The sequence below is a fragment of the Spirosoma knui genome, assembly GCF_054780635.1.
This window is the reverse complement of record NZ_BAAGVY010000008.1, coordinates 170,966-228,636: the sequence shown is the minus strand read 5'-3', so window position 1 is coordinate 228,636 and position 57,671 is coordinate 170,966. Positions and strand designations below refer to the sequence as shown.

At 50.7% G+C, this 57,671-nt stretch carries 40 protein-coding genes (1 of these 40 cut by a window edge); 25 read left to right on the top strand and 15 right to left on the bottom strand.

The features are described from left to right. From ACYVIY_RS17675 to ACYVIY_RS17665, 3 genes are all read left to right on the top strand, one after another. A protein-coding gene (locus ACYVIY_RS17675; protein ID WP_460977710.1) for a TolC family protein crosses the window boundary here: on the top strand, positions 1–886 show its 3' portion. The gene continues 464 nt to the left of window position 1, outside the view; the window shows 886 of its 1,350 coding nt (coding positions 465–1,350); its start codon lies off the left edge, out of view; it ends in the stop codon at positions 884–886. Between the two features lie 60 nt (positions 887–946). Beyond that, the gene (locus ACYVIY_RS17670) at positions 947–2,110 is read left to right on the top strand and encodes an efflux RND transporter periplasmic adaptor subunit (protein ID WP_460977709.1); all 1,164 of its coding nucleotides are present in this window, start codon (positions 947–949) and stop codon (positions 2,108–2,110) included. Positions 2,111–2,205: 95 nt separating this feature from the next. After that, on the top strand, positions 2,206–5,391 hold the full coding sequence (locus ACYVIY_RS17665) for an efflux RND transporter permease subunit (protein ID WP_460977708.1): 3,186 nt from the start codon (positions 2,206–2,208) through the stop codon (positions 5,389–5,391). 240 nt (positions 5,392–5,631) lie between these two features. On the opposite strand, the gene ACYVIY_RS17660 is transcribed toward ACYVIY_RS17665, so the two are convergent. After that, positions 5,632–6,636 carry a hypothetical protein gene (locus tag ACYVIY_RS17660; protein WP_460977707.1) on the bottom strand — a complete coding sequence of 335 codons (1,005 nt, stop codon included), beginning with the start codon at positions 6,634–6,636 and terminating at the stop codon, positions 5,632–5,634. A 673-nt stretch (positions 6,637–7,309) separates the two neighbouring features. Between ACYVIY_RS17660 and ACYVIY_RS17655 the strand changes: the two genes are divergently transcribed. The 3 genes from ACYVIY_RS17655 to ACYVIY_RS17645 all read left to right on the top strand — a co-directional run bounded on the left by ACYVIY_RS17655 (position 7,310) and on the right by ACYVIY_RS17645 (position 10,403). Next, positions 7,310–8,080, top strand: a complete 771-nt coding sequence (locus ACYVIY_RS17655) for a carboxypeptidase-like regulatory domain-containing protein (RefSeq protein ID WP_460977706.1) — start codon at positions 7,310–7,312, stop codon at positions 8,078–8,080. Positions 8,081–8,437: 357 nt separating this feature from the next. Then, complete coding sequence (locus tag ACYVIY_RS17650) at positions 8,438–9,634, top strand: sensor histidine kinase (protein WP_460977705.1); 1,197 nt, start codon at positions 8,438–8,440, stop codon at positions 9,632–9,634. Then, the gene (locus ACYVIY_RS17645) at positions 9,606–10,403 is read left to right on the top strand and encodes a LytR/AlgR family response regulator transcription factor (protein WP_460977703.1); all 798 of its coding nucleotides are present in this window, start codon (positions 9,606–9,608) and stop codon (positions 10,401–10,403) included. Before ACYVIY_RS17650 ends, ACYVIY_RS17645 begins: the two co-directional genes overlap by 29 nt. 160 nt (positions 10,404–10,563) lie before the next feature. Here ACYVIY_RS17645 and ACYVIY_RS17640 read toward each other — a convergent pair whose 3' ends face one another. The 6 genes from ACYVIY_RS17640 to ACYVIY_RS17615 form a co-directional block, all read right to left on the bottom strand. Beyond that, on the bottom strand, positions 10,564–11,853 hold the full coding sequence (locus tag ACYVIY_RS17640; protein WP_460977702.1) for a polysaccharide pyruvyl transferase family protein: 1,290 nt from the start codon (positions 11,851–11,853) through the stop codon (positions 10,564–10,566). Between the two features lie 52 nt (positions 11,854–11,905). Continuing rightward, complete coding sequence (locus ACYVIY_RS17635) at positions 11,906–13,348, bottom strand: RagB/SusD family nutrient uptake outer membrane protein (RefSeq protein ID WP_460977701.1); 1,443 nt, start codon at positions 13,346–13,348, stop codon at positions 11,906–11,908. Positions 13,349–13,363: 15 nt separating this feature from the next. Beyond that, entirely contained in the window at positions 13,364–16,717 is a 3,354-nt protein-coding gene (locus tag ACYVIY_RS17630; protein WP_460977700.1) for a TonB-dependent receptor, read from the bottom strand. A gap of 280 nt (positions 16,718–16,997) precedes the next feature. Then, positions 16,998–18,107 carry a FecR family protein gene (locus ACYVIY_RS17625; protein ID WP_460977699.1) on the bottom strand — a complete coding sequence of 370 codons (1,110 nt, stop codon included), beginning with the start codon at positions 18,105–18,107 and terminating at the stop codon, positions 16,998–17,000. A 73-nt stretch (positions 18,108–18,180) separates the two neighbouring features. Next, complete coding sequence (locus ACYVIY_RS17620; RefSeq protein ID WP_460977698.1) at positions 18,181–18,792, bottom strand: RNA polymerase sigma factor; 612 nt, start codon at positions 18,790–18,792, stop codon at positions 18,181–18,183. 163 nt (positions 18,793–18,955) lie between these two features. Beyond that, on the bottom strand, positions 18,956–19,543 hold the full coding sequence (locus tag ACYVIY_RS17615; RefSeq protein ID WP_460977697.1) for an RNA polymerase sigma-70 factor: 588 nt from the start codon (positions 19,541–19,543) through the stop codon (positions 18,956–18,958). Between the two features lie 346 nt (positions 19,544–19,889). Here ACYVIY_RS17615 and ACYVIY_RS17610 point away from each other — a divergent pair, with 346 nt between their 5' ends. The 17 genes from ACYVIY_RS17610 (at position 19,890) to ACYVIY_RS17530 (ending at position 44,456) form a co-directional block, all read left to right on the top strand. After that, positions 19,890–20,867, top strand: a complete 978-nt coding sequence (locus ACYVIY_RS17610) for a FecR family protein (RefSeq protein WP_460977696.1) — start codon at positions 19,890–19,892, stop codon at positions 20,865–20,867. Positions 20,868–20,955: 88 nt separating this feature from the next. Continuing rightward, positions 20,956–24,447 carry a SusC/RagA family TonB-linked outer membrane protein gene (locus ACYVIY_RS17605; protein WP_460977695.1) on the top strand — a complete coding sequence of 1,164 codons (3,492 nt, stop codon included), beginning with the start codon at positions 20,956–20,958 and terminating at the stop codon, positions 24,445–24,447. A gap of 21 nt (positions 24,448–24,468) precedes the next feature. After that, positions 24,469–26,064, top strand: coding sequence for a RagB/SusD family nutrient uptake outer membrane protein (locus ACYVIY_RS17600; protein ID WP_460977694.1), 1,596 nt, complete (start codon positions 24,469–24,471; stop codon positions 26,062–26,064). A gap of 78 nt (positions 26,065–26,142) precedes the next feature. After that, positions 26,143–27,090, top strand: coding sequence for a metallophosphoesterase (locus tag ACYVIY_RS17595; RefSeq protein ID WP_460977693.1), 948 nt, complete (start codon positions 26,143–26,145; stop codon positions 27,088–27,090). Between the two features lie 486 nt (positions 27,091–27,576). Next, on the top strand, positions 27,577–28,668 hold the full coding sequence (locus ACYVIY_RS17590) for a glycoside hydrolase family 99-like domain-containing protein (protein ID WP_460977692.1): 1,092 nt from the start codon (positions 27,577–27,579) through the stop codon (positions 28,666–28,668). Positions 28,669–28,707: 39 nt separating this feature from the next. Continuing rightward, positions 28,708–29,901: an SGNH/GDSL hydrolase family protein gene (locus ACYVIY_RS17585; protein WP_460977691.1), complete on the top strand. Its 1,194-nt coding sequence runs from the start codon at positions 28,708–28,710 to the stop codon at positions 29,899–29,901. 560 nt (positions 29,902–30,461) lie between these two features. Next, on the top strand, positions 30,462–31,184 hold the full coding sequence (locus ACYVIY_RS17580; protein ID WP_460977690.1) for a redoxin domain-containing protein: 723 nt from the start codon (positions 30,462–30,464) through the stop codon (positions 31,182–31,184). 5 nt (positions 31,185–31,189) lie between these two features. Further along, positions 31,190–31,642, top strand: a complete 453-nt coding sequence (locus tag ACYVIY_RS17575) for a DUF4395 domain-containing protein (RefSeq protein ID WP_460977689.1) — start codon at positions 31,190–31,192, stop codon at positions 31,640–31,642. A 255-nt stretch (positions 31,643–31,897) separates the two neighbouring features. Next, complete coding sequence (locus ACYVIY_RS17570; protein ID WP_460977688.1) at positions 31,898–34,906, top strand: SusC/RagA family TonB-linked outer membrane protein; 3,009 nt, start codon at positions 31,898–31,900, stop codon at positions 34,904–34,906. A 19-nt stretch (positions 34,907–34,925) separates the two neighbouring features. Next, on the top strand, positions 34,926–36,263 hold the full coding sequence (locus ACYVIY_RS17565; protein ID WP_460977687.1) for a RagB/SusD family nutrient uptake outer membrane protein: 1,338 nt from the start codon (positions 34,926–34,928) through the stop codon (positions 36,261–36,263). Between the two features lie 59 nt (positions 36,264–36,322). Beyond that, a complete protein-coding gene (locus ACYVIY_RS17560) occupies positions 36,323–37,228 on the top strand; it encodes a cyanophycinase (RefSeq protein ID WP_460977686.1) in 906 nt (301 codons plus the stop codon). Between the two features lie 19 nt (positions 37,229–37,247). Next, a complete protein-coding gene (locus ACYVIY_RS17555; protein WP_460977685.1) occupies positions 37,248–38,669 on the top strand; it encodes a DoxX family protein in 1,422 nt (473 codons plus the stop codon). A gap of 13 nt (positions 38,670–38,682) precedes the next feature. Further along, positions 38,683–40,347 (top strand): hypothetical protein, encoded by a 1,665-nt coding sequence (locus tag ACYVIY_RS17550; protein ID WP_460977684.1) that lies wholly within the window; start codon positions 38,683–38,685, stop codon positions 40,345–40,347. Between the two features lie 224 nt (positions 40,348–40,571). Next, complete coding sequence (locus ACYVIY_RS17545; protein ID WP_460977683.1) at positions 40,572–41,207, top strand: c-type cytochrome; 636 nt, start codon at positions 40,572–40,574, stop codon at positions 41,205–41,207. Beyond that, positions 41,204–42,487, top strand: coding sequence for a sulfite dehydrogenase (gene soxC / locus ACYVIY_RS17540; RefSeq protein WP_460977682.1), 1,284 nt, complete (start codon positions 41,204–41,206; stop codon positions 42,485–42,487). The genes ACYVIY_RS17545 and soxC overlap by 4 nt, the downstream gene beginning before the upstream one ends. 49 nt (positions 42,488–42,536) lie before the next feature. Next, positions 42,537–43,988: a phytoene desaturase family protein gene (locus ACYVIY_RS17535; RefSeq protein WP_460977789.1), complete on the top strand. Its 1,452-nt coding sequence runs from the start codon at positions 42,537–42,539 to the stop codon at positions 43,986–43,988. A gap of 195 nt (positions 43,989–44,183) precedes the next feature. Then, positions 44,184–44,456 (top strand): hypothetical protein, encoded by a 273-nt coding sequence (locus ACYVIY_RS17530; protein WP_460977681.1) that lies wholly within the window; start codon positions 44,184–44,186, stop codon positions 44,454–44,456. Positions 44,457–44,550: 94 nt separating this feature from the next. On the opposite strand, the gene ACYVIY_RS17525 is transcribed toward ACYVIY_RS17530, so the two are convergent. After that, positions 44,551–44,847, bottom strand: a complete 297-nt coding sequence (locus tag ACYVIY_RS17525) for a hypothetical protein (RefSeq protein ID WP_460977679.1) — start codon at positions 44,845–44,847, stop codon at positions 44,551–44,553. A 23-nt stretch (positions 44,848–44,870) separates the two neighbouring features. Further along, positions 44,871–45,302 carry a hypothetical protein gene (locus ACYVIY_RS17520; protein ID WP_460977678.1) on the bottom strand — a complete coding sequence of 144 codons (432 nt, stop codon included), beginning with the start codon at positions 45,300–45,302 and terminating at the stop codon, positions 44,871–44,873. Between the two features lie 549 nt (positions 45,303–45,851). Here ACYVIY_RS17520 and ACYVIY_RS17515 point away from each other — a divergent pair. Both ACYVIY_RS17515 and ACYVIY_RS17510 read left to right on the top strand, forming a co-directional pair. Continuing rightward, positions 45,852–46,049, top strand: coding sequence for a hypothetical protein (locus tag ACYVIY_RS17515; RefSeq protein ID WP_460977677.1), 198 nt, complete (start codon positions 45,852–45,854; stop codon positions 46,047–46,049). A gap of 303 nt (positions 46,050–46,352) precedes the next feature. After that, entirely contained in the window at positions 46,353–47,882 is a 1,530-nt protein-coding gene (locus tag ACYVIY_RS17510) for a tetratricopeptide repeat protein (RefSeq protein WP_460977676.1), read from the top strand. A gap of 110 nt (positions 47,883–47,992) precedes the next feature. On the opposite strand, the gene ACYVIY_RS17505 is transcribed toward ACYVIY_RS17510, so the two are convergent. The 6 genes from ACYVIY_RS17505 to ACYVIY_RS17480 all read right to left on the bottom strand — a co-directional run bounded on the left by ACYVIY_RS17505 (position 47,993) and on the right by ACYVIY_RS17480 (position 57,648). Next, a complete protein-coding gene (locus ACYVIY_RS17505; RefSeq protein ID WP_460977675.1) occupies positions 47,993–50,353 on the bottom strand; it encodes a CHAT domain-containing protein in 2,361 nt (786 codons plus the stop codon). A 264-nt stretch (positions 50,354–50,617) separates the two neighbouring features. Next, positions 50,618–51,856, bottom strand: coding sequence for an OmpA family protein (locus tag ACYVIY_RS17500; RefSeq protein WP_460977674.1), 1,239 nt, complete (start codon positions 51,854–51,856; stop codon positions 50,618–50,620). A gap of 3 nt (positions 51,857–51,859) precedes the next feature. Further along, positions 51,860–54,745, bottom strand: a complete 2,886-nt coding sequence (locus ACYVIY_RS17495) for a tetratricopeptide repeat protein (protein WP_460977673.1) — start codon at positions 54,743–54,745, stop codon at positions 51,860–51,862. Positions 54,746–54,753: 8 nt separating this feature from the next. Further along, on the bottom strand, positions 54,754–55,923 hold the full coding sequence (locus ACYVIY_RS17490; protein WP_460977672.1) for a hypothetical protein: 1,170 nt from the start codon (positions 55,921–55,923) through the stop codon (positions 54,754–54,756). 14 nt (positions 55,924–55,937) lie between these two features. Continuing rightward, entirely contained in the window at positions 55,938–56,480 is a 543-nt protein-coding gene (locus tag ACYVIY_RS17485; RefSeq protein WP_460977671.1) for a hypothetical protein, read from the bottom strand. A gap of 10 nt (positions 56,481–56,490) precedes the next feature. After that, positions 56,491–57,648 carry a hypothetical protein gene (locus tag ACYVIY_RS17480; RefSeq protein WP_460977670.1) on the bottom strand — a complete coding sequence of 386 codons (1,158 nt, stop codon included), beginning with the start codon at positions 57,646–57,648 and terminating at the stop codon, positions 56,491–56,493. Between the last annotated feature and the right edge of the window lie 23 nt (positions 57,649–57,671).

The window sequence follows — 57,671 nt, the reverse complement described above, 5'->3', positions numbered from 1 at the left end:
CAACGTCAGTAAAGCGTTCTACGACTTAATTCTGACCCAGCGTCAGGTTGACATTCTGGCCGAAGATATTACCCGGCTACAACGGAGCTTACAGGATGCAACCAACCAGTACCAGGGTGGAATTGTCGATAAGACGGATCCGCAACGGGCGCGCATCGCTCTGAACAATACCGTAGCGCAGCGAAAGCAGTACCACGATCTGGTGGGAGCGAAATACCAGACGCTCAAACAGCTGATGGGGTATCCGCCCACTTCGGCTCTGAACGTAACGTACGACACGCTGCAACTGGTTAACGAAGTGGCCTTGGACACTACGTTGCTGGTGAACCCCCAGAATCGCATTGAGTACCAGCTACTCCAGACGCAGGGGCGGTTGCTCGAAGCTAATGTGCGCTACAACCGCTGGGCATACCTGCCAACCATCAACGCCAACGCGAACTACAACCTGCTCTATCAGAATAATTTCTTTGGTCAGCTCTACAGCCAGACATTTCCGAACTCGCTGATTGGCTTATCGGTCAATTTGCCCATTTTTCAGGGGGGGCGACGTATCCAGCAGTTAAAGATTGCGGAGCTGCAAGTCCAGCGACTCAGTTGGGATTTAGCAGCACTGACCAGTGCCGTCGATGCGGAGTATGCACAGGCGCTGGCCAACTACAAAGGAAACCTGGCGAATTATCTGGCGCTGCGCGAGAACCTGACGTTAGCCGAGGACGTATACCGGGTGATCAACCTGCAATACCGATCCGGCATACGAGCTTACCTGGACGTAACGGTTGCGGAAGCCGACCTGCGAACGGCACGGCTCAACGTGTTTAATGCGTTGTATTCGGTTTTAATCAGCAAGCTGGATGTGCAGCGGGCATTGGGCGAGATTCGTTTTTAAGTAAAAAATTTGGGAACTCTACACTCTAACGGAAGTCGATACAGTCAAGGCTTCGGCAATATGAACCAGTCAGTTAATTCGCTTCTTGTCGTAAGTATTCTCTTGGTGCTCTCGGCTTGTGGCGGCAAAAAAGAAGAACAGCAGCAGGCTCCTCCGCCAACGGCGGTTACAGCCGTGAAGGCCACCAAAGGAAATGCTACGTATTACGATGAGTTTCCGGTGACGATTACCGCGTTGCGGGAGGTCGAGATTCAGCCGCAGGTAGCGGGCAACATCACCGGCATTTTCTTCCAGGATGGTCAGCGGGTGAAGCGTGGGCAAAAGCTGTATACGATTGATCCACAGCAATACCGGGCTTCGTACGATCAGGCGGTAGCGAACCTAAACGTGCAGAAAGCGAACCTGAACCGGGCTCAGAAAGATGCCGATCGGTATAATACGCTGGCCCAGCAGGATGCTGTGGCCCGTCAGTTGGTCGATAATGCCGTTGCGACGCTGGAAACGGCGAGGATGCAGGTCGAAGCCGCTCAGGCTAACATTCGGCAAGTTGCCACGAATCTGAAATACACCACCATTTATGCCCCGCTCGACGGAACGATTGGCATTTCGCAGGTGCGGCTGGGAGCTGCTGTAGCGCCCGGCTCAACGCCCTTGAACACCATTTCAGCCGACGACCCGATCTCAGCCGATGTGCAGGTCGATGAATCGCAGATTTCGCGGTTTATCCAGCTCCAGAATCGAAAGAACATCGCGCAGGATTCTGTCCTGACGCTGGTTCTGCCGGGGGGCGGTCAGTATCCGTATCCGGGTTCGGTACGTATCGTTGACCGGGCCGTCGATCCGCAAACCGGTACGTTACGCGTTCGGATTGCTTTTCCTAACCCGAAAAAAGAATTGAAAGTTGGTCTGAACGGCAACATCCGGGTTAAAAATAGCACTCCACAGCCTCAGCTGATGATTCCGTATCAGGCGGTTACTGAGCAGATGAGTGAGTATTTCGTTTACGTAGTTGGCGACAGCAGCAAGGTTTTACAGAAGAAATTGACGCTGGGTGCCCGCATCAACGATAAGGTCGTCGTTCGTAATGGGTTGAATGAGGGGGAACTTGTGGTGACGGAAGGTACTCAGAAGATTCGTGAAGGAGCGGTCGTGCGAGTCAGCCAGCCCGGACAGGCAGCGGCCAACCCCGACGCTAGTAATCGTCAGTCGGCCGCCGTAAAATAACCGCGGCCGGTAACGGCTAATTATTCATAGTAGCCGTCGGCTACAACCACATCGAACTGTTTTGCGGGACTGGTGTGGGCAACATGAACAAAACTATGTTTGCAGAAATATTCATTAACCGACCCGTCACGGCCATAGTTGCTTCAATCGTGATCGTGGCGCTGGGGGTGTTGGCGTTATTAAGTTTACCTGTAAGTCAGTACCCTGACATTACGCCCCCCGTTGTTCAGGTCACGAGCACATACACCGGAGCTGATGCCCAGACCGTCGAACAAACCGTAGCGACACCCATCGAAACGCAGGTGAACGGAACGCCGGGAATGAGTTACGTGCAAACCAACGCTACCAACGACGGTCGGATGAGCATGAACGTTACGTTCGACGTGGGTACGGACGTGAACATTGCTGCCCTCGACGTGCAGAACCGCGTGGGTATCGCCCAGCCGCAGCTACCCGAAGAAGTGACCCGCCTGGGCGTAACGGTTCGGAAACGTAATCCGTCGCTGTTCATGCTGGTCGCGATTTATTCGCCCAAGGGTACGCACAATGTTTCTTTTCTCGATAACTACGCTAACATCTATATCCGGGATGCCCTGTTGCGGGTAGAAGGGGTTGGGGATATTTTCAGCCGGGCGGATGATTTCAGTATGCGGATCTGGCTCAAACCAGATCGGCTGGCGCAGTTAGGCATGACCTCCCAGGACGTAGTGGCCGCCCTACAGGAACAAAACCTACAAGTCGCCGGTGGGTCGGTGGGGGGACCTCCTCAACCCACGTCGCAGGCCTTCGAGTACACGGTCTTCACCAACAGTCGGCTGAGTAAGGAAGAAGAGTTTAATAACATTGTTGTGCGCAGTGACCCGTCGCGGGGGGCGCTGGTGTATCTGAAGGACGTAGCACGGGTTCAGCTTGGTAAGTTTTCGTACACCAGTAACTCGTTCGTCGACGGAAACCGGGCTGCCTATCTGCTGGTCTATCAGTTGCCGGGCAGTAACGCCCTGGCTACCGCCGAAGGGGTGTACAAAGCGATGGACGAGCTGAAAAAGACGTTCCCCAAAGATCTTAACTACGTAGTGCCGTTTGAATCGGTATCCGTGATTCAGGTGTCGATTTCCGAAGTCGTTAAAACGCTTATGGAAGCGTTGGTCCTGGTGGTCCTGGTGGTGTTCCTGTTTCTGCAAAGCTGGCGGGCAACGCTTATCACGCTCCTGGCCATACCGGTGTCGATTATCGGTACGTTTGCCTTGTTTATACCGCTTGGCTTTACCATCAACACGCTCACGCTCTTTGCCTTCGTGCTGGCCATTGGCATTGTGGTCGATGATGCCATTGTGGTGGTAGAAGCCGTGCAGGCCAACATCGACAAAGGAAAATCGCCCAAGGAAGCCACGGTTGAGGCCATGCGCGAGATTTCGGCCCCAGTTATTGCCATTGCGCTGATCCTGGCGGCTGTGTTCGTGCCGGTCGGGTTCATTCCTGGTATTGTCGGACGACTCTATCAGCAATTTGCCATCACCATTGCGGTATCCGTGCTGATCTCGGCTTTTGTGGCTCTGTCGCTCACCCCTGCGCTCTGTACGCTGATGCTGCGCCCGATGCACATCGACGAAAAATCGACGGGTTTGAATAAGTTTTTCTACAAATTCAACCAATGGTTCGAGCGCGTTACCAACTCCTATTCTAACGCAGTACAGCGACTGATCAAGGCAACGCCCCTGGTTATCGTTGGGCTCGTCGTGCTATACGTAGGCACGGGCTTACTCTTTAAAACCAAGCCGACTGGATTTATCCCGACTGAGGACGAGGGTCGTTTGATTGTGACCTACGAAATTCCAGAAGCTGCGTCGACAACGCGAAGTCTGGCCGTACTTAATCAGGTGATGGACATTCTCAAGAAGCAGCCGTACGTAGCCCATTTCTCGGCGCTTGGCGGTTTGAACGCCATTACGTTTGCCTCCAAATCAAACAGCGGTACGGTATTCATTCAGCTTAAACCCTGGGAAGAACGTAAAGAACGGGGTATGCAGGCCGATTCGCTGGTACCAAAGCTACAACGGGCTTTTGCTGGCTTGAATGATGCCCGACTTCAGGTGGTGCAGCCCCCAGCTATTCCGGGTCTGGGACAAAGCTCGGGGTTTACCTTCCAGATACAGCAGCGCCAGACGAACGACGACGTGCGGGCCTTCGACAATGTCGTTCAAAACTTCCTGGCCGAAGCTAACAAGCGACCCGAAATTGCCCGTGCGTTCACGTATTTCACGGCTAAATCACCCGCTTACCGCGTCGAGGTGGACCGGGATAAGTGTAAGAAGCTGGGGGTAAACGTGGCCAATGTCTACCGAACGATACAAACGTATCTGGGTAGCCAGTATGTCAACGACTTTATTATTTACGGTCGCAAATTCCGGGTGGTGGCTCAGGCTGATACGATGTACCGGTCCGACATCAAAGAGCTGGGTAAGTTTTACGTGCGCAACGAAGCGGGGCAGTTAATCCCGGTCAGCAACCTGATGACAACCAAGATTATTGAGAACGCACCGTTGATTTCGCACTTTAACCTGTTTCGGTCGGTGGAGTTGAACGGGGGCGCAAAACCGGGCTATAGTAGTAGCCAGGCTAACGAAGCGTTACGTCAGGTTGCTGCTAAAGTGCTACCGGCTGGTTATTCCTATGATTTCTCGGGGTTAAGCCGTGAAGAGATCAATGCGGGTAGCAGTTCGATCTATATTTTCATGCTTTCTATCGGGTTCGTCTTCCTGTTCCTGGCAGCCCTGTATGAAAGCTGGTCGGTTCCATTTTCGGTGTTGTTGTCCGTGCCGATTGGTGCGCTGGGGGCTATTCTCGCCCTGACATTGTTCCCGTATCTGAACAACAACGTCTATGCGCAGATCGGTCTGATTACCCTGATTGGGCTGGCGGCTAAGAACGCGATCCTGATTGTAGAATTTGCCAAAGAGCGGGTGGACCGGGGCGAAGACCTGCTGGAGTCAACTATCGAAGCGGTTCGGCTCCGGCTCCGGCCGATCCTGATGACCTCACTGGCCTTTATCTTAGGGGTAGTCCCGTTGGCCATTGCGAGTGGAGCAGGGGGGGTAGCCCGCGTCACCATTGGCCGTACCGTGTTAGGGGGTATGTTGGCCGCTACGTCGCTGGCCATCTTCGTGGTGCCGGTATTGTACATTGGTATTACGCGGCTTGCCTACGGCAAAAAAGGATTGGAAGCGCTCAAAAAACAGGCAAAGCCTGCGCGGGAAGAGGAGGAAAGCCACAGTCCGGCTTAAGGAGACAAGTCGGTTAACTACTGTTAGTGGCTTGTTGACCAGGCTAAAATTTATATGAGGCCTACAAGGCTGAAGAACAGGCGGGGCTGCTAGTCGACTAGCAGCCCCGCTTTGTTAGTTTGTATGGGTTAACTCGGACTTCATGAATAGCCTTCCGGGACATTTCATGGCTTACGCACCTGTCATTCAGAGATTCATAGGCTTTTAGCTGTGTTATAACTATCAATCTAAAACATCCGGTCATTCGGGTAATTCGACCTTGATTTGCAGCGACCCCCAATTCCCCCGGTTGGGCAATGTCATGGAGTCGCCTGATTGTGAATCGGGTGTAAAAAGAAGTTTTGCAGTTCCAGTTGCCTCTGTGGGCTGTAATCCGAAATAGGGGGATATGCTGGCGTAACGACCAACAGCTTCCAGGTGAAGGGCGGGGCCTTTTTTTAAGGTTGCGTTGATGGTATATCGGCCCACCGGTACGTTCATAACCAAGAAGTTATAATTCAGAGTGCTCACCTTTTTTGTAATCACAAAGGATTTGCGTTCTCCATACAAACCGGGGCCGTCGGGGGTGAGTGTTACCTCGATTTCGGCATTTTCAGGGATATAGGTGGCGGGATTATACACAGAGGTCGGATCCGCCACATTGTAGGTAATGTAGAAAGATCCGCCCGCGTAATTCGTGGGGTCATTGGGATGTTGACTAACCCGATCTTTATTCAATACGCCGTAAGACAAAAGCACAAAGTTCTTAACCAGCCCATCCTTCGACGGAAAGCTTCCTAGTTTACCATCTGCAGAATATAAGCTCATGACGGCTCGCCCTTCTCCATAATCAATTGTGTAGCCGGCCGCATAAAAATCAGCCGCGCCCCAGGGAATCGTAATTTCATAATAGCCATTCGCATCGGTTTCGTCGGAAGCACCCGAATAATACCCGCCCGTAGCCGTTGATCGTATCCCTATATACGCCCCTTCAAGTGGTTTACCGGCTAAATCAGCTACGTACCCTCGCACTATACCCGCTTTGGGCTTCAGATCCGGGAAAACAGGCATTCGCGGAAAGGTATTCCCCATCACACTGACGTAATCATCACCAGCATCCAAGCGCAACTGAGCTTCGCCACTCACAGCCGGAAGGGCGGGTTGCGCTCCCCAGGTTGCTGATTCTCCTCCACCTGGAAAAACCGGGTCTTTTTTACAGCCTGCTAATAAGACTAATGCGCCTAAAAAGAAAAGTTTAGCATTCATTGTCCATAAATAGTTGTTCTGAAACAAACGTGTTTGACGTTGCAAAGCCAATAGTGTGTTCATCAGCGTGCAGTCGGCGGGTGAATTGCCGTTTACCTTGGCAAAGCAACGATAGGGTCAAGAATCAGTTTCAACCCCTTGTCCGAACCGGGGTAAGCAGTTTTTGAAGGGCTGGTTTCACTGTTTAAAAACGAACGTTTAATTGGGAGGTAACCAACTCAGACGTCCCAGGAGCAAATAGATCATTGAATACGCGTTACGTAAAGCCAGCGGGGCTTATCAACGACTAGGTCAATGCACCCCAGGAATAGGCTCAACCGGAACCGTTCGCCACATGAAGCCGCACAGCCCCCGTATTTATCAGGACATCGTCAAAAGCGAAATGCATACTTCAGCCTGTAAACCGTTCGGTTTACAGAACAGTCGATCCACTTCGGATAACCAGCATCCGCCGACCGGCCACTGTTGACTCTATTTACGGCACAACTAGCTGACTTATGGAAAGGCAACCGCAAAAGCTCTCGCAGTTGCACCATCACTGAACGTGTTTTATGGACTACCTGAAATCAGCTTCGGCTGAGGTAGCCACTGCGAATACATTTGAAAACAATGCACAGGGTACTATCCTGATCGAAAAATAACCAACGCATTACGTATCTACCAGCATAGCACTATGAACGCATCATTCAAAAGCTTGACTAACAAGACGTTAATCGCGTTGGCCTTCGCTGGCCTGATCACCAGTAGTGGCTGCAAAAAATCGGGGGAAGAACCCACGCCCGGTAAGCTTACTGCTGGCTATCTGTCAGGCCGGGTTATCGATCCGCAGGGAAAGCCGCTGGCGGGGGCGTCTATCTTTGCCGACAACGCCCAGTTTTACAATGACAACCTGGAGGCCAGTAGTGATGCCGATGGTAACTACCGCATCCAAACTCCCAACGGAAGCTGGCGGGCTACCGCCCAAATTCGTCGGACATATAACGGCAAGCGTTACAAGCTTGATCTGGAAGTAGACAATACGAATGCTTTTTCCGGAGAGGATGGGGCGATACGTAATTTCCAATGGAAACTGTCGGGCGAGAATCCCGATAACCCCGGTTCCTTTTTCGGTGGTTCGGTGGATGTGTCTAACGAGATTGGAAAAGGCCCATACGACCCCGAAAATATTGAGTTTACCTTCACCCCGGTAGGTCCGCTCATTGACGGATCTGCTGGGAAACCGGTGGTGTATCGATATGATACGTACTACGGCCGAATTCCTGATGTGCCAATCGGGCGGTACAAAATCACGGCGGTTTACAAACCCACCGGCACGAAGCTTATGTTGCGGAACCGAGTCGATGGCGTCTATGCCGCCGATGGATCCGTAACGATGGATTTTTACGGAGATGATCCCTACTGGTCATGCACAAACTGCATGTTTCTTGAGTATAAAGAACCCTAGACGTACTGTTTTAGCAACAGAAACGTTCTGCACGGATACAATGCAGACCACTACTTAGTTCACGGCTATTCGACACGCTTTCCAGCGCAATGCCCTGAGATTGTATGGGGGCATAGTCCTTCCGTTACATTGATCCTGGCGGGAAATAAACCGGATTCGTCTTGCCTGGTATTGTCAAATTTCCATTCACCAGAATATGCTCCATTCAGGCGAAGTCGTTACAGACGGGTGGCTTCACAAAACAGCCTCTGCACATTGAAAGGCGTTGATCGATTGTAGGGTACACGGGCGCAAATCCGGATTAACCCGTGGTTGTCCTAATTTTGTTAAGTTTACTTTGTTTGTCAGTCGCCAACCATGAAACGTTTCATCGAACGGCTTTTACACCAGGCCAATTTCCCGATTGATAGTCGGCAATTTTGGCGATACGCGTTTATCTTCTGGGGCATTTTTGCCATTATCTCCTATATCCAGCACATGCTTATCTGGCTGGTCAATGGCCGCCCGACGATGTACATCAGCGACTCACTTCAATGGCTAATTACGTATCTGATGTGGCTGGCGTTTACACCGTTTATGCTCTACACGGCCCAGCGCTTTCCCATCCGTTTTTTGGGCAATAAGGCTGGCTGGGGAAAAGCTGTCGTCATTCACCTGCTGATCGCGTCCGCCTTTGAGTTGCTGATTGCGCTCGTTTCGTATGGCTTACTTTATGAGTTCTATACCTTCGAGATTGGCAAATCACTGAACGCGATTAATATCCTGTTCTGGTTCTTTTACTCCTACACACTTACGGTTGTGACGTACTTGTTGGTGGTAATCGGCTATAGCATCATCTCCTACACGCATCAGTATCAGGCGCTAAAAGAGCAAAACCTGACCTATGAACTCAATAACGAACAGCTGAAAACGCAGCTGGCCAATGCCCAGCTTCAGTCGCTGAAGATGCAACTGAACCCGCATTTTCTGTTTAATACCCACCACGCGATTGTTAGCCTGATGCTGCAAAACGATACCCGAAAAGCAATCGACATGGTTACGGCACTGAGTGATCTGTTGCGGGGGGTGCTGGCACAACAGGCGTCAAATTTCTTGTCGCTACGGGAAGAGCTGACGTTAACTCAACAGTACTTAGCCATCCAGCAGATTCGCTTTCAGGATCGGCTGCGGATCGAGTATGACATTGATCCCGCTACGGAGCGCTGCCCGGTGCCCCAGTTGCTGCTTCAACCCCTGGTCGAGAATGCCATCACACACGGTATTTCAAACATGACGACTGGGGCTCTGATTCGTATTACGTCCCGAAAGCGAGTGGGTGAACTGCAGATCACGGTCTTTGACAATGGCGTTGGGCAACGCAAAAAGGGGAGTAGTGGTAGCGGCCTGGGCCTGAACAATACCCAGTTACGGCTCCACCAAGCCTATGGCGATGCCGCTCACTTTGCGTTTGATCAACCGCCGGGCGGCAGTACCCTGGTTACGTTGACGTTTCCCTGCCAGCCCGGTCTATTAACCTCCTCTACCGATGTCAACCTATCGCTCGCTCATCATTGATGATGAAGTACTGGCCCGGAGCGTCATCCGGACATTCCTGCAAGCCGATCCATCCATTACCGTTGTCGATGAAGCCGCTAATGGAGCCGAAGCGGTCATAAAGATAATCCAACACCGCCCTGACCTTATCTTTTTGGATATTCAGATGCCCGAACTGGACGGTTTCGACGTCTTGAAAGAAATCTGGTCTCATTATCAGCCCTTTGTCGTTTTTACTACTGCCTACGATCAGTATGCGCTGCGCGCGTTTGAAGTAAACGCCATTGATTACCTGCTGAAGCCGTTCAATGAACTGCGCTTTCATCAGGCTCTGGGACGCGTTCAGGAGCGGCTCATGCAACGGACGCAACCTCGTATCGATGCTTTCGTGAACAAGCTACTGGCCGACCAGGCGGCTCAACCCAACGGAGCGTATTTACGTCGGATACTGGTTAAGGAAACGGGGCGTATGTATCTGGTCAATACGGATGATATTAGCTACCTCGATGCCGACGGCAACTACATTACGTTGCACACGGCCAACCGGAGCACCGGAGCGAGACCAGAACGACATACGATCTACGAAAGCCTGACTAGTCTGGAAACCCGCTTAGATCCGGCTGACTTTGTTCGTATTCACCGGTCTCACATTGTTAATCTCAATTACATTGCCGAAGTCGAAACGTATTTTAGCGGGGACTACATGGTCCGGCTCAAAACTGGCGAGCAGCTGAAGTGGACACGCAACTACCGGGACAATCTGAAAGCATTCTACGCTAAAACCATGTAGCCGACCCCTGTTCATCAAGTAACGTAACCGAGTCGTTGCCATCCAACTACGCTAAATCCCCAGTTCAACTGATAGCAGTGAACCGGGGATTTAGCGTAGTTGGGCGGCAGAGGCTAACCCCTTTGCAGCTTCCTAAGATCTCGTCTTGCTGACATCGATTTCAGGCTGACAGCACGTGTTTCTTTAACACGCCCATCGTTTCGCGCTGGCGTTGTTCGACAAATTTGCGGGCTTTGACGGCTTTCGCTTTTGCCGCTTTGGGGTCTTTCGCCATCGCCAGTACCGTCGGCACGTAGCGGGCAATATCCTGTTCGTTGTCCATGTCGAAAAGCCAGTCGCCCAGACCAATATCCCGCCACATAAACCCTTTGCTGGTTTGTTCGAAGAAGCGTCCAACAATGGCCGGAATGCCGTTGCCGATGCACATAATGGGCGAGTGCATCTCAAGGCCGAACAGACCCGCCGAGCGAATGTAGGTGCTCACCGCTTCGTCCGTCAGCCAGTACTTATCCCGCCAGACCACTTTTGGCTTCACATCGTCGGGCAGTTTATCCAGCAGAATTTCCTTGCCCAGTTTCACCTGCGTTTCGTCTTCCGGGCAGATCAGGATTTTCAGGGGTGTCTGGCGGACAACCGCAATGATAGCTTCCCGCAGGGGGGCGTTGTCGTGTTCGCGCATTTCCTTATTTCGGGCGTCCCGTTTTTCATCGAAGGGTGTCTTTTTCGCCGGAATTTCCCAGTACGGTGTAAAGCGGGTGCGTGGAATCACACACATAAATTTGCCTTCTTCCAGCCCATGCGCGTTCAGAAATGCAGTAGCGGCCTGGTCGTTTCGTAAATCCACGCCAAACGCGCCATCGGGACAAAACTCCATGACCGGACTCGTCACCCCGTTCTTTTTTGCAAGCTCCAGAGAAACCGAATCCCGGAAAAGAGCAAAGCGGGCTTTGCTCAGTAACTCCACGTCGATGGGATTGGGAGTCACAACCGCTTTGGGGTCGTTACTATAAACACCCGGAAACGTAATGCCGTAGATGCCGAAGGGTTTGCCCGTTTCTTTATCCCACCGGCTCACGTCATTACGTGCCACCAGCGAAGGGCCGGAGCCATGCAGCAAAAACACACATTCATTCATCGCCAGTGCAATTTCATCGGGTGTTTTGATGATAGGCACTTTGGGAAACCGTCGACGTAGAAGTTCAGCCACGCCATTATCGACACTCGACGGCCATAAGCGCACTTCTACGTCGGGCAGGTATTTTTCCAGCAGAGTTAATACGCCTGGCGTATGTCCAATGTCGCCGATGTTGACCGTCTGCCAGGACGAACGGAGAATGATCGATTTTTTCGCCAGTATCCTGCTTCCAAGGGATTGGGCCAGGGCGGGAATACTCGTAAGAAGGCCAATCAGGGCGGGAGTCTGTTTGAGAAAGTCTCTGCGGTTTGTCATAGTTCTGAATGGGAAACGCTCTGTTTCGTTGGGATGGGTGTTTGATGGATGACTAGTAACCAGGATTTTGTGTGAGGTTGGGATTGGCATCCAGGTCATTCTGCGGAATCGGCATCAGCACGTGAAAGGGTTGAATCGCCGGATTTCGGGCGAAACTGGTCTCTGCTTTTACGGCTTCGAGCAACCGCCCGGTTCGGAGCAGATCGTAGCGACGGTTGTTTTCGAAAACCAGCTCCAGCCGACGCTCCAGCCAGACGGCTTCCTTAAACTGCTGATACGTCAGGTCCGCTAAGGGCGTCAGGCCTGCCCGCGTTCTAACCTTGTTCAAAGCCGCATAAGCTTCTACTGTGGGGGCCTTATTGGCTTCGTTGGTCGCTTCGGCAAACATCAGCAATACGTCGGAGTAGCGCAGGATCGGTTTGCTTGTGCCTTCTCCGCCGGCCACTTTAGAGGTCTTGTCCCACAGTTTCTGAAACGATACGGCCTTGGTGAAATCCGGGTCCGAAATCGACAGATTGGTCGTTACGCCATTGTATGTGTACGATGTCAGGAAAGTAACCGCTTTACGCGTATCCTTATCCGAATACAGATTGTAAAGCTGGGCTGTGGGGCGGGCAATGCCCGAACCCGTGCCGGGATAAATGGGGGCGGAGCGAACTCCGTATCCGCGCCCGTCGCCGTGGCCTTTCACATCAGTCAGGTACTGAATCTCAAAAATGTTCTCTTTGCCACCCCGGGCGGTCAGCGCAAAGGCATCGGCAAAATTGGCATACAGATCGTGTACACCCAGGTCCATTACTTCTTTGGCCTTCGCAGCTGCCTGCGCCCAGTACGGTGAACCGGCCGTGGTGCCCGCCCGTGTCAGATACACTTTCGCCAGAATGCCTTTCGCAGCGCCAAGGGTAGCACGGCCTGATTCACTGGCCGGATAGCTTTTCGGCAACACACTTTCGGCCTCTTTCAAATCGGTTTCGATCAGTTCATATACCTTATCGACGGGTTGTCGGGTAACGCCCAGGCCTTCCAGCGAGGTTGTTTCGGTGGTGACAATGGGCACATCGCCGTACTGACGGACGAGGTTGAAATAATGCAGCGCCCGCAGGAATTTCGCTTCGGCGATGTACCGTTTTTTCAAGGTTTCGTCCATCGCAATAGCCGGTAATCGACCAATCACCGTGTTGGATCGGTTAATGCCGTTGTAAGCCCCTGCGTATTGCGTAACAAAGGTGTTGAAGGGCGTAATGTTATAACGCCACAACAAGGGCCGGTCGGCGGCTCCGGTCAGGAAAGGAATCGCATCGTCGGTCGTTACCAGGTCCAGAAACGGATCGGTGCCCCCAATTTGAGCGTAGCAGGCACCCACGGCAGCTTTCGCATCTTCGGCGGTTTTGTAATACGTAACGTTGGTCAGATTGGTGACGGGCGAGAGGTCCAGTTGCTTTTCGCAGGCCGTCAGAAAAAGTGCTACTACAGGCGCTATGTGTTTAAATTTCATGGCTCCGGGCGAAGGTTAAAATTTCAGGTTTAAGCCAACCAATATCGTTTTGGCGGCCGGGTACGCACCATAATCCAGCCCCTGGCTGAGCGACGAACTACCGTAGCGGTTCACTTCGGGATCGTACCCGGTATATTTCGTGATGGTAAACCAGTTCTGCGCTGTCACGTAGAGTCTGGCTGAGGTCATCGCCAGTCGGGTGAGCAGCGTTTTGGGGATCGTGTAGCCCAGGGAGATATTTTTGAATCGTAGGTACGAGCCATCTTCAACCTGAAAACTTGACAGGACCCGCGAGCCACCAGCGCTGTTGGCCCGGGGAATTTCGTTGCTGGGATTTGTGGGTGTCCAGCGGTCCAGCACGCGGGCCGATTGATTCGTACCGCCCGTCAGGTTCAGCAAATCGAAGCTGCCGTAGTTCAAAATCTGGTTGCCGTAATTGCCCTGAATGAAAATATTCAGATCGAAGCCTTTGTACGAGAAGGTGTTGTTGAACCCACCAAACGACTTTGGATTCGCATTGCCGATAATGTCGCGGTCGCTGTCGTTGATGACGCCATCCCCGTTGAGGTCTTTGTAACGTATGTCGCCCGGTTTGGCGCTGCCTTTTTGGGCCGATGCATCGATTTCAGCCTGATCCTGGAAAATACCGTCCATGACCCGACCGTAGAAATTGCCCAGTGGGCTATCTACTTTTAAGAGAATCGGGTTGATCGACGTAGCGAAAATGACCGCATCCGTACCCGTTGTGAACTGCTGGCGACCGTCGAGGGTCAGGATTTTGTTTCGGTTAACCGTAATGTTGAACTCCGACGACCAGCGAAATCCGCCCCGGTCAATATTGATGGTATTCAGCGAGAGTTCAAAGCCTTTATTCTGAACACTGCCGATATTTTTGAGCGTTGTCGTAAACCCTGACGAGGTTGGAATGCCGACTCTAAAAAGCAGATCGGACGTATTCTTGATGTAATAATCAGCCGTTACCTGAACGCGATTGTTGAACAGCCCAAAATCCACGCCCGCGTCGAACTGGGCATTTTTCTCCCAGCGAAGGTCAGGGTTCGCGACACCCGCTGTGGCCGCGCCCGTATTAAGCATGCCTCCGAGGATGTAGGGAGTGGTACTGATGTTGGCTAAATACTGATAATTCCCAATTTCCTGATTGCCTGATAACCCAAAGCTCAGCCGTAGTTTAGCGTCCGAGATGGCCGTCAGGCTTTTCATCCATTTCTCATTAGCCAGTTTCCAGGCTAGTGCTCCCGACGGGAAAAAGCCGAACTTCTGATTCGGACCAAACCGGCTCGACCCATCGCGCCGACCCGTTACCGTAAACAGAAAGCGGTCGTCGAAGCCATAATTGAGCCGGGCAATGTACGAGATCAGTCGCCAGTCGCTGGACCCGGAGCTAGGCGCTACCAGCGACGAACCAGCGCTGAGGTTGTTGAACTCGGCAAAGTCGTCGGAAAACGTATTGGCGTTGGCTGTAACGGTTTCGGTTGCCAGCCCCTGGATGGTATAGCCCAGCAGAGCATTCACACTGTGACGAGCGGACAGCTGCCGGGTGTAATTCAGCGTATTTTCATTCAGCCAGCCAACCGTCTGCGTAGTACCTACCGAAGCGCTTCCGCCTAAGGTGGCACCGGCTGTGGTCAGGCGGGTAGCGTAGAAATTGGTTTTGTTACTTTGAAGGTCGGCCCCGAAACTAGTTCGGAAATTCAGGCCGTCGATAATGGTGTAATCCAGAAACGAATTGGCCAGTAACCGAATCGTGGTGCTTGTATTGGTGATCTCATTGGCGATCGCTAAGGGGTTATCCACGCCATAGCCATTCAGCGCCCCCGTGTTTTTATAGTAATTGCCATCGGGGTTATAAATCGGAAAATTCGGGGCGTAACTCAGGGCGGCACTGGTTATGCCACCCCCATTGTTGCCGTCTACTTCGGTTCGGGCGTTATTGCCCGTTGTGTAAGCGCCTTGTATCGACAAACCTGCTTTCAGGCGCGATGTCAGGGTATTGTCGAGATTAGCCCGTAGTGTATACCGTTTGAAATTCGAGTTCAGGATAATCCCTTGCTGGTCGTAAGAGCCAAACGAGACCGCGTACCGGGACTTATCCGAACCGCCCGAAGCAGATAACTGATGACTTTGAATGGGGGCCTTCTGGAAAATAACGGATTGCCAGTCAGTTCCCGCCCCCAGGGTGGACGGTAGTGGCTGGTCGGCCGTAGTACCGTCGAAATACGGCTTGGCTCCGCCATTCACCCGCGCTTCGTTTACGAAGTCCGCAAACTGTTGTGCATTCAGTAGAGGAATCATACGACGTACCGACTGAACCCCGTAATATCCATCATAGCTGATGACGGTCTTACCGGCTTTACCCCGTTTAGTCGTTACCAGCACAACCCCATTCGAACCCCGCGACCCGTAAATGGCGGTCGCAGACGCATCTTTCAACACTTCAATACTTTCAATATCGTCGGTATTGATGGAATTCAGGTTGCCCGTTGGAAACCCGTCGATGACGTAGAGCGGATCATTACTGGCATTGACCGAGCCCGACCCCCGAATGCGAATGGTAGCACTACCACCTGGTCGGGCCGAATTGGTAATAACCTGAACGCCGGCCGCCCGACCCTGCATGGCCCGGTCGAGCGAAGGAATTGGCGTAGCTTTGATACTGGCTTCGCCCACTTTGGCCACGGCCCCGGTCAGATCGCTTTTTTTGACGGTGCCATACCCCACTACCACAACCTCGTCCAGGTTCTTATTGTCGGTCTTTAACGTAATGTCGATCCGACTGCGCTTTTCTACCGTTAGCTCCTGCGTCTGAAATCCGACGAAACTGAATACCAGCACCGCCGATTCATCGGGCACGGTAATCTGATAGTTGCCTTCGGTATTGGTCGATGTGCCGCGTTGGGTACCTTTCACCAGTACGCTTACGCCCGGTACGCCTTCGCCTTTCTCGTCGGAAACGGTACCCGTAATCGTCAGGTCGGCCAGGATTTCGGCGGGGTTTACCGGATTCAGAATTGGATTGACACCCTGCTTGTCATTCTTAAAGAGAACGATCTGTTTTCCCGCTACTTCGTAACGAATATGCAAGGGCGTCAATAATTCGTTGAGCGCTTCCCGAAGCGTGGTGAACCGGGAGTCGAGCGTTACTTTTTGATTGACCAGAATCTCCCTGGGGTTGTACACGAAAAGAACCTCAGTTGTGCGCTCCAGCGTGACCAGCGCCTTCTTCAGATTCGTTGTTTCGGTTTTGAGGGAGATGCGCTGGTTGAGAATTTCCTGCCCACGCGCATGATGAGCATAGGTCGCTCCCATGAACAGGATGGTTATCAGCAACTGAATAACCGAGAGTTTCATAAGTTCCTGAAAGGGAGATAAATTTTGGTAGCATTTATCCATGAGATAAGAAGGGTTTGCTCATGGATAGCAGCAACGGGTAATAGATACTGTTTTTTTGTGATTTTTTTAGAAAAAATTTATTATGCTAAGATAAGGTGTTCAAAATCAGTTCGTTTATGCGTTGGTTATAGGTCGCGCCGAAGCTGAGGATCTTAACTAAGTAAGTGATTTACTGCCGCTAGACCCTGCCACGGCGGAGTCGAAGGGACGCGCGTCAGCAGTTTATTCATAACTCACGTTATTTGGTCTCACATCCTTTGCTGTGAATGACAATCTGGCCATCAACCAGTTCATAGGACGATCGGGTGATCTTGCAGATCAGATTCAGCTTGTCGAAAAGCGATTCACCCGTCAGATTGGCGGTCAGGTAACAATTTTCCAGGCTCGACGCATCATACACTATAGGCAATCCATACGTTTTTTCGAGTAAGCTAAACACCTGCGTAATGGGAGCTTCATCAAAGATATAGTCGTTTGCAGGCACTGTCTGCAACGTAATGGGTTGCTTGACCACCGACTTTATCAACCGATTTTCGGTCGTTGAGAACACGACCTGCTGGTTGGGCGTCAGAACGACACCGGCCGATTCATGCTTGCCCGCCTGGGGTTGACGCTCTACGTCGGTACGCATATAGACCGACACACGACCTGAGTGAACCGCTACTTTCGCGTGGCTGGCATCTGTGGTTACCAGGAAGCTGGTTCCCAGAACCTGGGTCGAAATCTGGTCGGTGTATACCCAGAACGGTCGTTTCGGATTTCGTTTGACCGAGAAGAAAGCCCGGCCAGTCAGGTAAACTTCGCGCTTGTTAGCGTCGAACTCCTTTGGATAGCGCAGTTTTCCGTTTGGGTACAAGACAATGCTGCTGCTGTCCTGCAACAGGAACGTTCGGGGCTGGGTGTTTTCGTTACTGATTTCGGCATAATCCTGAGCCAGCGCCGGGCTAATTTCCTTCAGTGAAGCAGATACCTGATGCGGCTGTTGTTCAGTAGCTGATGTTTGTAGGTATACAAAGGCAAAATAACCTATGCCGAGCATGAGCAGTACACTGGCCGCGACGCGGAACGCAGGCCTTTGCCAGAAGGAAAGTACCGCAGCCCGACTATCCTGAACGATGCGGCCAAAAATATCGTCCAGCTCTCCCGGCGATAGGCCCGTATCTTTTTCTTCGAGCGCCAGTAGAAACGCTTTCGCCAATTGTACCTTATCGGCACAGTCCGCATTTTTCGCCAGCCATTCCAGCCAAAACACTTCACTTTGGCTGTTGCGATTGATTACCCAGTCCCGGAACAGCTCGTCCTGAGTCAAGTCGTCAACGCTATAGTCTCGATAATCGGCGTTTTTCATAAGAAAGTAGGGATGCCCCGCTGTAAACAGATGGCGGCTAAGCCGCCGGGATACTCAATATTCGATTTGTTTTTCAGAACGATACGTCGCCCAGCCAGATTGCCAGCAGCAGAGGGCCAACCCAGTTTTCCCGAAAGGTCTTGAAGGCGGCCTGCAACAAATTCGACACCGACTGTGGATTGACACCCATGATCTCGGCGATTTCATCCCGATCCAGATTTTGATAATACCGCAGATAGATGACTTCGCGCTGCCGTTTGGGCAACTGATTCAACGAGTCAGAAATACGCTGGGTCGTTTCGGCCAGACTTTCCTGTTCAATCACCGACCATTCGGGTGAGAACTCCACAAAGGTCAGGTCATTTTCGAGATCAGCGGCCTCATCGTCCCGGTTGATCCGTTGGCGAAATCCCTCTCGTAACACGCGTTTCCGGACCGACCCCAGCAAATACGCCCGCACGCTCTCCGGCGTACTGATCCGTGAACGGCGACTCCAGATTTCGATAAAGACCTCCTGTACACAGTCTTTTACGAAATCCTCATCCCGAATGAATTTATAGCCATAGTTTTGTAGCGTATTGAAATAGCGCTCAATGAGTTTTTTCAAGCCCAGCTCACCACCTCCCTGCAACTGCTGCCAGTAGAGTAAGTCCAGATTAGCCTGAGTTTGTCTGTTCGTTTCCATGGAAAAACGATTTATTGAAAGGTAGGGTGACAAGCTGGCGTCAGCGTGTGCCTGAGCTGGCCTCTACATAAAGATTCGTAAACGCAACACCAATCCGATCAGTCGTTTCTTGGACCGATGGCGGGGTAGTGGAAAGAGTACTGGCAGGAGTAAAAGGCCAATCTCACCACTCCTGAACCAGTAACGCTACCAGCAGCATATAATCCTTTAACTGAATACGTAGCAATCGTAAGGCACGGGATAAATGATATTCCACCGTTTTAGGCGATAAATTCAGGCGTTGAGCAATTTCCTGGTTTGTCAGGAACTGATAGCGGCTGAGCGAAAACACCTCCTGAGCGGTTTGGGGAAGCTGCTCAACGGCCGTACTTAACTGCGTAGTCAGCTCATTGAAGTCACAAATCTCCTCCGTGCTGTAAACCGCTTCGTCCTGCTGATTATACAGCTGGGAATGAACGCGTTGTCGAACGGTTTGTTTATCCAGATAATCGTAGATCTGATTCCGGATGGCGGTGAACAGATACCCACGTAACGAGCTGTGAATCGTCAGGTCTGCGCGTCTGAGCCAGAGGTTCGCGAATAGATCCTGCACCAGTTCTTCGGCGATGGCCCGATCCCGGACGTGGTTATAGGTCACACTATAGATCGACGACCAGAAATGCTGATAAATCTGCGTAAAGGCCGACTCATCTCCCGCTTGGAGTTGAGCAAGCCATGTTGCTTCAGAATTTGGGGAATGACGATCAGCCATAGGGTGGTACGCGGGTTTGTTAAACTAGCGCTTGCAAATAAAGGCTTTACCCCATAAAGGATTTGCCTACCGCTATTCTATTCATGGCTTTTTCACAAAAACATAATATTGGCTTCTGAAGCCTCCTCGTCATCGTCTCTCCACGGTAATTATTCACCGGAGTGCCTCCGATTTACAAATTATCCATAATGGCCTTCTGGGTACCGTAGAGCCCGAAATTTGACTTTTTCTACCGGATAATAGCATCATGTTTAGGATAAATTGAATCGCTGGAAGATTATTTTTCGCCTGAGTTGAGGGAAGTGCCCGGCTGAACCGTCTTATACTATGAACCCTTTCCACAACAATGGACCCAATTGATATTCAACGTCTCATTCAACGATACCGAACTGGAACGGCAACTCCCGAAGAGCGTCAGCAACTAGAGCAGCTATGGCAGGATGCCCTGACCGATCAATCTGCCCTGGAAGACCTGCAAGCGGACGAACAGAACCGACTGGAAGAAAAGATGTATCAGGGCGCTGTTCAACGGATTCAGCAACAGGAACCGGGCGCCTTCCGGCCGGTTATTGCCATCGGCCAGCGACGCTGGTGGTTAGCCGCAGCCGCCAGCGTAACGGGAATCCTGCTGGTTCTGGCCGGTTGGTGGTTTATGAACCGTTTGGGAGGAGCACAGGGGCAGTTGTCCTTTGAGACCCAATACGGTGAAAAAAAGCGAATCGAACTGCCGGAAGGGTCTATTGTCTGGCTTAATGGACATTCCTCATTGCGGTTTGAAACCGACTCGGCTGGTAATCGGCGGGCCTGGCTCACCGGTGAAGCGTTGTTCTCGATTAAGCACACCCCTACGCATCAAAAGTTTGTGGTCCATACGACCCGGCAGCTCAACATCGAGGTGTTGGGGACCGTCTTCAACGTAACCGATCGGCGCGGCAATGTCAGCGTCACGCTCCAGTCCGGATCGGTGCGGGTCGTCGACCAGACGCAGCGCCAGCCCGACGTACTGCTAAAACCCGGCGAGATGGTGGTAGCGAAGAAGCCTGCGTCGGCCACTACGCCAGTATTACAGAAAAGTGTCGTTCAGGCCGAACTGTCAACTGCCTGGAAAGACGGCAGCCTGTACGTCGAAGACAAACCGCTGGGTGAGTTATTCGACTGGATGGAAGATACCTACGGGGTAGACATCCAGTGCAGCGATGAACTGAGGCAGGAAACGTTTGCGGGTTCAGTACGTACTGACTCCCTCGACTCCTTCTTTCTGAAGCTGGAAAAGCTCTACCAGGTGCGGGTCAATCAGTCCGGAAACGTGTATCAGATCAATTAAACAATAGCCGCCTGCACTCCTGCCCCCGCCAAGGTTTTGGTTTGCAGACGGCACAAAACCGAAGTTTCACCTTAAAAGTAGTACCCGCATGAAAAGAAACCTACTTCTCAGTAGCAGTTTACTCATTTTTGGTTTGGGAGCTCTTCCTTACTCAAAAGCGGAGGCCCAGCACTTTGCCCGACTTAACCGAGTTGTGCAGACGCGAGAAGACACGCAGCCCGGCAAGTCGACGGTGGTGGCATTGCCACGTCTTCTGAGACAGGTTGCCAAGCGGTATCAGGTCGAATTCAACTACAATTACCGGCAATTGAATCAGAAAATGGTCGACATCTCCGTACTTGGCCAGAAGCACGATAAACTCGAATCGGTTCTGAACGAGGTGTTAAGTCCGCTCGAATTGACATTCGAAAAACTAAGCGACGGCTCGTATCTGATCTATCCCAAACCTGCCGTTAAGCCAACCAACCGGGAGCAAACCAATGCAGGAACAGCAGCGGCCAGTCTGGTCAATACGAACCTGCAGACCAATATAAGCGCGTCTGCGCCGAAGGATAATACCATCTCGGGCCTGGTCAAGGATGAGCAGGGAAATGAACTGCCGGGTGTCAGCGTAGTGATTAAAGGAACCACACGGGGCACATCGACCGACAAGACAGGGGCGTTTCAACTATCGGTTCCCGACAGCCGGGCGGTACTGGTGTTCAGCTTCGTTGGTTATCTGAAAAAAGAAATTACGGTTGGTAATCAAACGGTGATCAACGTTACGTTGGCCCCTGACGATCAGTCGCTGGACGAAGTGGTTGTGGTCGGGTACGGTACGCAGAAGAAAGCCAACATGACCGGAGCGGTCTCCACGGTCGATGCCAAAGAGATTGAGAACCGGCCCGTGGCCAACGTAGCGCTGGCCTTACAGGGTTTGTCACCCGGCCTGTCGATCACCCGGACAACGGGCCAGCCCGGCGACGATGACGGCATTGGAATTCAGGTGCGCGGGGCTACGTCGGCGAACGGAAACGTAGCGCCACTGCTCATCGTTGACGGGGTGACCAATCCGGGGGCAACGCTGATGTCGCTGAATCCCAACGATATTGAAAGCATTAGTGTGCTGAAAGATGCCGCTGCGGCCGCCATCTACGGCGCTCAGGCTGCCGGAGGGGTTATTCTGGTGACGACCAAAAAAGGCAAACAGGGAAAGACCGTTTTCGAGTTTTCATCGATCACCGGTATTGACTGGGCCCTGAACGTACCGGATCGCCTGCCAACCTGGGAAGAGCTGACATTCAACAATATGGCCCGGCTCAACTCGGGAGCCGCGGCTGGCTATACCGATGAAACCATTCAGATTCTGAAGGAAGGTAAGATCACCTACCGCATCAACCCAAACGACACAACCCGGTACCAGTATTTTGGCAACGAGAGTATTGTCGATCAGATGCTTCGGAAAAATACGACGATGCAGACGTATAATATGTCGGCACGGGGTGGTACGGACAAATTGAATTACCTGATCTCGTTTGGCTACTACAACAAGCAGGGCGTTTTTAAGGTCGGGCCGGATCGAAACGACCGCTTCAATGTCCGGTTCAATCTAGGCACCCAACTCACCAAGCACCTGTCGCTGGATTCGCGGATCACCTATACCTTGCAACGTCAGGAAGCCTCGTCGGCAAACCTCAACGGGAATGGGGCTCTACTGTACAACGTGTATCGGTATTCCAGTTCTAACCCGCTATTGACCCCCGAAGGGCGTTATACGGCGGGTCATGGCGCAACGGCCTATGCCATTATGGACGCGGGGGGGTATAATAATTACAACCGGAATTTTTTCGATGGGGTCTTTACGGCCCGGCTGGCAAACTTCGCAAAAGGACTGGAATTAAGAGCTGTATACGGAACCCAGTACCGGCGGGGTGACCGGGACATCTTTAGCCGAACCGTTGAACGGTGGTACCGCACCGCTGTAGGAGAGATCCTGAATACGCCCAACCGGTATACGGTCTCTAAAGACCAGACCCTCAATAACAACCTGCAATTTCTGGCCGATTATGATTTTTCGCTTGGTACCAAGCACCGGTTTCATGTGCTGGGCGGTTACCAGTGGGAGTCCAGCCGACTCGAAAGTATATCTACCGGCGTAACGGCCCTCGCCAGTAATGATCTGCCTGCCCTGGGTTTGGGCGACGAAAACTCGAAAACCAACTCGCAGAGTGTATCGACCTATGCCTTTCAGTCGTATTTCGGGCGATTCAACTACAACTTTGCGGATAAGTACCTCTTTGAAGCTACCTTCCGGGTTGATGAAAGCTCGAAGCTCGCCCCCAACCTGCGCCGGAAAGCATTCCCGTCGGTTTCGGCGGGCTGGAATATGCACCGCGAACCCTGGTTCAATGTGCCGGTCATTTCCGAATTTAAAGTGCGGGGTTCCTGGGGAACACTGGGAGCGGCTTCGGGCATTGGTTATTACGACTACCTGGCCTTGCTGAACCGGGGCTCTGCGCTGGTGCTTGGTTCGCCCGAGGTAAAGAGTACGTATTTCGCCCAGACCGTTGTTCCCTCGTCGAACCTATCCTGGGAAACCATCGAAACTACGGATGGTGGACTCGACTTCGGCTTGTTTAAAAATAAGATTCAGGCCAGTTTCGATTACTACGTGAAGTTTAACCGGAACATGCTGACAGCCTTACAGTTACCCGCTACGTTCGGGGTTGGTACGTCGCGCATCAACAACGGTGAGCTGAAATCGTGGGGCTGGGAGGCTGAGCTGCGGTACCGCGAGCGGATCGGTAAGGATTTTACATTCTCGGTTGCGGCCAACGTATCGGATAACCAGAACCGGCTGGTCAATTTCGCGGGCCGACGCGTCATCTCGGCGGGAACGGTGGGAACGCTGGAAGGCTATCCACTGAACACGATCTGGGGGTACCAAACGGATGGGTATTTTCAGGCGGCCGATGAGGTGAAGAACTGGGCGTTTCAGGACAGCCGCACTGCTGCGGGCGATATTAAGTATGTTGATTTAAACGGGGATAAAAAAATTAACGTCGGTTCGGGAAGCGCTGAAGATCACGGCGATCTGATTTATCTGGGGACCACTCAACCACGTTATCTGTTCGGATTTAACCTGAGCATGCAGTGGAAAGGCTTCGATTTCACTACGTTCTTTCAGGGTGTCGGCAAACGGAATTTCCTGCCCACCCGCCAGGCGCTGGACCCGTTCATTGCCAGCTTTTATCAACCCCTGGCCATCCACCGCGATTTCTGGACACCCGAAAACCCTAACGCGTTCTGGCCTCGTCCGTTTACCAACGCCACCCACAACTACCTTACGTCCGACCGCTGGGTGCTCAATGGGCAATATCTGCGGCTGAAGAATATTCAGATCGGCTATTCTCTGCCTAAAACATTGCTGAACAAAGTGAAGATGGGAAGTGCCCGGATTTATTTCACCGGTCAGGATCTGCTGACGTTTTCGGGGCTTGGCCTTTTCAAAGGGTATTTCGATCCTGAGCAGCGCGACGGTGTTGCCGCCGATTATCCCTTCTTCGCCACAGCCGCCGTGGGTCTCAATATTTCATTCTAAGACACTGACTCTATCACGATCATGAAAACCATACAACTCGGGTGTATTCTGCTACTGTTCAGCCTGTTTGCCTGTGAGGTTGAGCGAATCCCCGAAACCCAGATCAGCGACCCCTCATTCTGGAAGTCGGAAACCGACCTCAAAAGTGCGGCTAACTACCTGTATACGTTCCTGCCGGGCTTCACCCTGGACGAAGTCTGGTCCGACAACGCCTTTGGCGTGCAGTCGAATTCAGTTGGCGATGGTACGCGGCTGGCTCCGGCCACCGCAGCAGATTATTCGCAACCATATCTGCTGATTCGGGCGGCCAACAACCTGCTCGAAAAAGGGCCACAGGCTGCCGTTACGCCGGTCATTCTCAATCGGTATCTGGGCGAAGCACGCTTCTTTCGGGCCTTCGGGTATTTACAACTGGTTCAGAAATACGGCGGTGTGCCGCTCATTCTGCAGACACTTACCGAAACATCGCCCGAATTAAGGCAGCCGGCTGCTACCCGTGATCAGGTGATCGATCAGATTTATCAGGACCTGGACTATGCGGCCACTAACCTACAGACGCCTACGCAGTTAGGCACGGCTGGCTACGGGCGAATTGCTAATACGACGGCGCTGGCATTTAAAGCGCGGGTGGCTTTGTTTGAAGGAACACGCGCTAAGTTTCACAAGTATGGCGATCCGGCTAAGCACCTCAACCTGGCGGTTACAGCGGCCAAAGCGGTGATGGATAGTAAGCAATACGATCTGTTTCCGAGTTACTACAACCTGTTTCAATACGCGGGTGAAGGGCGTCAGAACCTGGAAAATATCCTGGTGAAACAATACGGGACCAGCGCCAGCAATATCGTCCTGAACCACAACTACTCGCTCGATCTGTATACCGGCGGGGCTAATCCCACCAAGAGCTTAGTCGATAGCTACCTGATGAAAGATGGGTTGCCAATCACGAAATCTCCGCTGTATCAGGCTCCCGTTACGTCAGTTGATGTGTTCACGAACCGCGACGAGCGCCTGGCCGCTTCAGTGTTTAAACAGGGAGAGCCCTTCAACCAGGGCGCTACGTTTACCCCCCAGATGCAGTACAATAAAACGGCCTTCGCGCCTAAGAAATACTTCAATGCGAACGATTTTCTGACGCGTCAGGCCCTGCTCGACTGGGTGATTATGCGCTATGCCGAGGTGTTGCTGACGTATGCTGAAGCCCAGTTTGAACTGAACGAAAGCATAACCGATGCCAACCTCGAATTGAGCATCAACCGCCTTCGTCAGCGGGGGGGGATTGCTAAACTGACCAACGCGTTTGTGACGGCCAACGGCCTGGATATGCGGGAGGAAATCCGCCGGGAGCGACGGGTAGAGTTGGCTCAGGAGAACCTGCGCTACTGGGATCTGATCCGCTGGAAAACCGCAGAAATCGAGTTGCCGAAAGCCGTAATGGGAAACTACTTCTTTAAACAGGAGTTTGGTACCGCCGTTCCGGTTCAGTTAGATGCCGCTGGCTACGTTATTGTCCAGGGCGCTTCCTTCCGCCGGTTCGATCCGGCCAAAGATTACCTGTGGCCGTTTCCGGTTAATGAGGTTGGCCTGAATCCAGCCTTAAAACAAAATCCAGGCTGGTAATCAGTTTATTATCTTAACTCCTCTCCCAAAATAGGGGAGGGGATTCCGGAAGCTACTGCAATTAATGAATCGCATTTTATGACACGACGAAAGCATTATACCTTCTTATTACTGCTGATAACCAGCACGTACTGCTTCTCGCAGAAATTTACCATCCCCGTTCTTCCGGATACGCAGGAGGAAGTTGGCTCAAAACCAGACATGTTTTCCAGCCAGTTGAACTGGATTGTTCAGAAGAGAGATTCGTTACGTATTCCCTTTGTACTTCATGTGGGCGACGTAGTGAACTTCGATACCATTACGCATTGGCAGACGGCCAGTAAAATTTTTACTGTTTTGGACAGTGCTCGCATAAGCTATGCCATCACCCTGGGAAATCATGATACCGGAGCCGTTCGGTATAACGCGGGTAGCGCGGCCCCCGGTAATGTCAATCAGAATCTGCGGAAAACCGGCAAGTTCAATACGTACTTTCCTGTTAGTCGATTTACGAGTCAGCGGGGGCGGTACGAGGAAACGAAAAGTGATAATGCCTGGTATACGTTCTCAGCCGGGGGAAAAGACTGGCTCGTGATGGCCCTCGAATTCTGCGCCCGCCAGGGTCCGGTTGACTGGGCGCAGTCGATTATCCGGGATCACCCCAATCATAATGTGATTATCTTAACTCACTATCACCTGAACCCCGCCGGCGAGATCAGCACCCGAAATGCAGGCTACGGCGATTTAAGTCCGGCACAGATCTTTGATCAGTTGATTCGTAAGCATAAGAACGTATTACTGGTTCTGAGCGGTCACGTAGTATACTCGGCCTGGCGCGACGATCTGGGCGAGAACGGTAATCACATCTATCAGTTACTTCAGAACTGGCAATCGCAGGATCATGGCGGGGGGTATATCCGGCTTCTGGAAATCGATCCCGACGCAAGCACGATTTCGGCAAAGATGTATTCGCCTTACTACAACAAAACCTTGACGGATTCCACGGCTTTTTCGTTTTCGGGGGTGAAGTTTATCGACAAAAAATAAATGCGCCTGACGATGCCCCTGTGCACAAATAGCTGGACGACTGCCCTGACAGTGAGTGTTTTTAAGATTTTGCTCAGCAGCGGGATCGTGTGGGAACCACTGGTACTGGCGCGTGCCTGAATTAGGCTAACCAGACCAGTGCTGAATACACGGCGTGTTTGCCCTAATGGCAATGGACGACTCGTATCTGTCCACCGGGAGAGGGGACGGGGATGGTTGGTCGCTGCGTGAGGGGCATACGCGCAAAAGAATAGCTAATGCGGTGTCAGAGGAAATATACCGTTTTTAACGTAGGCTGATACCATCAAATACCCCACCCAACCTCCCCTTCGAGGGGAGGAGTTAAAACTAGCCAGTTCAAGAAGCTCCTTCCCTTCGAAGGGAGGCCGGGAGGGGTACAAAGGAGGTCTTACATATTGCTTTCGTATAGATCATTCGGTGCTGGATAGATCATTCGGTGCTGGTGCCCCTTAAACGAACTACGTAATGCGTTATAAACCGTTTTTATTCTTGTTTTTGACGACCTGCCTGCTCGGATCGTTGGTAAGCTTTACGAATGAAGTAAAGCTGAGTCGCGGCCAGCCGATGCAATTGGGCGCGTATTATTTTGATGGCTGGACCGGGCAAACCCCTATGCATATTCCCCGTGCTCTGGTCGATAGTTTCCCGGAGCGCGAGCCGATCTGGGGTTGGCTGACCAGTTCGCCCCGAGTCGTGCACGATCAGATTGACGCTGCCGCCGATGCAGGCTTGTCGTTTTTTAGCTTCTGCTGGTATTATCCAACCAACAACACCCCTAATTTTCAGAACGATCCCAAGAACCACGCCCTTGATCTGTATCGGAAAGCAGACAATAAAAGCCGACTGAAATACTGTCTGCTGGTAGCCAATCACCAGGGCTATATGATCGGCCCCAAAGACTGGAGCACAGTTTCAAAAGCCTGGCTTGATTTGTTTAAGGACCCTACTTACCTAAAAGCCAATGATCGCCCGCTGTTGATTTTTTTTAGCGTCAATACGTTGGTTAGCCAGTTTGGTACAACGGCGGCTGTCCGTCAGGCGTTCGATAGTTTGCGAACAGCCGCCGTTGCCGCAGGGCTTCCCGGTGTTTCCATCGCGGGATGTATATCGCCTAATCCGGCCTCGCTCAAACAAGCCCAGGAGTGTGGGGTCGATCTGTTAACGGGCTATAACTATCATTCAGCCGGTTTTGCACCGAACGTCACCGAAACGCCTATCGATAGCATGCGGACGGCCAGCTGGCGGTTATGGCAGAAATTCCGGGAATCGCCCATTCCCTACATGCCGACCGTTACGTTGAACTGGGACCCCAGGCCGTGGGCAAACCTGAATAAATCCTACCGGACTTCGCCCAGATACAAAGGGTTTTCAGCCAATTCGGTGTACAAGGATGTGCAACTGGCTAAGCAATGGATAACGGAAAATCCAGAAAAGACTGCGAAGGAAAAGATTGCCCTCTTATATGCCTGGAACGAATACGGGGAAGGTGCCTGGCTGACCCCCTCGCGGAACGCGCCCGACAATCCGCTGAATGGGGTGAAAAGAGGATTGAAATAATCGGCTTAAGCGACTTCGCTATTTTCTTTAGTACTGCCTGTGTCTGCCAACCACTATTGCCTAAAATCGCTCCTGTTACTTACTGCGTTAGTACTGGCAGGTGTTATTGGTAATCAACTCTTTTGTTATCCAGCGTATGCTGCCCAGTCCGGTCGTAGTGATACCCTGATTGTTGGCAAAGACACCCGTTTCAATAAAGCGCTGACAGCCAGTCATAGCCAGGGGTGGTATGGTAACGCAGACGTATCGTCCGCTGATGGTCAGGTGGTTGCGATGGATATAAACGTAGGAAAGCCCGGAGCCATTACGTTTGCCATCGGACTGATTGATCAGAACAATCTGTTTATTGTTGAACGTGAGTTTACCAGAAAGCTAGGAGCTGGCATAAATAAATTGACCCTGTACGAACCCATCAAATCGGGTCAGCAGATTTTGATCAAAACACCCGTAGCGGGGCTACGCTGTTACGTTGGGAGCGGGGGTAAACTGGTGTATACAGAAAAAGGATATAATGCCCCCTTATCGACCCGGGCGAATGCTACTCTTTCGTTCTCGTACCGCATTGCCCTGAACCAAACTAACACACCTGTCTCAACCGAAGCGGCCAGCCGTCCGGTACGCTCAACGCGTGCTTACAAAAACGTTCTGATAATCGGAAACAGCATTACCCGACATGGGTTGGCTCCCTACTGGTGGGGTAACTGGGGAATGGCGGCCAGCACCGCCGAAAATGATTTTGTGCATGTGCTGGTCGGTTTACTCCGGCAACAAAATCCTTCACTAAGCTTCTCGGTCATACAGGCCGCCAACTGGGAGCGTAACCACGAAACGTTCGCGTTGAGCGCTTACGATACCGCCTTTATCCGCCAACCTGATCTGGTGGTTATCCGTTTGGGCGAGAATGTTCGGGACGTAACGAATTACAAAACGTCATACCTGAACTTATTGACGTACATCCAGCAAAAAGTACCAACTGCTACGGTAGTGACAACTGGAAGCTTCTGGACCAATGCGGCTAAAGACATGGTCATGTCAGAGGCTTCAAACGAAGCGGGCGTACTGTTCATTCCCTTATCTAAGCTCGATACAAAGGAAAACAAGAGCAATATGGGAGCAGTGGTAGGTGGCGAGGATAGGGTGGAGCATCGCGTCGATCATACCGGAGTGGCAAATCACCCGGGTGATTTAGGCATGAAACGAATTGCAGAAACAATTTTTAGTCGACTGCCTTAAGGAAATGGAATCGAAGGTGGTCGATCAGCGGGGGAGAATAGGATGGGCTAGCTAATCTACATCATGCCGTAACGAGTACCAACATCTTTTGACTAGTCTATCGAGATTAGGGGGTTGATTGTCAATGCATTGCACGGATTAGGTTTTGCCGGTTTTCGTAAAGTTTTTTCGAAAAAAGCTTGCGTAACATAAAATTGGTTTTCACCTTTGCCCATGAACTTAATCGGCTGATACTTGAAACGGCCCATTTTTTATCATGAAAACGCAAACCATCCGACCGGTCCTCTCACTTGAAACTTTTGTTTCCCGGTCGCGAATGTGCGTTACCCTACCCGTTTATAAGACGGCCTGTTGTTGATAGACAACCAGGACTTTGCCTGACGCCAAGCCTTTCTGATCACTCAAGAATAATGCTGTATAGCTGTCTAACTTCAAGAATCCTTTTATATACTATATTAATCTATTAATTACATAGAATAGATATAATAATGGGGTTAAAATGAAACGGGCAGACGGGAGAAACATAAATTTTGAAAATAACAACTGAACAACACATATCTATGACACTCGAATTTGAAAATGAATTAGGTGAAATCCGATCTATAGTCACCAAAACTCGTCGGGCTCCTGTTTCAGTCAGTCCATTGACAACCGGCGACACTGCGCCATTCTTTAATCTGACGGGTGGTTCAGGCGATTGGCGGGCTTCGCTGTTTAATTATCCGACTCCGGGACCAACTGTGTCGCTGCTGGACCTGGTCACGACAAAACCGGTGGTGGTGAGTTTCTATTGCCCTTGCTGGGGACGTTACGCTGGCCCTTACCTGGACTCACTGGTGAAACTCAATGAATCGCTTCTGGAGCTGGGTGTAGAACTGGTGGTGCTATCGAATGAATCTCCGCAATCGCTGAGACGGCAGGGGAAAGAGATGAATTTCCTGTTCGCGCACGATACTGACCTGCAAGTGTCACGTCAGTTTGGGGTGTACAACGAAGATAGTCCCGTTTGGGATCGGGTGTCGGGTATATCGGATGAAGCGTTTATCCCAGCGTTATACGTGATTGATCAGGACCGCCAAATCGCTTATCACCACATAGACGAAAACTTCGATACGCCTTTTGATATGGAGACCGTCGTAGATCAGGTGCAGGCGCTGAGCTCAGCAACGCCAGCGTTTATCAACGAGCCCGAAGAGGCTTTAAATCCATATTCACGAAGTTTTTTCGCGCTCTGGCTACTCGGCATGTTGGCCATTGCTGGTTCGCAACTTCTTAATGTCTAGATCGAATGGCTAACGAATCGATAGTGTGCCCAACAGATGGCATACAGGTAAATGAAAACAAAGTACGTACGGTCGCCTTTCTGGTGCTATTGACAGCCCTGGCGTATCTCTTAACAAACAACGTTGTGTTAATTGGGCTGTTGGCGGTTGATTTTGGTCTGCGCGCCTTCAATGCAGGTAAGTTTAGCCCATTCGGAATCGTAGCCGATGGGGTGGTGAAGCTATTTCACCTGCCCTACAAAGGCACTGATCAGGCGCCTAAACGATTTGCTGCCCGCATTGGCTTGGCGTTCGCCGTGAGCATTGGCCTGTTTCAGGTCTTTGGCTGGGGCACAGTCGCCTTAAGTAGCATTCTGATCATATTTGCTGCTTTGGAATCGCTGGGCGGGTTCTGCGCTGGCTGCTATGTGTACACATATTGCCACCGCTGGTTTACATCCAATTCCTTCCGCTCATAAACAGATAATATTAATTCGCTCAACTCTAACTAGCTACACAAAATGACTTTTTAAAGGGAACACATAGTAAACCGTTGGCGACGCTGACGTTAGAACCTGAAACACGTAAATAAAGCAAGACGTATTCGGTTAACCTGCTAGCTGCAACTGGCCGGTTTACCAAGAAAGAAAAAGCCAGGATGGCTGCAACCACCCTGGCTGGTTCACAAACAAGGCTCTGACAAGCCTCATTCTATCACAAACCAATACAAAGTAATGCAAAAATTTTTATATGCATGGGCAGTTTGGCTGCTCACGTATGGTTGTTTGCTGGCACAAACAACCGCACCTCAAGGACGTCAACTGTCGGGGACTGTCCGAACCGAAAGCGGTGAACCGCTGCCGGGCGCTAATGTGGTGCTGAAAAATCAGACCAAAGGCACATCAACCGACGCCAACGGACGTTACACAATCAACGCTGGCCCAGGTGAAATATTGGTAATATCGGCCATTGGTTATCAATCGACTAATCTAGCCGTTGGCAATCAATCATCCCTCGATGTACAACTAAAGGAGTCAACCTCACAGTTGAATGAGGTTGTGGTGGTAGGCTATGGTACTCAGGACCGAAAGAACCTAGTCGGCTCGGTAACGCAGATTAACGCCGAAGAAGTAAAAAACCGGCCAGTGGCTAGTTTCGATCAGCAGTTGCAGGGGCGGGCGGCTGGTGTTCAGGTGGGTGCCAACACGGGCGTACCGGGCGACGGCATATACTTCCGAATTAGGGGCTCTACCTCGATCAACGCCAGTAATGACCCGCTCTACGTTGTTGACGGCGTCTTTGTCAACAACCAGTCGTTACAGAAGATCACTACACAGGGGCAGGCCAATAACCCGCTGGCCGACATCAACCCAGCTGATATTGAGTCAATTTCCATTCTAAAGGATGCCGAAGCAACGGCAATTTACGGCGCCCGGGCAGCCAATGGCGTTGTGGTCATTACGACCAAGCGGGGTGCTTACAACGCCAAAACGAAGGTGACGCTCAATGCTGCTGTTGGTCAGGCGTGGGCTCCTAAACTTTGGAATTTAGTAACGGGGCCCGAACACGCAACCCTGATTAATGAAGCCTGGGCGAACGATGGTAAATCACCTGAAACACGCCCGTTCCGGCCTAAATCAGAAGGGGGACGCGGTTTGCCCGAAGAACAACAAACCTACGATCGGTTAGGGGATATCTTCCGGACGGGTGTTCTCCAGAACTACGATCTCTCCGTGTCGGGTGGGAATCAGCACACTCGCTTCTATCTGGGTGGAGGATACACAAGCCAGCAGGCTACGCTACGAACCAATGATTTTCAGCGATCTAGTTTCAAACTTAACCTCGATCACGACCTGACTGACCGCATCCGTATTGGTACGAGCAACATTATGTCGCAGTCAAAACGGACTAACGCTCGTGTCGGCGACGGGCCACAAGGGGGGATTTTGCAGGCGGCTCTCCATACGCCGACGTATCTGCCCAAGTTCAATAGCGACGGTACGTACGGCAAATGGGCTGGTTTTGACAACCTCGATGTTTTGATCAACAACACGGACATGAATTCGACCAGTACGCGCTACATTGGTAATCTATATGGCGAGCTGGACATTATCGAAGGACTGAAGTTACGTAGCAGTTGGAGCCTTGACTACAACGACTATAATGAGTATGAGTACTGGAACACACTGACGAACCGGGGTAGTGCCAGTAAAGGCTTAGCTACGTCAAGCATCAGCAAAAACACTGTCTGGATTAATGAGCAGACGTTGACCTACCGCAAAACGTTTGGCACCGACCACTCATTTGGGGCTTTGGTCGGGAACTCTGTGCAGGGAAATGTGTCGACGCAAACACTAGCACAGGGTACGAATTTTCCGTCGGATGCTTTCAAGCAGATTACGTCGGCGTCGGTAACCACTTCATCATCAAACCGGAATCAGTCGAGTCTGGTGTCTTTCTTCGGACGGGTGGACTACAATTTTGCCCGGAAATATTTCGTGGAAGCCAGCTTGCGAGCCGATGCCTCGTCGCGGTTCGGCGCTAATCGGCGCTGGGGCTATTTCCCATCGGCGGGTGTAGCCTGGCAGGTGAAACAAGAGGAATTCTTGCGGGACGTAAGCTTTTTGAGCGACCTGAAACTACGAGCCAGCATCGGCTGGACGGGTAACCAGAACGGCATTGACAACTACGCATCGCGCGGCCTTTGGGGTGGTGGCTACAACTACCAGGATAACCCCGGTACGTTTCCGGTGCAGCTCGCCAATCCTGATCTGAAATGGGAAACCACTCGCCAGGCCAATATCGGGCTGAACGTAGGGTTATTCAACAACCGTATTGGTTTAGAAGTCAACGCGTATTCGAAGTATACCTACGATTTACTGTTACAAGTACCACTGGCCCAGAGTTCAGGCTTTGCGAGCATTTACAAGAATGACGGCGAAATCAGCAACCGGGGCCTTGAATTTGCGCTCAATACGCTCAACGTCAACAAGAATGGCTTCCAGTGGAATACTAGCTTCAACATCGCGACCAACGTGAACCGAGTGGAAAAGCTGTCGATCCCCGTTGATGCCAGCTACTCCGTTGAACGACTGGCGCAGGGACAGCCTTACCACGCATTCTTTGTTTATAAGCAACTGTATGTTGATCCGAAAACGGGCGACGCCGTGTATGAAGACGTGAATAAAGACGGTGCCATCACCGTAGCCGACAAGCAGTTCTACGGCAGCGCGTTACCAAAGTTCTTTGGTGGACTGAACAACACTTTCTCCTACAAGGGCTTCGACCTGTCGGTCTTCTTTAATTTTCAGTCTGGTAACAAGGTATTCAACTCGAACCGGTTCTTTCATGAGTCAGGCGGAACGCGCGACGACCGGCGGGCCATCAATAAAAATCAGTTGAATCGCTGGCAGAAAGAGGGGGACATTACCGACGTACCCCGACTGACTACGCAGGGCAACAATTACAACCTCAATCCAATCAGCCGCTTTGTGGAAGATGGGTCGTTTTTACGGCTGAATTCGGTGGTGCTGGGTTACTCGATTCCAAAATCGATTCTTCGCAAGATTGGCGTGGCCTCGGCGCGGATCTACTACAACGGCTCTAACCTGCTGCTGCTAAGCAACTACCAAGGGCCTGATCCGGAGGTGAACGTAACCTCCAGCCAATCCGTCCAGGGATATGACCTTGGAACGCCCCCACAACCACGCACCGGCCAGTTTGGACTGAATCTGACACTTTAACGTGAACCCCGTATCGGTAATGAAAAAATTAGCAATACTCTTCTCTTTCTTTCTCTTAACGGGCTGCAAGCAATTTTTGGACGTTCAGCCCGAGCAGCAGGTCGATGAATCACAGGCGGTAACGAATGCCAGCACCGCCGAAGCGGCCTTAAACGGACTATACAACCGACTTGGTAACGACGGCTACTATGGGTCTAACTTACCGGCCTTGTCGTACTTGTCGGGGGGCGACGTACAGTGGACTGGTTCGCAGGGAGCCCCGCAGGAAATCACTTCCCGCAAACTCACGGCCGACAATGGCTACGTGGGTTCAGCCTGGGCGGCCATTTATCGGACCATCCTGGCGGCCAATTACCTGCTCGAAACGGTGCCTGCATTGAATGATCCGCTATTAACGGCCGACCGAAAAAACCAGATTTTAGGAGAAGCTTATGCCATTCGTGCCTTGTCCTACTTTGATCTGGCCAGAGGTTGGGGTGGGGTACAGCTCATCCTTAAACCAACGCACACGCCCCAAGATAATACGGGTATTTCGCGCAGCTCCCTGGACGTAACCTACGCGCAGGTGCTTAAAGACCTGACGACCGCCGAGCCGCTACTGGGCAATACTACTAACCGCAACCGGGTTACGAAGAAAACAGTCTATGCACTTCGGGCGCGTTACCATCTGTATCGACAGGAATGGGATAAGGCGGAAGAGTATGCTACTAAGCTGATCGACGACGCGTCGTATAAGCTCGTAAAGCCATACAGTGCGTTTTTCGCCAACAACGCCGTTGCCACGACTGAGTCGGTATTTGAGATTGCCTACACCAACTCGTTCAAAAATGGACACAGTAACTGGTGGTTGCCACCGGCGCTGAGTGGCCGTCGGGAGTGGGCACCTTCTAATCAGCTTGTTACGTTGCTCAACGACCCAAACGTGGGCGGGAACCGTAAAGAACTCATTGCACAAACGGCCCCTCCAGGCAATCTCTGGTATGGCAAGCTATACTACCGGAACCCGATCGGTACAGACCCCGCTTACCTAATCCGGATTGCCGAATTGTTTCTGATCCGGGCCGAAGCGCGGGCTCAACTGGGTAAGACAGCCACCGCGCTGACCGACCTCAATGCCATTCGTGACCGGGCGGGCGTACCACTGTCAACAGCCGCTACCAAAGAAACCTTGATCCAGGCCATCGAAGACGAACGGCGCGTAGAATTTGCCTTTGAAACCGATCGCTGGTTCGATCTGGGACGGAAAGGGAGAATTGGGACAGTACTCAACATTACCGATCCTAACAAATACGTATTGCCCATTCCGAACAGCGAAATCCTGGCCGATAAAGCCCTAACGCAGAATAAGGGGTACTAAGCTGTTTCCGTAGCGGTGTCGGAGCTACGTAAAGCTACAATTTTTAAAAACTAACACTCATGCATACACAACGCATTTTATCTTTCCTCTTTTTCTTATTCATTGTAACGTCTGGTTTCTCGCAAACGGCGCCAAAAACCGTTGGGCCAGAGAAAGGCGCACTGGTTATTGTTGGTGGCGGTGCTATGAGCCCTGAACTCTGGGGGCGTTTTGTTGAACTCGCGGGTGGTGCCGCTACTGCTAATATCGTCATCATCCCCACGGCGGGCGACGACTCTACGGCTAACAAGGCCCCACGAGAGACCGAAAGGCTACAAAGCTTGGGCGTCAAAAACATAACCGTTTTACATACGCGTGATCCAAAGGTTGCCAATCAGGAATCATTCGTGGCTCCGTTGAAAAAAGCGACGGGCGTTTGGTTTGTGGGCGGGCGGCATTGGCGGCTTGCAGATTCGTATCTCAATACCTTGTCACATAAAGAATTTAACGCCTTGCTGGCTCGTGGTGGTGTCATCGGTGGTACGTCGGCGGGTGCTACCATTCTTGGGTCGTTCATGGTACGGGGCGATACCAAGGGTAATTCAATTATGATCGGTGATCATACCCAGGGCCTTGACTTCATCCACAACGTAACGATAGATCAGCACGTCTTGCGCCGGAATCGCCAGTTTGATCTCATCGACGTTATCAAGACCCGTCCTGAACTGCTGGGTTTGGGCATCGACGAAAGTACCGCTATTGTTGTCCAGCAGAATACGTTTGAGGTGATTGGCAATTCATACGTAGGGGTATACACTGCTGAGCAGATTGCTAACAACCGCGACGGCGGACCGGCCAAATACCCGTCGGGGCAAAATAGTACCGGAGGACCCTTCTTCTTTTTGGGGAAGGGGCAAAAGTTCGACTTACAAGCCCGCAAAGTGCTGAATCAGCCACCAGTGCGTCCTAACGAACCAGCAAAATAATCCTTAAACAGACTCAACCATGAGCAAACTGACAAGCACCGCCCTGGTGTCTGACTGGGATAACGACCTTTCGGAGGGGGCGATAACAAATGACTCTCAGTGGCAAACCGCCCAACGACAACCATCTGAATGGCAGGGATACGAGCGTGTGTTGTTTCGATTCTTCTTTATCTACTTCATCATTCAGACCGTTCCGCTGGATTGGCATTTTTACCGCCATCTGCTGACCATTGACTGGGGGCAGTACTACTACCGCGACCTGTTCAATCTGTCGCGATACGCCCCCCATTTTTTCGGCCCCGACGATACGTTCGCGAACTGGGCGGTTGTGGCACTTCTCGCCCTGGTCGGTACGCTACTCTGGAGCATCCGGGATACGAAGCGCCTAGAATATAATGCCCTATACTACGGGCTGCGGGTGATTCTGCGGTATCGACTCGCCATTGGCGTCATTGCCTATGGATTCATCAAGCTGTTTCCGATGCAGGCACCGCTTCCTTCGATCAGTAATCTGAATACGGCCTACGGTGATTTCACGGCCTGGAAGCTCTTCTCGATGAGCCTGGGGATTGTGCCTTCGTACGAATCGTTTCTAGGTTTGGTAGAAATCCTGGGTGGATTGTTATTACTTAACCGCAAGACAACCCCCATTGGTCTACTGATCATTATTCCGTTCACAGGGAATGTCTTTATGTCGAATCTGGCGTACGAAGGCGGAGAGTACGTGTATAGTTTCTATCTCATTACGATTGCCCTCTTTCTGTTCGCCTTTGATGCCATCCGGCTGGTGCGGTTGGTGTCGCTGGAAGAGCCAACGATCCCCAACCGGTTCATCCCCGTTTTTGCTGGTCGCTGGAAAATTGCCCGGCCTATATTAAAGGGTGCCTTTCTCGTCTTTGCGGTAGGACTCTACGGCTACAGAACGTATGGCGCGTATCGGACTGATCCGTATCAATATCCCAAAACGCCCGGTTTAGCTGGGGCCGCTGGTGTCTATACTGTTCGTGAATTCCGACTGACCGATCAGGTACTGCCTTATTCTAAAACCGACTCGAAACGCTGGCAGGACGTCGTGTTCGAACGATGGAATACCATCAGCATTAAGTCAAACCGCCCGGTTCGGATTGACAAGACCAATACCGAGCAGATTCAGGTGGCTGATGCGGCCCGTTCGTACGAGTTCGCGGGATCAGCGGGTAGACATTACTACAGCTATCAGGTGGACGCAACCCGACAACTACTCACCCTTACCAACCGAAATCCAAATTATGCTGGCGAAACGCTGCAATTGCATTACGAGCGATCAGGATCAGGCGAAATCATTCTGTCGGGACTGAATGAAAACCAGGATTCGGTTTATGTCGTGTTGGATCAAGTCAATAAGAAGTATTTACTCAACGAAGCAGCCAAAGCCGGTCGGCGCGGCACGCTGAAACTATAAACTGCTTTCCGCTATGTCCACCTTGAAAACGACCCTTAGCAACCTTACGTATCAGACGGCAGCCGCACCAACAGACTTTGTTGCGCCTGTGAGCGGACAAACGCTGGAGAGAGCAGCGAAGCCAGGAACTACCCGAGCCGCGCGCCGACCCTGGACAACTGGAGAGAAAATCGCTTTTCGAATTGCGTTTGTCTTCATTATAATCTTCTCAATACCGACCAACATAGGCTGGTACCGAAATCTGTTCTCGCTCGATTGGCTGCATTTACACTACCGCGATCTGTATGACATTGCTCGCTTTCAGCCGAACCTATTGGGTGGCGCTAAATGGTGGCCGTCGTGGATGGGTTACGGCGAATGGGTGTTCATTCTGCTTGTGTCGACGGTCGTCGGGTTAGTCTGGACGGCGCTAGACCGGAAACGTCAGGAGTATAACCTGCTTTATTACTGGCTGCGGGTTATTGCCCGGTACCGGGCGGGCATTGGTATCATTGGGTTCGGTTTTACCAAACTCATGCCCACGCAGTTACCCTATCCATCGCTGGGACTACTGAATACAAATTTTGGTGATCTGACTGCCCAGAAAATATACTGGCTTTCGATCGGCATTGTGCCCTGGTACGAAGTCTTCACGGGCGTTGTCGAAGTAGTGGCTGGAGCGTTGTTGTTCTTTCGGGTAACGACTTTCTGGGGAGCCGTACTACTGTTCGGCGCGCTGGCCGACATCGTATACGTTAACCTGGCCTACGATGGGGGCGTTCATGGTTACAGTTCATATTTCGTAGTGCTGGCCGGTTTTCTGCTAGTGTATTACGTACCTGCTCTGTACAGTCTGCTGATTAAAGAGCAATTTACAGTGCCCAATTATTACTACCCAAGCTTATCAAAAACGTGGCAGAGAGTTGGCCGCGTTTCCTTAAAAACAGCAACAATAGGTATCTTTCTGGGGCTATTATTCTGGTTGCAATACGTAAACTTCCGCTATGACCCGTACAAACAACCTGCACAAAAGGGCGTGCCCGAGCTACGTGGGAACTACAACGTAAGCGAATTCAAGCTAGACGGAAAAGCAATACCGTACTCACCCACTGACTCTTTGCGCTGGCAGGAAGCTACGTTTGAAAACTGGTCGACGCTGACATTTAAGGTCAACCGGCCTGTACCGCTAGATCTTTCTAACGGGGGCGGCTCACCTATGCGCGACCTGAACCGGACGTTTGAACTTACGGGTGTGGCTGGCGGGCAGCGGGTATATTATTACGACGCTGACCCAGTCAATCATGTTCTGTATTTGCAGGATAAATATCGTCCATCGAGTGGCCGTGGTGAACGGGGTGAAGGTGGGAGCGATTCGGAAGGAAATGCACCAAAGAAGCGGGAAAAGAAACAACCTACTGACAACTGGATTCCCAAAGCGTCCCTTGCAAACATCGGTCCGGAAGACCTCAAAATTGATCCCCTCGCCCGATCAACACGTCGCACCAAAGGCATCAAAGCCGAAGCACGACGGGAGGATGGCAAACGAAACCGGATGATTCTCCGCTACCAGACAACGGACGGATCGCAGGTTATTCTAACCGGCGTCGATGAGAAGAAACGGTCGCTTCACGTTGTCCTGGACCGTGTAAATCGCAACTATGCCTTGTCAGAGAGTACACTACGGGCGGGAACGTATTAAGCGTAATTTATGGGTGATTAACATTATTGTGCCCTAATTTTTTGTCATCCCGACGCCAGGAGGAATTTTCACTTGCCGGAGGTTTGGGCCTCATCCGAAGATTCCTCCTGGCGTCGGGATGACAAAAAGTAGGTAATTCAATGCGTTGATAATTAGAGACTTATTTCGCTTTTTTTGTAAATCACATTAACTGACGTTTATCAGCACTGTCGTTAAGGAAAACGATGAGGAAATTGAGATTTGAAGTCCCCCTAATTGGCTTCATGCTGATCGTTGTGTTGGATAGCTGTTTTCAAGTAAATGGTAAAGCATCTGGTCACGCTGCGGAATGGAAGTCAGTAGCTACATTGCAATCTGATCAGGAAGTCTACAAGGATACGTTGCCACAAGCCGTACGTTTTGGGTTTGGTCGTCTGGCAACAGCTAATGACATTGCCAGGTTGGATATAGATGTTCGCCCCGATGGGGTTGGCTTACCTAAAGGGGTAGGGACGGTATTAGAGGGAAGAGCGATTTACGCAACCAAATGTGCAGTCTGCCACGGGGCAACCGGTACGGAAGGACCGCAGGGGGCTTTGGTTAGTCCGGCTGGTGAATCGGGCAAAAAAGTAAAGACAATTGGTAATTACTGGCCTTACGCTACGACGGTTTTTGATTACATACAGCGAGCTATGCCCTACAACCAGCCTGGCTCATTAACTGATAATGAAGTGTATAGTTTAACTGCGTTTCTTTTAAATGCCAATCAGATAGTAAGCGCTGATGCGGTTATGAATGCACAAACCTTACCCAAGGTGACCATGCCCGCGCAAAAATATTTCATTCCTGACGACCGGCGCGGTGGACCGGAAATACGATGAGTAGCCTAACAAGTAAGAATATAGACGTAGCGGATCAAGCGGGCTCTTTGTTATCGTCAACTTATGGTAAACTAAGCCGTCGGACATTGTTAGGGGGAGCCGCTACAGCTGCCGTGGCCGTTGTGCAAACCTCGTTTGCGAAAGCCGTTCAGATTGGTGTGCCCGAAACAGTTATAACGGACGATCCAACGAAACAGCCCGGTATTCCGCCCGGCGAGTTGGGGAGCCGCTCTCCGTATGAAAAGCTGGTCAAGAAACCGTCGGATATTTCTTCCCGAACGCCCCTGCAAAATCTGTACGGCATCATTACACCTTCCGACCTTCATTTTGAGCGACATCATGCGGGCGTGCCGGCTATTGACCCCAATACTCATGAGTTGCTGATTCACGGTATGGTCGACAAGCCACTGGTATTTAAGCTGGCTGACCTTAAGCGGTTTCCATCGGTATCCAGTATCGCGTTTCTGGAGTGTTCGGGAAACTTCAGGTCAGGAAAAGAAACCATGACACCTCAAGACATTTGTGGATTAACCAGCCAGAGTGAGTGGACAGGTGTAAAGCTTTCTACCTTGTTTCGCGAAGTAGGTGTCAAACCGAGGGCAAGCTGGTTTTTAGCCGAAGGAGGTGATGCCGCCGTAATGACACGCAGCATACCTGTCCAGAAAGGATGGGACGACGCGATGATTGTCTACGCACAGAATGGCGAAGCGTTACGTCCCGAGCAGGGCTATCCCGTTCGCTTGTTTCTGCCTGGTTGGGAAGGTAACACTAGCGTAAAATGGCTGCGTCGGCTCGAACTATCCGACCAGCCCTTCATGACGCGCGAAGAAACGTCAAAGTACACAGAGGCCGTTAAGGACGGAAAGATACGGCAGTTTAGCTTCGACATCGATGCCCGATCAATTATTACGTTTCCAACGTATCCGGTACAGGTACAACCGGGCTGGATTGAACTGCGTGGCCTGGCCTGGAGCGGACGGGGTAAAATCAGTCGAGTAGAGGTCAGTCTGGATGCGGGTAAGACCTGGGAACTGGCTAGCCTTCAGGAGCCTGTTATGAACAAGGCCCATACGTATTTTCGGCACCTGTGGTACTGGAAAGGTGATGAAACCGAAATTATGAGCCGGGCAATCGACGAAACGGGTTACGTGCAGCCAACGTTCAAGCAATTGCTCGAAGCTCGCGGAGCCGATATGGGCGGCTATCATCTCAATCCGATAACGGTCTGGCGAATCCAGCGCGATGGTAGTGTAGTACATCGGCCAGAAAGCTGGAAATAAGGATATAAACAAAAGCTTGGAAGAATAGCTTAGGTAATAAAAGCGATCTATTTTGAGTAAGTACGATGCTATCGTAGTAGGATCGGGGCCAAATGGCCTGGCAGCCGCAATAACGTTACAACAGGCCGGCGTATCGGTGCTACTTGTCGAAGGTAAAGCGGAAATTGGCGGTGGGTTACGATCTGCTGAATTGACGCTACCCGGTTTTGTTCATGATGTGTGTTCGGCGGTTCATCCGTTGGCCGCTGGCTCGCCCTTCTTTCAGAGCTTACCCTTGGCCGAGCATGGCCTTGAGTTTATTTACCCACCACTTTCGGCGGCTCACCCGTTCGATGACGGTACGGCCGCCGTTTTGGGGGCCTCTGTACATGAAACAGCTCAACGTTTCGGTATCGACAAGCAGGCTTACCTTGACCTGATGCAGCCGCTGATCCGTGACTGGCCTACTATGGCTGCCGATGTGTTAGGTCCGTTACGTTTTCCAAAACATCCACTTAATATGGCTCGCTTTGGGCTGGATGCCTTACCGTCAGCTACATTTTTAGCAAAACGCTTTCAGACAAAAGAAGCGAAAGGGTTATTTGCCGGTATGGCCGCCCACGCTATCCAGCCCCTCTCAAACCTGACCACGTCGGCCATAGCACTGGTGCTCATGACGGCTGGCCATTTGCGGGGGTGGCCTATTACGAAAGGGGGCTCGCAACGTATCGCCAATGCGCTGGCCGCTTATTTTCAGTCCATTGGCGGAACAATCCAGGCTGACACGCCCGTCAAAACGCTGGGAGAGTTGCCTTCGGCGAGGGCTGTTCTGCTGGACGTAACGCCCAAACAGCTCCTCCAACTGGCTGGTGAACGATTCTCGCCACTATACAGATGGCAGCTTGAGCAGTACCGCTACGGGATGGGAGTTTTTAAAATCGATTGGGCGCTGGACGGTCCGATTCCATTCACAGCGGCCGAGTGTCGGCAAGCAGGCACCATTCACATGGGGAACACATTCGAGGAAATTACCGCTGGTGAACAAGCCACGTCTGAAGGACGGCACCCCGATAAGCCCTTTGTGTTATTGGCACAACCCAGCTTATTTGATGATACCCGAGCCCCGGCAGGTCAACACACGGCCTGGGCGTATTGCCACGTCCCGAATGGCTCTACCCTAGACCGAACCGCAGCCATCGAGCAGCAAGTAGAGCGGTTCGCGCCGGGCTTCCGCGACCGGATTCTGGCCCGGCACACCATGAATACCACTCAGATGGAAGTGTACAATCCCAATTACGTTGGGGGTGATATCAACGGAGGAATCATAGACATTACTCAGCTGTACACCCGCCCTGTTATTGGGCTCTCACCGTATCGAACTTCTGCAAAAGGCATTTACGTATGTTCATCATCGACACCTCCTGGAGGTGGGGTGCATGGCATGTGCGGGTACCATGCAGCCCGGCGAGCACTAGCCGATGTGTTTGGCCGAACACCTACTATTCCGCTGTCGAACGGGTAGGATAAGGCGCGAAGGTGAATGAATTATTGAGCGGCTTTTGAAGTATATAAGAAACGTAAAAAACGTTAACTATTTGAAAACTAATAGCTTTAATCTTAATTAAAAATTATGTCTTTTTGAAATGATTGTCTATAATGGCATAGTTTTAGTGACTAGATGCCCTACGTTTGTGCACGTAGATAACTGGTCATTACTATGTCTATATTATTACAATTATCCTGGTTAGATATTATAAAAGCATCATCTAAAGATTCTCCCTCTTCAGTGGCCTCATTTGCCAGTTTACAGCAGGCGTTCACCTATGTCCAGGCCCAGAATGGCGAAACGCAGGGCGATACGTATCAGATTGTCACTAACGACGAAAATTTTTATTGGGTCGTAACCGCATCATTGGCCCAAGAATTGCTAAGGCATGGTTTCTGGATTTTATCCGCTCCAACGGCTTCGTCATTACCCTCTCCCCAATGAACAAATACCGTACCAGAAAAACGGCATAGGTGCGTTCTGCTGATACGGTAGCCTTTGTTGATGCAATTAACTCTTTAGCAAATTCTGAATTCTGTTACCGCTTATTTACAGTTTGTGACGTAGCCGCCGGGGCTTTCTGCGCCGTTGGGCTGTATCTGGGCTTGTAAATCGCGCCAGTTGCAAAATCAACCGGAATACTGACCAAGGGGAAGAGAAGGATGTCGGCAATTAGCCCGCCTACCCGGATCTCGCGACGTAGCTCACCGGGAGCCGGTCTGCGTTTCTGTTCGTCGGTAATACGTCCGCCAAAGACCGTTACACAACTCGTTAGCGAACTCGACAGGGTAAGTGTGGCAAGCGCTAAGAGCAAATACTTTTTTAAGGAATGCATGGGTAGTGAATGGGTGGGATGAATTATTTGGTAGCGGTGATGGTAAACTCCGTATTATTGTCGTCGCGGCCGTTAATGATCAGTTTGTTGCTCGATACGTAGGCAATCTTGTCGCCCTGCGCCCGAAGTTCAACGTCGTTGCCATTGTTGGTCAGGTCAATGTTTTCAACCGAGCCAACCAGAAATTCTTCGTCTCCTGACTTTGACCGAATATCCAGTTGCATCGACACGCTGGTGGCGGTTTGCCGCACTACCCGTACGCTTCCTTTCAGGTTGGTTTGGCTGGCGGGTCGGGTTTGCCCATTGAACGATAGCTCAGAGAAGGTATACTGACCCGCTACGCGGTTGCCCAGATCAGGTGATGGGTCCGGATTGTCTTTTTTACAGGCTGTAAAGGAAACGGCTACCAATAAGATTAACAGGGTAGCCCGGTACTGTGCAAGTAATGATTTCATCGTATTTGTGTTGTTTTAGGTAAAAAGAGGAAGGCTCTACCGGTTTGGTACAACAAAGTTGGTCGCCCGAAGCGCGTTGAGAAATAGCAGCCTGCACGAACTGTTTAGAATAGAGGGCAAACGACCATTTTTGTCGGTTGAAACGCAACCGTCGACTGCCAAATTCGGCTAGAACCTGACAGTCGACGGTTGACGTTCATCGGCACGACCGCTGTGGTTCGTAGTAGTTTTGGAGAATGGAACCTCAGTTTTATCTATTGGTCCGTGAATTAGTTTTAAAGAAAGCTACGTCCTTCTTTGGGAAAAGCTCATATCATTTGAGCCTCTCTTCGCGACAAGCAAATCTGCTCATAGGATAATTACCGAACAAGCGACCCTACCCATTCCTTAGTCCTCCTTTGAACGGGTTCTAGATTGACGACCAGCTTGTTGCCGTACAACTCATGTTTGGCGTCTTGGACTCATTACTGCTTATAAACCTGCTCTGAAACCATTCCGCTCCGCGGCTCGGTTGAGTTAGTTACCTCATTGCCCGGTGTTGGTAACGTAGTGGCTATTAAATTAATCCAGGCCAGCGATGAGTATAAAGCTATTGACCTCATCGCTGGCCTGTCAGTGGTATCAAATCCCCGTGTTTCTACTATTATCTGTGGCAAAACCCAGGTTTCGATCATAGCTTTGTTGATGAGTGCACGGGCGACCCTGCTCAAAACTCAAACAGTTTTGGAAATCATTGATAAAATCTGAACAGCTTCATACACACTGCTTTGGTGATATTCGTTTACGGGCGCTGAACAGCTACTACTTATATTAAAGCTATCGCCTACTAATGGCTAATCAGCCAACTTGGTATTTGTCGCTTAGCGAGCAGCTCTATAGTTCAAAATAATGTAGTATCTCTCTGAATGGATATGTATTCATCAAGAAATGGTTAACAAGTTTTCATCAGTGCGGATCATAATACAAGTAAAAAATCGCCTACCCATAAATAGATGGGGCTTAGGGGTAGCCATCTTACTTTTGGCGCTGGTAGGTTCGGGTAGCAGTCTAATGTCTCAACCTGCTACAACGCCCGATGCCCGTCTGCAAACCATTACGAATATAACGAAACAGGTATGGAGTACATTTTCAGACACTCGCCATCCCCCCTTAGTAAAACTTGTGCCTACCCTTGGCTTACCGTCAATGGCGAGTTTTAAGCCGAAACCCAAGGAAACCGTATTCATCAATGAAAAGCTTTATGACATCTGTCGTACGTTTGGTCAGGACTCGAGTGCAGCGTTAGCCATAGTGATTGGTCACGAGCTAACCCACTATCACGCCAATCATAAAGAGTGGCTGGACCTCGCTCAAGACGGGCGTATGAACAACAATGGTAACCGTTCCTCCTTGTCGGACGAAGAACTGGCAACTCTTGAGGCATTGGCCGATCGGCAAGGAGTGCTTCACGCGTTTCTGGCAGGCTACAACAGCTTTCGATTAGTTAGGCCACTCTACGAACGTCTTTATAAATCCTACAGTTTGCCTAACAACCTGCCCGGTTATCCAAATAAACCAGATCGAATAAAACTATCGCTCGCCCAAGTTAACTCCGCCCGTCCCGACGCCCTGCTGGTTGATGCAGCTACATTCTTATTTGCTGTTGGAGATTATGCGTTGGTGGAACCCTGTCTGACGGAAACTATCCATCGTTGGCCGTTGGCAAGTCTGCAAAACAATCTCGCGGCTTTATATCTTAAAAAGGCGCTGAATTTGACCAGTTGCCAGGAGATGCCATTCCGGTTGCCGGTAGAATGGGATAGCTTTAATCGCCTACTGACGCTTCGTGGATCAACCACCGGTCAAGAAATGAGCCAGTTTTTAGAACTGGCTCATAACTATGCCACACAGGCTCACAAGGCTAATCAAGACTATGCACCGGCAGCGCTGAATTTGGCCATCATCTATTTAATGAAGCATCGTTATGGCACGGCGGAAGACTTGCTGGAGGATTTAACGCAACAGTCCCAAAATGATCCGAATATTCGCTTTGTGAAAGCAGTCCTGCGGCTAAAAAAAACTAACAGACTTGACGAATTCCGTGAGAGCTTTTCTTCCATAACTGGTGCCGCTAATGAGTCATTTAACCGAGCAGCAATGGATGTTTGGCCAGCTTGCCCGAATGATCCAACTGACAATATTTCGACGGTGAATGTATCGCCGGAGTCGAGCTTAGGGAAGGTAGTCCTCCCCTTTGCAACATCGGAGTCATTTCCCATTACGGTACGTATTCCGGGGCAACAGAAAATTACGCTCAACGGAAGAGTTGATCAGGAGAGCAGTGTTGATCTACTACGAATTTCAACAGGTCGGTCGAGTCAGTACGATGTTCTAACTACTACTTCTTCATCCTGGCAAACAACGCTTGGGCTTCGGGTAAACCAATCTGAAGAGACTATTACAAAGCTATATGGTTTACCCGATACTCGAATAGACCGAAATGCGCAGGATCGTATATATCATTACAAACGGGCGGGCTTAGTGGTAACCGTCAAGTCAGGTTTAGTTTATCAGCTTGTTGTGTATCATAAATATCCTTAAGGTGCTGATGCTGGTATTGCCTGAATAGTTGCCTTGTACATCCTGAGCAAAAGAATAGATGAGCTTTTCCGCAATCACCGTCTCAACAGAGTTTCTAGCTAATCACACGATTAACGAAGAAGGACGAAGCCTGCCCAGAAAAAAGGTGAATGACTTGATTTCATCGAGGTTTGAGCGTTTCGGAAGGCGGTTTCTATTGATTGACCTTTGCTTAAATTTCCATAGAAGAAACCCATCATATCGATTGTTTCCCGGTCCGGAATTTCCCAGAGCGTCATCAGTAAGTACTCTGCCCCTGCCAGTTTGAAAGCCCGCTGGAGTCCAAAAACCCCTTCATTGCTTTTCTGTTCGCCTAACCCAGATTCGCACGCGCTAAGCACGACTAACTTTGAATTTAAATTAAGGCGAGAAATTTCCAGGGCTGTAAGAATGCCATCTTCCTGGTCGGCTTCTGGAGGAGTATTAGCGCCTGCCAGAACTAGGGCCCCCTTTAACATCATCTCGTTGCTCTGCGACGAAAGTTGGTTAATGTCATTAGTTGGTTTCTCAAGCCTCATATCGTCATAGAATCCATGCGTGGCTATATGCAAAATATGTGGATGAGTGAGGTTGAAGTATCGGTATTTAAACGTATACTCACTCGCTTTTTTTTTCGTATAGGAGTCAAAATGTAGTTTCTTAAACGATTTTAAAAGAGTCTTAATCTTGCTGATTTCCTCTTTCGTACCTTGCAGGTAGTTCCAGTATCGACCGCGTGTTAATGTTATGGATGCTCCCCGCAAGGGGATAATTTCACTCGGTAACTTAGCATTTCGGGGTAATTTAGCCGCCTTCGTATCATATAGTATGCCTCCCCATAAATCGGCGTTCACCTGCTTTTCAGGTAGTTTCTCCGGCGCAATGACGACTGAGTCGGCAAATACGGATGGGATTGTCAGTGCCCTTCTCATGGTGAATTGCTCACAAAGAGGTTTGCCTTTGGGCGAAGCCGTGAGCGCATCAAATGCTACAGTATTCAGTAAATCTATCGGTAAATAATCGATATGATGAATGGTATCGAATGCTGGCATTAACGGTTTCCAGAGTAATTCATATAAGCCTGTTGATGTATACAATCGATTAATTGCGTTCATTAACTGATAGGTTTCTGTTGGCAGCTCTCTTTTTTGCTGAGCGATAAGTTGCCAAATGGCTGTCCGGCTACTTAGCAATACTAGGCTTGGCACAGATCGCTTTCCGGTGTAGATAATGGCCCCGTACTGGATGTTTGATGGGTTTGCCTCGTCTCTGTAGGAAAAGAAATCGACTATAGCCCGATCAGGCTGTAATTTGGCGATGACAGCGGTTGGACCGGGTATGATGAGTTGATCAATGAAACGCCCAATGCTATCGAGCAGTTTACTCTCAACCTCATTAAATGCATTTCTATCACTACCGGTCTTTAACTTGGCCCATTCAATGTATAATGCATTACGTCGCGCTTTGGCGTTAAACTGCTGAATGAGAGCCTGCCGGGATGCAATCTCAGCCACTGCTTCCTGATGTTCCTTGGAGTCTGGTGGTGTTTTATCAACGGTTTCCTTCAAGTAAGGTATGCCAACACTCATGCCAAAAGCGACGAACATATCTGCCACGTTTTTAACAATAAAGTGTTCCCGAAGAATGCGCTGCCCGTTTAGCTGAAGATTGCGGGAAACTAGGAGATAGTCCGCGATTGTAGTGATTAATTCTGGTTGCTCAGCCTGGTATTTAACGCAAACAGAGAGTAATTGGTCGATGTATCGCTGATGCAGCGCTAGAAACGTATCATACTCGAAGTCGTTTAATAAAAACGCGGCCAGATTCCGTTGTCGCTTATGTAAAACAGAATTCATTCGGTTAAGAGACTCCGTAAGTAGCGGCAAATTCCGACTGTAGTCGTAATACCTGATTTGCTCGTAAAGCAAACTCGTATACACATCACTGTAGGGGCCCCATTCATCTAAAACCTGCTGCGTTAAAGCCGTCAGACGTTGCTCAGCGTTTTTGCGCCCATTTGCTAATTCAATTAAATAAAGCTGTTGCTGGAGTCGTCTGGCACTGGACGATTTCGCTTGGCCTGGCTCGAGTTGCTTCAGGGTTTTGGCATATAACTCTTCTACCAGCTTTGACTGCCCAACTGCTTTAAGCGAATCGCCTTGGGTAACTACGTCATCATAGGGATGATACAAGTATTTTGTTAAGGGAAGGCCACCCTGCGACAATAGGGTAAAGACCCCCGATTTGGCACGTTCTGCTATGGCTTGTCCGTATACTACTTTTGTCTGGGTTTGTTCGCCAGCCCGCTCATGCTGATATGCTTTGAGTTCTAGTTCTTCTGCTAATGACCGAGCCAAAGGCTGGCTCTGATTTACCTCGGCGTAACAAAATGAATTAGGCTGAATGAGCAGGCCAATGAGGAGAAAAAGGGCTGAAGAGTAATAATTTATCATTCTTGTGGCGGGCAATTACGGTCGCGTCGTAGTTCACTACCAATGAGTGGTGATGATGTTGCTCCACTAAAGTTACGGCAATCTAAACCGTGAGCACTCCTTCGGCGACAACCTGATAAAGTAAGCAGTTCACTCCTAACTTACCAAACGGGATAATCATCATACCATTTTCCGATCAAACGTAGCACGTCGTTCAGTTTTACCGAATAGTATGACACGCTACGTACCAACGGAGCAACACCGCGTAGATTTTCTCCAGTAAATTCAACGTACCATCAAAATTACCCGCCGATTTTGACGACGGTTTTCTTCGGTAGTGTTAGAAACCGCTGGTTGCGCTGACCCGAAACTCTCTATGCGGAACTGACCTTCGGGAATACCCCGTTGAACGAGGTATGTTTTCGTGGTTCTGGCTCGAAATTCCGACAAAACCTTGTTTACCTGTGCGTTGCCGACATTGTCAGTATGACCACTTAGATAGATGCGCCTGGGCGGATTGGTTCGCCATATACGGGCAAACTGGTCGAGTTGCCGTTTGGCGGTTGGCGTTAGTTCGTAGCTGCTTTGGTTAAAATAAATGACGTGCTCACCAGCCACGCTTACGCTGGATAATTGCGTAGTTAAGTGATACGCTGTCAACCCTGGTTTTAATTGTAGTGTATCACTAAGAATCAGTTCGGTTTTTTTTCCTCCTGTAATGGCATACGTTCCTGGTTCCAGGTTGGCCATCAGTTGCGTATCGGTTAATCGGGTGGCGGTATAGATTGGGCCGTTGGGAAGCCGTTTTAACAAAACCCCAACGGACACCAATACGTCGGGAAGGCTCATCATTATAAGCGTGGGGGTGGGGTTGAGCCGGATAACGTATCGTAACGGATTCCGTCCCACCGAATCACGGATTACTACGTTGCCCAGGTAAGGTTGGTAGCCTGATGCACTTGCTTCAATGGCCACAATATCCTGCCGGAAGATATCGGTACGCACCGAGGCAGTCGTAAAACAGCGTTTTATGGCTGCTTTCGTGAAGAACAAACAGATACTGGCCTGAATAGGTCGGCCGGTTAGCGCGTCCTGTACCAGAAACCGGGCCGCTATCTTACCTAAATTGCGTGACGATAACCGAATGGCCCGCTGTTCGGATTGAAAATACGGTTGATTATCGACCATTTTATCGATGGGTACGAGGGGCAGCGTTACCAGAAATCGGGCAGAATCAGTTGGTGTGCGAGGCCAATGAACTGGTAATCGGATGGCTCGATAGCCGTGACTGCTAATTGTCAGAAAGCGGGCATCCGAAGGCACGGACCCAACGAAGCCGTCGGGTGGAGCGCTTCGTTCGAGCAGCAGTTGATTCGCTGCATTTGTCCATCGCCACGTAGCTGCTATAAACTGCCGTGATTGATGATTCTGAACCCGGCCAACAAATTTGATGGATTGCGCCTGCAAGGCTCCATGCAGTAGCAGGCCCACGAAACCCCACCACCATGCCCTGGCTTTCTGCATAATTCATTGCCGATAGCGACTGACGAGCTGGCTATAAGCGGGCGTTTTCCGAAAATCTTTCCGCACGAAATCGAGCAGTTTATCTTTCTTCAGAAATTCCTTTGAAATACCCATCTGCATCGCTTTTTCCAGTAGCGCCAGCGCCTGATTGTCGTCGTTGGCCTGAAGGTGCGCACACGCCAGTACGTACCGAATTTTAGGCGCATTCTCGGCCGATGCCGGTAGGGAATTTACCCCAGTCATACGCACATTGGTAGGCAACTGACCCGTGCGCACCTGAGCATAGGAACGTAGATAAAAACATTCATCGGTGCAGGGCGTTCCGTCGTATTGTCCTACCTTGGTCAACTCAGCTAGTGCATCGAGGTATTTGCCCTGCGCCATTAGACAGCGGCCTTTCCCCAGCGAAATCTGGGTGGTTAATGTATGGTCACGGTCGAGTTGCTGGCTTCGGTTGTATTCTTCCAGGGCGTCGTCAAACTTTTCCCGCTTTTCAAGCAATAACCCGATGGGCAGATAGTGAGCCGCCACGGTGGGTTCTAGTTGGGCCGCTTTGGTGTAATCGTCTCGGGCGCGGTCGGGTTTGGCTAAGGCTTCGTAGGCTCGTCCTCGTTCGGTGTATACGGCGGCCCAGTCTTTGGTTAGGGCAAGGGCATCCTCAAATTGGTCGAGCGCGTTTTCGTAATTCCGAAGCTCATAAGCGCACCGGCCTGACAAAAAATAGGTATCAGCAAAAAACGTCGGCGGATAGCGTTTTTCCAGTTGTTTCCGCAACCCACGCAACGTGGCTAAAATAGCCTGCGCTTTGTCGTACTGATGCAATTGAACGTGGGCTTTGGCTTCGTTTAGTGAAGCTTCGTAGAACGTCGGCTGTAGGGTTGTCGTTTGCCGAAAATCCACTATGGCTTCTTGAAACATACCCTGTCGAAGTTTGGTTAGTCCGTGCTGGTAAAAACCGTCGGCATTAGTCGGATCAAACCGAATTGCGCTCGTCAGCGCACTGTCCGCCTGGGCGTTCTGTAGTTGTAAACTATAAATTTTACCGGCTGCTAACCAGGCATCTGCGTAATCTGGTTTGACTTGCAGAGCAATGGTTAACTGGGCCAAGGCTTCGGGTAGTTTCCTGAGTTGTACATTCTGTTCGCTCTGACGGTAAAATTGAGTGGCAATAGAGTCAATACGTCGACGGTCAGCCGCATTCAGTCCTAATTCAAGGGCACGCGTAAAGTCAGCACCGGCGGCAACGTATTGCTGCAAACAGATATAGGCCGTACCCCGCTGAAAATACAGGTCAGCCTGCCGCCGACTGCGGTTGATACCTTCCGTGAAATCGGCTTCGGCTTTGTCGCAGGCTCCTATCTGTTGGTGCAACATGCCCCTCAGTAAGTAATAGCGTGGATTCTGATTGCTAATGCGGATGGCTTCGTCATAATCGGCAAAGGCTTCGGCTGTTCGATTCGTTCGGACGCGATACGTAGCCCGGCGGGTTAGTATGTCCGCATTGGTTGGATCGACGGTTAAATAGACCGACAGATCGGCGGCTGCTTTAGGGAAATCGTTGATCCGTGCGTACAGGTCGGCCCGTGATTCGAGGGCTTCCAAATTCTGAAAATCCAACGTAATGGATTCATTCAGATCGCGCAGGGCTTCTTTATAGTCTTTTACCTTCGTATAGCTTTTCCCACGCCCCAAGTACCAATCCGAACTGTTGACCTTACTAACCGTAGTTTTGTTCTGCTTGCGTTCCGCATCAATGAGCCGCCCGTATTCTTTGATCAGATCGCGGTACTGACCCGCGGCAAACCGCTCATCTAATTCGGCTTTTCGGCGGGTTTTGGCAATCAGGTCTTTTATTTGTTCATCGAGCGCGGTAGAATCCGGTTTTTGGTCAGCGATACGTTGCATCAGGGCCACTGCTTCGGCATACCGGCGCTTTCGGAGGGATAGTTCCAGGCGTTTTTTTTGTTCGGACAGCGAATTTCGGCTGCGTTCCTCCAAGAATTTCTGCACCCGAAACAGCTTTACCTTCGGGGTTAAATCTTCAAACGGTTTATCGTGTTCGGCTTGTTCATAAAGCCGTTGCGCCGTTTCCAGATCACCACTAGTCAGGGCTGCATCCCCGTCTTTCAACAGCTTTTGATACGTAGTGAGAATCGTCTTTTCACGTTCAACCACTGGGTCAATTGGTGGCGTTTGTGAGGCCAAACGTTGTGTAGAGTCGTTCTTCACCATGAGCGAGTCGGTAGTAGCGAGTCGGCGAGGTGCGACTTCTTTGAGGGCTACGTTGTTCAGCGTGAGGTTGGCCGAATCCGACGACGTCGCAAAAGCTAGTCGGGTGATTAGGACCGTCCATTTAGAGCCGGTCTGCTCCGCCCGAATTTCCGCCACCCGCCGAATGGGTCCGTAGGCTTTGTCGATTTTTGTATGTTTTCCTTTGAAGAGCGCGGTATAATAAACCTTGACGTACAGGTTGGCTGTTCCCTTTTTCAGATCGGAAACGCTAACATCCGAAAACAGAATTGTACTCTGCGTTGATTTGGCGTAGAGTAGGTCAAAATTGGCCAGATACTTCTCAACGGGCATGTCGAGCACAGTAGCCGCTGCCGCCCGGTTCGGATTGACGTCATCTTCTACCACGACGTCTTTATCGGCAAACAGCTGGTTTATTCCCGGCGTAAAACTCTCCGTAATGAGCGTGTTCCGTTCCGCTTCACCAAGGTCGGTTAGGCTTAGTACGTTTAGCAAATCGCTGAGACCCAGTTCAATCTTGCGCCGGGCCAGCAATTTCACCTCTTCGTTATCGCGGGTCGTTAATTCCTGTCCGCGTACTTCAGTCAGCCAGCCAATACTGACAACCAGCGCAAGCGCATACCGTACATAAGTTCGCATACTCACCTCTATTGCGTTGCTACTACGCCGACATTGCCCAACAAAACCGACCATTTTTGCTCGTTAGCGCCTTCTTTCAGTTTTTTATAGGGGGTAAGCATCACATCAACATCTTTCTGTGTAATGTCGCCGTACTGCACTTCACCTTTGTTGTTTAGCCCCGAAAACCGCTGTTCGCCTTTGATTTTGCCGTAATAATTGCCGTCGTTCTTCTGAGTCAGTTCCTGCACGTATTGAATGTCGCTCCACTCGAGCGTGACGTTTTTATAGGGCAGTAGTTTAAGCCGAATCAGGTAATCTTTGATTTTATACGTATTGGCCTGTCCACCCCGGACCATTGAGCTAACCTGAATTGACGCGTCGGATTTGAACATCTTCAGCACCTGGCTAATCGCCTTGTCTTTCTGACCCGCGTCGGTGGTTTTGTCGGCAATCACGCCCAGCATGACCGCAAATTCCTGTACCCGTTCCAGCGCCTGCCCCCGATATTCTTCATATTGCTGTTCAGTTAATTGCAGCACGTTACCCACGGTTAACGTAACGGCTGGCTGTGCCGGTTCATCTATGTTACTGTTGGTACTGACTGGCCTGGCGTCTGGTTCATCGGCAGGTTTCTGGATTTTATCGGCCGTCTTTGTGGGCGTGTTGCCCGTGGGTTCATTCGCCAACAGGTCTGTCTTGTCGCACAGAAACGACGCATCGGAGAAAAGTTCGTGTTTGCCCGTGTGGTAGAAAATACCTACCAGATCGGTTTTGGGCAGGCTCGACGCGGCTCCATCCAACGTGGTGTAGTTGACGACGTCACCCTGTGCATACGACACATTGCCGTAAATGACCTCCGAAGGAATGGCTCGAATAATGATGTCGTATTTTGGCGAATTACCGCCGGTCAGGAACTGACTGATACGTTGGTCGCGTTCGGCGGCTGTCAGGCTCTGTAGCTGATTCATGCACAGAAACCGCCCCCATTGGTTCACCACTGCCGCAACCTTGTCGGAACCGTAGGAGAACTTAATGGTCGACTCACCTTTGGCTACACGCAGGGAGACTTTGTCGGGCGTAATCTCCGATAACGTGCCAGCAACATTGGTTTGGTCGTTGAGGTAAACAACGTCCTGGGCCTGCATCTGTGAGGAACTAGCGATCAGAAACAAGCAGTAGAGAGGGAAACGATTCATGTTGTTAGTTTTAACTACTTCTGCGTTACTTTATCTGTCGCCGTATCATAAATCCAGTGTGTAGATTCCGCATTTTTTCTGGCAAGAACCCCTGAAAATTTAAAAATCTCTGGACTCGCCTGACGGGCATCATTTCGGACAATGACAGTATATGTGGTTGGCTTTTCAGGGAACTTACAATCATCTAAGGCATCGTTGTAATATTTAACCCAAAACTCATATTTACCCCGAGGAGATGATACTGTTAGCGGCCAGAAAATATTTTCGTTCGGGCCCGATGGACACGATTCACACTTGCAGTCCACATCTAATTGCCCCTGACTTCTTCGCGCTTTAAGATAACGGTAATAGATCGTTTCCCCATTTGGATCAGTTACGTATAGATCTAAGTCAACTTTTTGATCATTATCAAATTTTAGATTAAATCGAGGATTACCTGGATTACCGACAAGCTCTGGTAACGGAACCACCACTTCCCGGCGGCAACTGCCAAACGTCAGGAAGGCACTAATTATAGAAAATGATAGAAGGCGGAGTAGGATTGATTTCTTCATCATGGTCATGAGTTTATTTTTTTAAGGCGTTAAAACCAATGCCAATCCGGAAACTGGCAATATTAACTTGCTCATTGAGTGATTGTCTGAACGCCGTGTAATTCAGGTTTTTTACGTTCAGAAGCTGATACCGGAGGCTCAGATCCAGCAAGAGGGCCTTCGACCGAATCTCATAACCCAGACTGCCTCCGTACGTAATGGGTGTCGAGCGGACAGATTCATCGGCAGGTGTAGGATGATTAGCCGACGTATTTACTGAAGCGAACGCCAGCGTAGCACCGGCTTCGGGCATCACATAGAAACTGCCGAAAGGATACAGTTTAAGCCCGAGCTGTATGGGGACCTGCGTTAACCGCTTGGTTTCGCTGTACTGGTCAACCCCGTCCCGGGTATACCGGCGTACTAGTTCCCAGCCGTAATAACCAGCCGTTAGGGACGCCCCCAATCGGCGAAAGAGCAGATAATCTAAACGCAGACTGAAGCCAATATTCTGTTTCATGCCAAAGCCCGTCGAATCATCGAGCCAAGCTCGGTTTGCGTTAAGGGCATTCGGATAATAGGCGAACTCCGGCCCAACAGTCAGGTGAAGGTGCGGAAACGCCATGGGGTCTTTGTAGCTGGCCGTTGCGCTACCTGTTGACAAATCATCAGTCGGTACGGGGGCCGGGGTTGTTTTTACAGGCGCTTCGTTGTCCGCGCGCGATGGCCCCTTTGGTTGCTTACTGACAACGGCTTGGCGAAAAATCTCTTCGCGTCCGTCGACGTACCGAATCCGATCCAATCGAGTGAGCAATAATTCATATTGTGTGTTTGTTGGATCGCTGGCTTTGGTGTAATAAAGCTTCCGCTCGTCGCGTTGGCCCACTTTTCCATTTATAATTGTCCTGTCAACCAGTGTGATCTGATCGGTCGTGGCGGTTTTCCCTGGTTGAGCCGTAATAACCTCGGTGCTGCCATCGCGGAATACGATCTTCCAGATCTGAGAGCGAGTCACTGTTTTCTTTACGGTCGGGGCCGTCGACTCAAAATATACTACGTCGGTATCGGTTAATTCATCAATTTTAACGTTGATCGTGGAGTGATCGACTTTATAAAGTACATCGGTTGGGGATGTCTGCGCCAGTGCTACGCTACCAGCGTATAGCCATAAGGCAAATAGGAATGTTTTCATAAAGAGCGGATTGTGGAGAGATA

Excerpts from the sequence above, each read along its gene's own strand:
- ACYVIY_RS17670 (WP_460977709.1), top strand. The coding sequence starts at position 947 with ATGAACCAGTCAGTTAATTCGCTTCTTGTCGTAAGTATTCTCTTGGTG.
- ACYVIY_RS17665 (WP_460977708.1), top strand. The coding sequence starts at position 2,206 with ATGTTTGCAGAAATATTCATTAACCGACCCGTCACGGCCATAGTTGCT.
- ACYVIY_RS17660 (WP_460977707.1), bottom strand. The coding sequence starts at position 6,636 with ATGAATGCTAAACTTTTCTTTTTAGGCGCATTAGTCTTATTAGCAGGC.
- ACYVIY_RS17655 (WP_460977706.1), top strand. The coding sequence starts at position 7,310 with ATGAACGCATCATTCAAAAGCTTGACTAACAAGACGTTAATCGCGTTG.
- ACYVIY_RS17650 (WP_460977705.1), top strand. The coding sequence starts at position 8,438 with ATGAAACGTTTCATCGAACGGCTTTTACACCAGGCCAATTTCCCGATT.
- ACYVIY_RS17645 (WP_460977703.1), top strand. The coding sequence starts at position 9,606 with ATGTCAACCTATCGCTCGCTCATCATTGATGATGAAGTACTGGCCCGG.
- ACYVIY_RS17640 (WP_460977702.1), bottom strand. The coding sequence starts at position 11,853 with ATGACAAACCGCAGAGACTTTCTCAAACAGACTCCCGCCCTGATTGGC.
- ACYVIY_RS17635 (WP_460977701.1), bottom strand. The coding sequence starts at position 13,348 with ATGAAATTTAAACACATAGCGCCTGTAGTAGCACTTTTTCTGACGGCC.
- ACYVIY_RS17630 (WP_460977700.1), bottom strand. The coding sequence starts at position 16,717 with ATGAAACTCTCGGTTATTCAGTTGCTGATAACCATCCTGTTCATGGGA.
- ACYVIY_RS17625 (WP_460977699.1), bottom strand. The coding sequence starts at position 18,107 with ATGAAAAACGCCGATTATCGAGACTATAGCGTTGACGACTTGACTCAG.
- ACYVIY_RS17620 (WP_460977698.1), bottom strand. The coding sequence starts at position 18,792 with ATGGAAACGAACAGACAAACTCAGGCTAATCTGGACTTACTCTACTGG.
- ACYVIY_RS17615 (WP_460977697.1), bottom strand. The coding sequence starts at position 19,543 with ATGGCTGATCGTCATTCCCCAAATTCTGAAGCAACATGGCTTGCTCAA.
- ACYVIY_RS17610 (WP_460977696.1), top strand. The coding sequence starts at position 19,890 with ATGGACCCAATTGATATTCAACGTCTCATTCAACGATACCGAACTGGA.
- ACYVIY_RS17605 (WP_460977695.1), top strand. The coding sequence starts at position 20,956 with ATGAAAAGAAACCTACTTCTCAGTAGCAGTTTACTCATTTTTGGTTTG.
- ACYVIY_RS17600 (WP_460977694.1), top strand. The coding sequence starts at position 24,469 with ATGAAAACCATACAACTCGGGTGTATTCTGCTACTGTTCAGCCTGTTT.
- ACYVIY_RS17595 (WP_460977693.1), top strand. The coding sequence starts at position 26,143 with ATGACACGACGAAAGCATTATACCTTCTTATTACTGCTGATAACCAGC.
- ACYVIY_RS17590 (WP_460977692.1), top strand. The coding sequence starts at position 27,577 with ATGCGTTATAAACCGTTTTTATTCTTGTTTTTGACGACCTGCCTGCTC.
- ACYVIY_RS17580 (WP_460977690.1), top strand. The coding sequence starts at position 30,462 with ATGACACTCGAATTTGAAAATGAATTAGGTGAAATCCGATCTATAGTC.
- ACYVIY_RS17575 (WP_460977689.1), top strand. The coding sequence starts at position 31,190 with ATGGCTAACGAATCGATAGTGTGCCCAACAGATGGCATACAGGTAAAT.
- ACYVIY_RS17570 (WP_460977688.1), top strand. The coding sequence starts at position 31,898 with ATGCAAAAATTTTTATATGCATGGGCAGTTTGGCTGCTCACGTATGGT.
- ACYVIY_RS17565 (WP_460977687.1), top strand. The coding sequence starts at position 34,926 with ATGAAAAAATTAGCAATACTCTTCTCTTTCTTTCTCTTAACGGGCTGC.
- ACYVIY_RS17560 (WP_460977686.1), top strand. The coding sequence starts at position 36,323 with ATGCATACACAACGCATTTTATCTTTCCTCTTTTTCTTATTCATTGTA.
- ACYVIY_RS17555 (WP_460977685.1), top strand. The coding sequence starts at position 37,248 with ATGAGCAAACTGACAAGCACCGCCCTGGTGTCTGACTGGGATAACGAC.
- ACYVIY_RS17550 (WP_460977684.1), top strand. The coding sequence starts at position 38,683 with ATGTCCACCTTGAAAACGACCCTTAGCAACCTTACGTATCAGACGGCA.
- ACYVIY_RS17545 (WP_460977683.1), top strand. The coding sequence starts at position 40,572 with ATGAGGAAATTGAGATTTGAAGTCCCCCTAATTGGCTTCATGCTGATC.
- soxC (WP_460977682.1), top strand. The coding sequence starts at position 41,204 with ATGAGTAGCCTAACAAGTAAGAATATAGACGTAGCGGATCAAGCGGGC.
- ACYVIY_RS17530 (WP_460977681.1), top strand. The coding sequence starts at position 44,184 with ATGTCTATATTATTACAATTATCCTGGTTAGATATTATAAAAGCATCA.
- ACYVIY_RS17525 (WP_460977679.1), bottom strand. The coding sequence starts at position 44,847 with ATGCATTCCTTAAAAAAGTATTTGCTCTTAGCGCTTGCCACACTTACC.
- ACYVIY_RS17520 (WP_460977678.1), bottom strand. The coding sequence starts at position 45,302 with ATGAAATCATTACTTGCACAGTACCGGGCTACCCTGTTAATCTTATTG.
- ACYVIY_RS17510 (WP_460977676.1), top strand. The coding sequence starts at position 46,353 with ATGTCTCAACCTGCTACAACGCCCGATGCCCGTCTGCAAACCATTACG.
- ACYVIY_RS17505 (WP_460977675.1), bottom strand. The coding sequence starts at position 50,353 with ATGATAAATTATTACTCTTCAGCCCTTTTTCTCCTCATTGGCCTGCTC.
- ACYVIY_RS17500 (WP_460977674.1), bottom strand. The coding sequence starts at position 51,856 with ATGCAGAAAGCCAGGGCATGGTGGTGGGGTTTCGTGGGCCTGCTACTG.
- ACYVIY_RS17495 (WP_460977673.1), bottom strand. The coding sequence starts at position 54,745 with ATGCGAACTTATGTACGGTATGCGCTTGCGCTGGTTGTCAGTATTGGC.
- ACYVIY_RS17490 (WP_460977672.1), bottom strand. The coding sequence starts at position 55,923 with ATGAATCGTTTCCCTCTCTACTGCTTGTTTCTGATCGCTAGTTCCTCA.
- ACYVIY_RS17485 (WP_460977671.1), bottom strand. The coding sequence starts at position 56,480 with ATGATGAAGAAATCAATCCTACTCCGCCTTCTATCATTTTCTATAATT.
- ACYVIY_RS17480 (WP_460977670.1), bottom strand. The coding sequence starts at position 57,648 with ATGAAAACATTCCTATTTGCCTTATGGCTATACGCTGGTAGCGTAGCA.